The organism is Arenimonas sp. (genome assembly GCF_022842045.1).
In the GTDB taxonomy this organism is placed as follows: domain Bacteria; phylum Pseudomonadota; class Gammaproteobacteria; order Xanthomonadales; family Xanthomonadaceae; genus Arenimonas.
On record NZ_JALHQI010000007.1, the window covers coordinates 1 to 55674 of the forward strand.

At 69.4% G+C, this 55674-nt stretch carries 55 protein-coding genes (1 of these 55 only partly in view); 22 read left to right on the forward strand and 33 right to left on the reverse strand.

The features are described 5' to 3' along the window. The 20 genes from Q0C12_RS02810 to Q0C12_RS02905 form a co-directional block, all read right to left on the reverse strand. Positions 1-662, reverse strand: a 662-nt coding sequence (locus Q0C12_RS02810) for a glycosyltransferase (protein ID WP_290885905.1), incomplete at its 3' end; no start/stop codon positions are given. Continuing rightward, a complete protein-coding gene (locus tag Q0C12_RS02815) occupies positions 659-1462 on the reverse strand; it encodes an FkbM family methyltransferase (protein WP_290885908.1) in 804 nt (267 codons plus the stop codon). The genes Q0C12_RS02815 and Q0C12_RS02810, both read right to left, overlap by 4 nt. Before the next feature lie 31 nt (positions 1463-1493). After that, a complete protein-coding gene (locus Q0C12_RS02820; protein WP_290885911.1) occupies positions 1494-2579 on the reverse strand; it encodes a glycosyltransferase family 4 protein in 1086 nt (361 codons plus the stop codon). A 4-nt stretch (positions 2580-2583) separates the two neighbouring features. Beyond that, positions 2584-2946, reverse strand: a complete 363-nt coding sequence (locus tag Q0C12_RS02825) for an acyltransferase (protein ID WP_290885914.1) — start codon at positions 2944-2946, stop codon at positions 2584-2586. Positions 2947-3155: 209 nt separating this feature from the next. After that, on the reverse strand, positions 3156-4130 hold the full coding sequence (locus Q0C12_RS02830) for a glycosyltransferase family 2 protein (protein ID WP_290885917.1): 975 nt from the start codon (positions 4128-4130) through the stop codon (positions 3156-3158). A 118-nt stretch (positions 4131-4248) separates the two neighbouring features. Further along, positions 4249-5763, reverse strand: coding sequence for an O-antigen translocase (locus tag Q0C12_RS02835; RefSeq protein WP_290885920.1), 1515 nt, complete (start codon positions 5761-5763; stop codon positions 4249-4251). Positions 5764-6677: 914 nt separating this feature from the next. Continuing rightward, positions 6678-7703, reverse strand: coding sequence for an NAD-dependent epimerase (locus tag Q0C12_RS02840; protein ID WP_290885923.1), 1026 nt, complete (start codon positions 7701-7703; stop codon positions 6678-6680). A gap of 15 nt (positions 7704-7718) precedes the next feature. Further along, positions 7719-8996: a Vi polysaccharide biosynthesis UDP-N-acetylglucosamine C-6 dehydrogenase TviB gene (gene tviB, locus Q0C12_RS02845; RefSeq protein WP_290885926.1), complete on the reverse strand. Its 1278-nt coding sequence runs from the start codon at positions 8994-8996 to the stop codon at positions 7719-7721. An 88-nt stretch (positions 8997-9084) separates the two neighbouring features. After that, positions 9085-9600, reverse strand: a complete 516-nt coding sequence (locus Q0C12_RS02850; RefSeq protein ID WP_290885929.1) for a transcription termination/antitermination NusG family protein — start codon at positions 9598-9600, stop codon at positions 9085-9087. A 1-nt stretch (position 9601) separates the two neighbouring features. Next, positions 9602-9946, reverse strand: coding sequence for a MarR family EPS-associated transcriptional regulator (locus tag Q0C12_RS02855; RefSeq protein ID WP_290885932.1), 345 nt, complete (start codon positions 9944-9946; stop codon positions 9602-9604). A gap of 21 nt (positions 9947-9967) precedes the next feature. After that, positions 9968-11338 carry an O-antigen ligase family protein gene (locus Q0C12_RS02860; protein WP_290885936.1) on the reverse strand — a complete coding sequence of 457 codons (1371 nt, stop codon included), beginning with the start codon at positions 11336-11338 and terminating at the stop codon, positions 9968-9970. A 166-nt stretch (positions 11339-11504) separates the two neighbouring features. After that, positions 11505-11942 carry a hypothetical protein gene (locus Q0C12_RS02865; protein ID WP_290885939.1) on the reverse strand — a complete coding sequence of 146 codons (438 nt, stop codon included), beginning with the start codon at positions 11940-11942 and terminating at the stop codon, positions 11505-11507. Positions 11943-12129: 187 nt separating this feature from the next. Further along, complete coding sequence (locus Q0C12_RS02870; protein WP_290885942.1) at positions 12130-12579, reverse strand: hypothetical protein; 450 nt, start codon at positions 12577-12579, stop codon at positions 12130-12132. A 121-nt stretch (positions 12580-12700) separates the two neighbouring features. Continuing rightward, the gene (locus Q0C12_RS02875; RefSeq protein WP_290885945.1) at positions 12701-13954 is read right to left on the reverse strand and encodes a hypothetical protein; all 1254 of its coding nucleotides are present in this window, start codon (positions 13952-13954) and stop codon (positions 12701-12703) included. Further along, the gene (locus Q0C12_RS02880; protein ID WP_290885947.1) at positions 13947-15419 is read right to left on the reverse strand and encodes a DnaJ domain-containing protein; all 1473 of its coding nucleotides are present in this window, start codon (positions 15417-15419) and stop codon (positions 13947-13949) included. Before Q0C12_RS02880 ends, Q0C12_RS02875 begins: the two co-directional genes overlap by 8 nt. Further along, on the reverse strand, positions 15419-17707 hold the full coding sequence (locus Q0C12_RS02885) for a polysaccharide biosynthesis tyrosine autokinase (protein WP_290885950.1): 2289 nt from the start codon (positions 17705-17707) through the stop codon (positions 15419-15421). Before Q0C12_RS02885 ends, Q0C12_RS02880 begins: the two co-directional genes overlap by 1 nt. Before the next feature lie 27 nt (positions 17708-17734). Further along, positions 17735-18460, reverse strand: coding sequence for a polysaccharide biosynthesis/export family protein (locus Q0C12_RS02890; protein WP_290885953.1), 726 nt, complete (start codon positions 18458-18460; stop codon positions 17735-17737). Positions 18461-18488: 28 nt separating this feature from the next. Beyond that, entirely contained in the window at positions 18489-19286 is a 798-nt protein-coding gene (locus Q0C12_RS02895; protein WP_290885956.1) for a CpsB/CapC family capsule biosynthesis tyrosine phosphatase, read from the reverse strand. An 11-nt stretch (positions 19287-19297) separates the two neighbouring features. Then, positions 19298-20479, reverse strand: a complete 1182-nt coding sequence (locus Q0C12_RS02900) for an MraY family glycosyltransferase (RefSeq protein ID WP_290885959.1) — start codon at positions 20477-20479, stop codon at positions 19298-19300. A gap of 66 nt (positions 20480-20545) precedes the next feature. Continuing rightward, entirely contained in the window at positions 20546-22024 is a 1479-nt protein-coding gene (locus tag Q0C12_RS02905; RefSeq protein WP_290885962.1) for a mannose-1-phosphate guanylyltransferase/mannose-6-phosphate isomerase, read from the reverse strand. Between the two features lie 142 nt (positions 22025-22166). Here Q0C12_RS02905 and Q0C12_RS02910 point away from each other — a divergent pair, with 142 nt between their 5' ends. The 3 genes from Q0C12_RS02910 (at position 22167) to Q0C12_RS02920 (ending at position 25093) form a co-directional block, all read left to right on the forward strand. Next, the gene (locus Q0C12_RS02910; RefSeq protein WP_290885965.1) at positions 22167-23168 is read left to right on the forward strand and encodes a phosphotransferase; all 1002 of its coding nucleotides are present in this window, start codon (positions 22167-22169) and stop codon (positions 23166-23168) included. Continuing rightward, positions 23165-23851: an N-acetylmuramate alpha-1-phosphate uridylyltransferase MurU gene (murU, locus tag Q0C12_RS02915; RefSeq protein WP_290885967.1), complete on the forward strand. Its 687-nt coding sequence runs from the start codon at positions 23165-23167 to the stop codon at positions 23849-23851. The genes Q0C12_RS02910 and murU overlap by 4 nt, the downstream gene beginning before the upstream one ends. A gap of 123 nt (positions 23852-23974) precedes the next feature. Then, on the forward strand, positions 23975-25093 hold the full coding sequence (locus Q0C12_RS02920) for a GGDEF domain-containing protein (protein WP_290885970.1): 1119 nt from the start codon (positions 23975-23977) through the stop codon (positions 25091-25093). Here the strand turns inward: Q0C12_RS02920 and hda are convergent. From hda to Q0C12_RS02935, 3 genes are read right to left on the reverse strand one after another with little or no spacing between them, the layout of a single operon-like run. Next, positions 25090-25788, reverse strand: a complete 699-nt coding sequence (hda, locus tag Q0C12_RS02925; RefSeq protein WP_290885973.1) for a DnaA regulatory inactivator Hda — start codon at positions 25786-25788, stop codon at positions 25090-25092. The genes Q0C12_RS02920 and hda overlap by 4 nt on opposite strands. Continuing rightward, complete coding sequence (locus tag Q0C12_RS02930; protein ID WP_290885976.1) at positions 25785-26906, reverse strand: AI-2E family transporter; 1122 nt, start codon at positions 26904-26906, stop codon at positions 25785-25787. Before Q0C12_RS02930 ends, hda begins: the two co-directional genes overlap by 4 nt. Then, positions 26903-28057, reverse strand: coding sequence for a DUF2066 domain-containing protein (locus tag Q0C12_RS02935; protein ID WP_290885979.1), 1155 nt, complete (start codon positions 28055-28057; stop codon positions 26903-26905). Before Q0C12_RS02935 ends, Q0C12_RS02930 begins: the two co-directional genes overlap by 4 nt. Before the next feature lie 172 nt (positions 28058-28229). Here Q0C12_RS02935 and purM point away from each other — a divergent pair, with 172 nt between their 5' ends. The 3 genes from purM to Q0C12_RS02950 all read left to right on the forward strand — a co-directional run bounded on the left by purM (position 28230) and on the right by Q0C12_RS02950 (position 30817). Beyond that, positions 28230-29273 (forward strand): phosphoribosylformylglycinamidine cyclo-ligase, encoded by a 1044-nt coding sequence (gene purM / locus Q0C12_RS02940; RefSeq protein ID WP_290885982.1) that lies wholly within the window; start codon positions 28230-28232, stop codon positions 29271-29273. Between the two features lie 143 nt (positions 29274-29416). Beyond that, on the forward strand, positions 29417-30109 hold the full coding sequence (purN, locus tag Q0C12_RS02945) for a phosphoribosylglycinamide formyltransferase (RefSeq protein ID WP_290885985.1): 693 nt from the start codon (positions 29417-29419) through the stop codon (positions 30107-30109). A gap of 3 nt (positions 30110-30112) precedes the next feature. Next, on the forward strand, positions 30113-30817 hold the full coding sequence (locus Q0C12_RS02950) for a DUF3108 domain-containing protein (RefSeq protein ID WP_290885988.1): 705 nt from the start codon (positions 30113-30115) through the stop codon (positions 30815-30817). 48 nt (positions 30818-30865) lie between these two features. Here Q0C12_RS02950 and murA read toward each other — a convergent pair whose 3' ends face one another. Continuing rightward, a complete protein-coding gene (gene murA / locus Q0C12_RS02955) occupies positions 30866-32125 on the reverse strand; it encodes a UDP-N-acetylglucosamine 1-carboxyvinyltransferase (RefSeq protein WP_290885990.1) in 1260 nt (419 codons plus the stop codon). A 3-nt stretch (positions 32126-32128) separates the two neighbouring features. Beyond that, on the reverse strand, positions 32129-32362 hold the full coding sequence (locus Q0C12_RS02960; protein WP_290885993.1) for a BolA/IbaG family iron-sulfur metabolism protein: 234 nt from the start codon (positions 32360-32362) through the stop codon (positions 32129-32131). A gap of 70 nt (positions 32363-32432) precedes the next feature. On the opposite strand from Q0C12_RS02960, the gene Q0C12_RS02965 reads away from it, so the two are divergent. The 13 genes from Q0C12_RS02965 (at position 32433) to ptsP (ending at position 42349) form a co-directional block, all read left to right on the forward strand. Next, positions 32433-33434 carry a KpsF/GutQ family sugar-phosphate isomerase gene (locus tag Q0C12_RS02965; RefSeq protein ID WP_290885996.1) on the forward strand — a complete coding sequence of 334 codons (1002 nt, stop codon included), beginning with the start codon at positions 32433-32435 and terminating at the stop codon, positions 33432-33434. A 7-nt stretch (positions 33435-33441) separates the two neighbouring features. After that, positions 33442-33981, forward strand: a complete 540-nt coding sequence (locus tag Q0C12_RS02970; protein WP_290885999.1) for an HAD hydrolase family protein — start codon at positions 33442-33444, stop codon at positions 33979-33981. Next, positions 33978-34541, forward strand: coding sequence for an LPS export ABC transporter periplasmic protein LptC (lptC, locus tag Q0C12_RS02975; RefSeq protein WP_290886002.1), 564 nt, complete (start codon positions 33978-33980; stop codon positions 34539-34541). Before Q0C12_RS02970 ends, lptC begins: the two co-directional genes overlap by 4 nt. Continuing rightward, positions 34522-35016 (forward strand): lipopolysaccharide transport periplasmic protein LptA, encoded by a 495-nt coding sequence (lptA, locus tag Q0C12_RS02980; protein WP_290886006.1) that lies wholly within the window; start codon positions 34522-34524, stop codon positions 35014-35016. The genes lptC and lptA overlap by 20 nt, the downstream gene beginning before the upstream one ends. Continuing rightward, positions 35016-35735 (forward strand): LPS export ABC transporter ATP-binding protein, encoded by a 720-nt coding sequence (gene lptB, locus Q0C12_RS02985; protein ID WP_290886008.1) that lies wholly within the window; start codon positions 35016-35018, stop codon positions 35733-35735. Before lptA ends, lptB begins: the two co-directional genes overlap by 1 nt. A 31-nt stretch (positions 35736-35766) precedes the next feature. Next, on the forward strand, positions 35767-37200 hold the full coding sequence (locus Q0C12_RS02990) for an RNA polymerase factor sigma-54 (RefSeq protein WP_290886010.1): 1434 nt from the start codon (positions 35767-35769) through the stop codon (positions 37198-37200). Positions 37201-37332: 132 nt separating this feature from the next. Next, positions 37333-37659 (forward strand): ribosome-associated translation inhibitor RaiA, encoded by a 327-nt coding sequence (raiA, locus tag Q0C12_RS02995; protein ID WP_290886012.1) that lies wholly within the window; start codon positions 37333-37335, stop codon positions 37657-37659. A gap of 7 nt (positions 37660-37666) precedes the next feature. After that, positions 37667-38140, forward strand: a complete 474-nt coding sequence (locus Q0C12_RS03000; protein WP_290886015.1) for a PTS sugar transporter subunit IIA — start codon at positions 37667-37669, stop codon at positions 38138-38140. A gap of 1 nt (position 38141) precedes the next feature. After that, positions 38142-39092 (forward strand): HPr(Ser) kinase/phosphatase, encoded by a 951-nt coding sequence (hprK, locus tag Q0C12_RS03005; protein ID WP_290886017.1) that lies wholly within the window; start codon positions 38142-38144, stop codon positions 39090-39092. A gap of 23 nt (positions 39093-39115) precedes the next feature. Next, the gene (gene rapZ / locus Q0C12_RS03010) at positions 39116-39964 is read left to right on the forward strand and encodes an RNase adapter RapZ (RefSeq protein ID WP_290886102.1); all 849 of its coding nucleotides are present in this window, start codon (positions 39116-39118) and stop codon (positions 39962-39964) included. Positions 39965-39982: 18 nt separating this feature from the next. Further along, positions 39983-40375: a PTS sugar transporter subunit IIA gene (locus tag Q0C12_RS03015; protein WP_290886020.1), complete on the forward strand. Its 393-nt coding sequence runs from the start codon at positions 39983-39985 to the stop codon at positions 40373-40375. Further along, positions 40368-40637, forward strand: a complete 270-nt coding sequence (locus Q0C12_RS03020) for an HPr family phosphocarrier protein (RefSeq protein ID WP_290886023.1) — start codon at positions 40368-40370, stop codon at positions 40635-40637. Before Q0C12_RS03015 ends, Q0C12_RS03020 begins: the two co-directional genes overlap by 8 nt. Continuing rightward, a complete protein-coding gene (ptsP, locus tag Q0C12_RS03025; RefSeq protein WP_290886025.1) occupies positions 40637-42349 on the forward strand; it encodes a phosphoenolpyruvate--protein phosphotransferase in 1713 nt (570 codons plus the stop codon). The genes Q0C12_RS03020 and ptsP overlap by 1 nt, the downstream gene beginning before the upstream one ends. 3 nt (positions 42350-42352) lie before the next feature. Here ptsP and Q0C12_RS03030 read toward each other — a convergent pair whose 3' ends face one another. The 4 genes from Q0C12_RS03030 to Q0C12_RS03045 all read right to left on the reverse strand — a co-directional run bounded on the left by Q0C12_RS03030 (position 42353) and on the right by Q0C12_RS03045 (position 48606). Next, positions 42353-43129, reverse strand: coding sequence for a dienelactone hydrolase family protein (locus Q0C12_RS03030; protein WP_290886028.1), 777 nt, complete (start codon positions 43127-43129; stop codon positions 42353-42355). A gap of 72 nt (positions 43130-43201) precedes the next feature. Then, the gene (gene murD, locus Q0C12_RS03035) at positions 43202-44581 is read right to left on the reverse strand and encodes a UDP-N-acetylmuramoyl-L-alanine--D-glutamate ligase (RefSeq protein WP_290886104.1); all 1380 of its coding nucleotides are present in this window, start codon (positions 44579-44581) and stop codon (positions 43202-43204) included. Further along, complete coding sequence (murL, locus tag Q0C12_RS03040) at positions 44562-45992, reverse strand: UDP-N-acetyl-alpha-D-muramoyl-L-alanyl-L-glutamate epimerase (RefSeq protein WP_290886031.1); 1431 nt, start codon at positions 45990-45992, stop codon at positions 44562-44564. The genes murD and murL overlap by 20 nt, the downstream gene beginning before the upstream one ends. Then, the gene (locus Q0C12_RS03045; protein ID WP_290886033.1) at positions 45985-48606 is read right to left on the reverse strand and encodes a bifunctional aspartate kinase/diaminopimelate decarboxylase; all 2622 of its coding nucleotides are present in this window, start codon (positions 48604-48606) and stop codon (positions 45985-45987) included. The genes murL and Q0C12_RS03045 overlap by 8 nt, the downstream gene beginning before the upstream one ends. Positions 48607-48723: 117 nt before the next feature. Between Q0C12_RS03045 and Q0C12_RS03050 the strand changes: the two genes are divergently transcribed. Both Q0C12_RS03050 and Q0C12_RS03055 read left to right on the forward strand, forming a co-directional pair. Continuing rightward, positions 48724-49602 carry a PhzF family phenazine biosynthesis protein gene (locus Q0C12_RS03050; protein ID WP_290886036.1) on the forward strand — a complete coding sequence of 293 codons (879 nt, stop codon included), beginning with the start codon at positions 48724-48726 and terminating at the stop codon, positions 49600-49602. Between the two features lie 31 nt (positions 49603-49633). Beyond that, the gene (locus tag Q0C12_RS03055; RefSeq protein ID WP_290886058.1) at positions 49634-50509 is read left to right on the forward strand and encodes a PhzF family phenazine biosynthesis protein; all 876 of its coding nucleotides are present in this window, start codon (positions 49634-49636) and stop codon (positions 50507-50509) included. A 48-nt stretch (positions 50510-50557) separates the two neighbouring features. On the opposite strand, the gene Q0C12_RS03060 is transcribed toward Q0C12_RS03055, so the two are convergent. The 4 genes from Q0C12_RS03060 to Q0C12_RS03075 all read right to left on the reverse strand — a co-directional run bounded on the left by Q0C12_RS03060 (position 50558) and on the right by Q0C12_RS03075 (position 54321). Next, complete coding sequence (locus Q0C12_RS03060) at positions 50558-52219, reverse strand: amidohydrolase (RefSeq protein WP_290886061.1); 1662 nt, start codon at positions 52217-52219, stop codon at positions 50558-50560. Between the two features lie 144 nt (positions 52220-52363). Continuing rightward, the gene (locus Q0C12_RS03065) at positions 52364-53038 is read right to left on the reverse strand and encodes a glycine zipper 2TM domain-containing protein (RefSeq protein ID WP_290886063.1); all 675 of its coding nucleotides are present in this window, start codon (positions 53036-53038) and stop codon (positions 52364-52366) included. A 133-nt stretch (positions 53039-53171) separates the two neighbouring features. Then, positions 53172-53900 (reverse strand): alpha/beta fold hydrolase, encoded by a 729-nt coding sequence (locus tag Q0C12_RS03070; RefSeq protein WP_290886066.1) that lies wholly within the window; start codon positions 53898-53900, stop codon positions 53172-53174. Beyond that, positions 53893-54321: an OsmC family peroxiredoxin gene (locus Q0C12_RS03075; protein WP_290886069.1), complete on the reverse strand. Its 429-nt coding sequence runs from the start codon at positions 54319-54321 to the stop codon at positions 53893-53895. The genes Q0C12_RS03070 and Q0C12_RS03075 overlap by 8 nt, the downstream gene beginning before the upstream one ends. 225 nt (positions 54322-54546) lie before the next feature. On the opposite strand from Q0C12_RS03075, the gene fusA reads away from it, so the two are divergent. Continuing rightward, positions 54547-55674 carry the 5' portion of an elongation factor G gene (fusA, locus tag Q0C12_RS03080; protein ID WP_290886073.1) on the forward strand. Its footprint extends 909 nt past the window's final position, so only the first 1128 of its 2037 coding nucleotides appear in the window; it begins with the start codon at positions 54547-54549; its stop codon lies off the right edge, out of view.

A 55674-nucleotide genomic window follows, 5' to 3' on the forward strand; every position in this document is an offset into this window, starting at 1 on the left:
CCCCCATCCACCAGGAGCCTCACCGCACGAATGAGGTCGGCAAAGCCTTTCCAGGGGGCCAGGCGGCCCGCGGCCACCAGCACGTTGCCCTGCGGGTTCGCCAGCCAGGGATGGTCTACCGGCTCCGTCATCAGATCGCGCGAGCGCCTGTCGTCAACGATGTTGTAAACCGCCACATGCGGGCTTTTGCGGAAAATGGTTCGGTACTGCAGCACCATGTCTTTCGAGACGCAGGTGAGCGCGTTGGCGCGCCACATCACCGCCCGCATGAACTGCTTCAGCACCCAGCGCTTGGACAGGAAAGCGTTGGAGTACGTGTCAAAGGGCGTTACGCGCGACGAGCAACTGATCTTCGCCCGCGAGCCCGTGGTGATGGCCGCCAGCAGCACCACCGCATTCAGGTGGTCCTCGGCAGAGAACACCACGTCAGGCCTGGCCGTCTGCAGGTACCGCCGCAAAGGCTGCAGCATGCTGCGCACCTGGGCCTTCCCGAGTTCGATGACGTTGATTTCCGGCACCTCGGGGAACGGGTGCGACGGGTCAATGCGGCCGATCACCAGGTCAACCTGGTGGCCGCGCCTGGCCAGCGCACGGGCAAACCGCACCTGCGCCAGCGGCACGCCGGCGATGGAAAACACCGGGGTGATGACCGATATCCTCATTGAGACAACCCGAAGGCTGCAAGCCCAGGGTACTCGCCCGCCGCGCGGCGGCTGCCGTGCAGGAACAGGAAATTGTTGATGTACGAACCATCCTTCTGACCCAACTGGCCGGCCGGCTGATGCTGGTCCACGTCGAACGAGGCGAACGGGCGCAGCCGCCCTTCATCAAGGAAATAGCCTTCGTAGCCTTGCGCCAGGATCCGGTCGAACACGTCGCCAATGGGCCCCGCGCAGTGACGCTGCTCGATTTCCACCAGCAGCGCCGGACGGCAGGACGCCAAGGTTTTTCGCGCCCCTTCGATGACGCGAGACTCATGGCCTTCGACGTCGATCTTGATGAAGGAAACTTCCTTCAGCCCGAAGCTGTCCAGCGTGGCGATGGAAACGGCCTGCGCCCTTTCCTGCCCAAACTCGTGACGCTCCAGCGACGCCGAAGCGTCGTGCTCGACGCCGGCATCGTCAATTGGAATATGAAGTTCCGCCGAACCATTGCCATCGGAGAGCCCGCAGGGATGAAGCGTGATGCGCGGCTTACCCCGCGACCACGCGCCCAGCACGGCTAGGCACACCGGGTTCGGCTCAAACACATCCACCTGTGCACCGAGCTTCCAGAAACGATAGGCATAAACCCCTCGGTTGCCACCCACATCTACAACCCGACAGCCAGGCGACACCAGCACCGGAAGCAGGGCCATCTCGGGCTCAAGGAAGCCGCGCACGCGATCAAGCCAGAACTTGATCGGTACCTGGGCCGATTTCGGCAGTGCCTCCCTGAGGGCAGCCTTCAAGCCGAACGTCATGGTGATTGTTCCTTGGATTCTTCGGAGTGGTTCATGCCGCGAGTATCCTGACCAGCTGGTCACGCGCGGTCTGGAAGGAGTGACGGTCTTCGTAACAGGCCCTCAGCTCAGGATCTATGCCGGTGAAAGGGCGGCTGGCTTCAGTTTCAAGCGCCGCCAGGAAGTCGGACGGTGACTCGCAGACTGCACCGGCGCGCCCGACGATCGCCTCATAGCCAACGAAAGCTTCCGGCGTTCCCACCACCCGCTTTCCGAACATCAATGCTTCGGCGACCTTGGTCTTCATCCCAGACCCATCGAAGATCGGGGCGATGACCACGTGGGCGCCTAGGTACCAAGGCACCAGACTGTCAACACCGCCGATCACTTCAACGTTGCCGTTGCGCTCGAGCTCCACCTTCCACGACTCGAAGCCTTTCCCCACAACATAGGTCTTGAGCGGCGACCTAGCGGCAACCTGCTCGACGAACCACTCGATGCCCTGTCGATTTGCATAGAAAGTGCCGCCCACGAAAAGCGCATATCGCTCGGCGCACCCCGGAGGTTGCGCGGGAAGTTCGTCGGGCAACTGGTCCTTAAGTGCCATTGGGAGCAGATGTGTGCCGCGACGACCGTAGGTTCGCTCCAACTGCGAGCTGTCGCGCTCATTCAGGCAGATGAGATTCTGGCTGCATCGCACGGCCGCCCGCTCGGCACGGTAGTTCGCCAACAGGACGCCCAGCGCCCGAATCGACGGCTGATGCCTAACGGCTCCAAGGAAGAAGCGGGCCTCACAATTGTGGAAGAAGGTCGTGATCCGCACAGATGGACAGGCCTCACGCACACCTTGTGCCACCCGACCCAGGTTCGATCCGTTGAGAAAAACCTCACCAGCGTGGAGGTTCTTCACACGTTCGACGATTGAGGCGATGTTGCCGCGACTCGCGCCGTTGACATGCCCCTTGAGGAGATCCTGAAGAAGAACGGGAGGAGTATTCATTGCTTCGGAAAGCGATACGGTTTCCATTTGGCCGCCATAGATATCGGCAAGTGCGTTTGCAAGCAGGCGCGAAAGTTGCTCGCGTCCGCCAAAGGCACTCGACTCAATCCGATCGGTCACGAAGACGAGCTTCTTCACAGGCTCAATTCGGGCCATTCCGCTGGGCGATCACCCGAGCGGGAACGCCCCCGTTGATCGTGTACGGAGCGGTGGACTTGGTGACAACCGCACCAGCAGCGATAACACAACCGCGCCCGACCTTCACACCGTCCAAGATCCTCACGCCAGTGCCAATCCAAACATCCTCTTCGAGGGCAATACCCACCGTGGTCAATCCCTGTAAACGCATGGGCTTGGTGGCTTCCGAGAAGACGTGATTGGACGCGTAGATGGAAACGTGGCTGGCAATCATCACAGAATCAGCGATAGAAAGACCGCCCGCGCCGGACAGGAAGCTGTAGGCGTTGACGCTGCAATCAGCACCGATGCGAATCGTGCCGCCCATCGCCCGAACGATCGCACCTCGATCCAAGTGGGTTCTTGGGCCAATAGATATGACGCCGCCACTTCGCTCAACAACAGCTGAAGGATGAACCTCCGCAGACCAATCTACGTCACAACCTTTAAAACGCAGGGAGCATATCTTGCAGAGCACAAAACATCGTCGCGCCTGCCGCCCAAGCCAAGACGACACTAGCAGAATCACCTGGCCCACTAGCAGCCTCCCGACCAGTATTTTCTCGACAGTCGCGCCGACTTGCGATTCCGTTCAAACTCGATATGCGTTTTCTCAACGACTCCGCGCCACTGGTCTCGAAGGATCAGGCCTATCGCTGGCAGCGAGCCCAATAACAACATAAGTTTTGAACGCGAGCTTCCAACCCAGATCGACTTAGCAGCACTAAAACTCACATCGCCGTGGACACAGTATCTAATGAAGTTGACCGCGCGCACAAACTCGCCGCGCATCCCAAGTCGATCTTTCACATACTGGTAGTTCCCTCCCAAAGCGTGGGCACGCCCTCGGTTGTACTGCATTTTCCCTGTGAACGATAAGGCGTTGGGCTGGTTGTAGTGGACTCGCTTAAGCGGGGCGTCGATGAACTTCACGCGCATTATTCCAACCACATTCCAAACCGACGTCTCTGGAATCATAAAATCTACCTCTTTGAACCGCACTCGCTTAACCAACTCGGTACGCGCGAAGATTACCAAGTCTGAGCCTAGCGCCGAGAAAAGGCTGTTCCATTGCCAATCATCCTGCGCCCGCTCGACCGCGGCACCCAGCACACGATCTTCAGTTTCGGCGCGGGCACAGACTCCAAGATACCCGTCCTTGTGACCGTCGGGAATTTGACTCCAAACCTCGACCAAGCGCGCAAGCGCACCCGGAAGAAGATGGTCGTCCGAGTCGCACCAGATAATGAATTCGCCATTCGCGGCGGCCACAAGTTCATTGTCCATACACGCCTTGCCAACACGCGCGGAAGCCTCAATCAGAGTTACGGGAAAATCCGACTTTGCGGCAAGTTCGGCCACGATGCTGCTCGTGTCGTCGACCGACGCATCGTTGCCGACCAGCCACTCGATCGCGATGTCCGACTGCGTTCTGAGTCCCGCCCAAACCCTACCCAAAAGGTCAGCCCTGTTCCAAGTCGGCGTGACAACTGAAACAAGAACTCTTCTCACGCCCGCCCCCAGATCAAGCAAAACAATGAATGAACCATAATAGGACCATCAACCTAAGTTGGAGCGCTAAGAGAGATTGCCCAGGCTTTCCCGGATAGTTTTGGCGACAATCATTACCCTAGCGCCTCAGGATACTAATTCTTTCTATCGCAGCGCTGGATACTTTCGCAATTTCTCCAATGATGCCGCCCAAATTAGACATGTGCGAAAGGCGAGCCAAACTATAAAGGGCGAAACATAATGCAGCCCCGGTACCACACGCCACGGCCACAACTTCTGAGTGCCTTTGCAAGATGCAAATCAGCAACGCAGCTAGAAGCAAACAAACGAATTTCACCCAAACCGACAATGACCATACGAATCTAGTGCGGCGCCATGCAAGCCAATAGACGAAAGGCAGATAAACGAGGTACATGCCAATAAAAGCCAAGCCTGTGGCCTGCAAGCCGATTTGCGGCAAACCAAGCCAAACAAGTAAAACGAAAACACTTATTCCAAGCGACTCGCTCATAACGAACGTGCGCCCATCGCCTGCTGCCAGAATAATGAATCCCATCGGCCAACCCGCCAGCTTGAGAATATCGCCGAGAATCTGCCAACGCAGAATGGTCACCGAATCGTCGAACGCTTTGGAGTAAAGCATTGCAATCACGTGCGGCGTAAATACCAGCATGGTCAAGAATATGGGGCCCGCAATGAGCAGTGCCACCTCAGTCTGCTGATTTACAAGCCGGTTTGCTGCGACGTGATCTCGAATGGTTGCGGTAAGGCGCGGAAAGTAATCCGAGCTCATCGCAGCCAGGACGAACCCGACGTAGGTCATGGATACCGCCCATGCTGCTTGAAAGTAGCCTAACGCATCCAACCCCAACTGATTCTGCACCATGGATCGAACAGCAAGCTGGCCCATTGTGACCGCCAGTCCGACCACCATAAATGCGAGCCCGAGACGAAGAAGAGCCTGCCAGTTAACTACTAGGATCGCCAGCGATGGTTCATTTGCCTTCTTAACCGGCAGCCTTCGCACCAAAATCTGCCCTACCAGATATGTGCTGAGCGGCATCGCGAGCAAGAATATGAGGAGGCCCTTCTCTCCCAACACCCAAAGACTGGCCACCCCGAAGATTGTGCCTAGAATTGAAGACCAGACACTTAACCTCGCGAGATCGCCTACGCGACGGAGCCCAATGAGCAGACCGCCTTGCGACGCAGAAGCAACCAGGAGGCCCACTCCGACTGCTAGCCAGCCAATTTCGCGAGAGCGATCCGAATCACCAAGAACACGCTCCGCAATAGGATCCCTCAAAAGCCAAACCAAAGCCGCGCCGACGACCGCCAGCACAGTTGTACCTATAGCAAGTGCACGGCGTGCCGCCGCCACGCCGGTCGCGTCACCCCGTCCTTCCGCCTCTGCGATCTGTCTTGCGCCGGCATTGCCGAGCCCCAACGCTGAGACAATCGCCGCGCTTTCCATGACGTTCTGGAACAATCCAAGAAGGCCTACACCTGCGGGACCCAAAAGCACAGCAGCAGCCTTGGTCCGCAAGAGGCTGACAAGGACGTTAATAAAGGCCGCGCCACCAGTAATTGAGGAGGAGCGGAGGATCTGACGGTATGAACTGACATCGCTCATGAAATGGTCAGACCCGCAGTTTCAAGGCGGCCAGTTCGGATTTCAGCGCGACTTTGGAAGCATTCGTCTAACGCCTCCACGAGACGTTCTCTCGCTTAACCACAGCTGGATTCCCCGCTATCAGGGAGCTGGCCTGATAGTTGGAACGAGTCACCACAGCATGTGCGGCGACAATACATCCCGCGGGTATTTCAGCTCCCTTAAGGACTGACACAGAATGGCTAATCCACACGTTCTCGCCGAGCGAAACATGGCGCGACCGTTCGACGCCCTGGATGTCGTGCCAGTTCGAATCAGTGATAACGCAATTCCACGAGATAATCGAGTCGCAACCAATTTCTAGACTCGTTTCAACAAGAATTTTCGTTTCAGCACTTATTCCAGACCCGGTCGAGAGATGGCGCCCACCTATCACAAGCTTGCCTCCATCCGAAACCTTCAGAATCACGCCTTGTCCGACATAGAAGTCGCCCGACAAAACGAAAGTGCTACCCCCGCCTAGAATTACGTTCGAGGTTCCTTTCGCACCCAAGTAAGGTATGCATCTTAGCTTACCGTCCATCCTTACTTGCGCCGTACGAGCCTTTGTAATCGAAAGTCTTCCGTAGGGATAGATTACGCACACAATCGGAAAACAACTGCCACTTAGTGCACGTGAAGCGAAGATGGAACGGTAGAAACAAACAAAAGGCTGGAATGGAGATATGCGCGCAAAGCTTAAGAACTCCCGAATGAGGGAGCCCTTTGGCGCGACCATATTTAGCCAACTTTTCATCGATTCATGCCGCCCTCACGTGATCAATTGGATTCCGGGTATACATACCCACCGAATTTCGTTATCTGCGACACAAGGAAGAGAACAACGGCCTTTCCCCGTCGATTTCTATAAAGGCTACCCGCCCTACGGCAAAACTCTATTCAGAATTGCCACCCAGCGAACTGAAGTATGCGTCGTACCAATCCACAAAGTTCGCAACGCCATCTTCCACCAACACTGCCGGCCGATACCCCACCGCCTCAATCAACTCCGAAACATCCGCCTCAGTATCCGGCACATCCCCCGCCTGCAGCGGCAGCATCTCCATCTTCGCCTTCTTTCCCAGGCACTGCTCCAGCACCTCGATATAGCGCAGCAACTCCACCGGCTGTTCATTGCCGATATTGAAGATGCGATACGGCGCACCGCTGGTGGCCGAATCCGGCGCCATGCCATTCCACTCGGCATTCGGCGTCGCCGGCTGGTCCAGCGTCCGGATCACGCCTTCCACGATGTCGTCCACGTAAGTGAAGCTGCGCTTGTGCTTGCCATGGTTGAACACCTTGATCGGCTCGCCGGCCAGGATCGCCTTGGTGAACAGGAACAGCGCCATGTCCGGACGACCCCATGGCCCATAGACCGTGAAGAAGCGAAGCCCCGTGCAGGGAATGCCATAGAGGTGCGCATAGCTGTGGGCCATCATCTCGTTGGCTTTCTTGGTGGCCGCGTACAGCGTCAGCGGGTGCTCGGTGGGCTGGTGTTCGCTGAAGGGCATCTTGAGGTTGGCGCCGTACACCGAGCTGGTCGAGGCGAACACCAGGTGCTCCACGCCGTGGTGGCGGCAGCCCTCCAGAATATGAAGGAAGCCGGTGACGTTGCTGCTGACGTACACATGCGGGTTCTGCGCGGCATAGCGCACGCCGGCCTGGGCAGCGAGGTTCACCACGCGCTGCGGCTTGTGGGTGGCGAACGCCGCCTCCACGGCTTCGCGATCGGCGAGGTCGGCTTCGATGTGGGTGTAGTTCGGGTGATCCATGAAGCGGGCGAGGCGCGCCTTTTTCAGGTTCACGTCGTAGTAGTCGCTCATGTTGTCGAAACCCACCACTTCGTCGCCGCGCTCAAGCAGGCGGATGGCGAGGTGGGAGCCGATGAAGCCGGCGGTGCCGGTGACCAGGACTTTCATTGTTTGTTCCGAGCGTTAAAGGCGGGCGTCGGCGCCGGCGGGGGGAAGCACATGCTTTACGTCGTAAACCACCGACTGGGCTTTGGCGAAGCTTCGGATGCCCTCGGCGCCCAGCGTCCGGAATTGTTCGTGGGCCACGGCAAGGATGACGGCGTCGTAGGCCGCTTTCGCGGGGGCTGACACCGGTTCAAGGCCATACTCGTGTTTGGCTTCCGCCGCGTCCACCCACGGGTCATGCACGTCCACCTGCACGTTGTAGCCGCGCAGGGTGTCGATGATGTCCACCACCTTGGTGTTGCGCAGGTCGGGGCAGTTTTCCTTGAACGCCAAACCCAGCACCAGCACCTTCGCGCCCACCGGGTTGATGCCCTTGCGCACCATCAGCTTGATCACCTGGTCGGCCACGTAGGGCCCCATGCCGTCGTTGGTGCGGCGCCCCGCCAGGATCACCTGCGGGTGGTGCCCCACCTGCTGCGCCTTGTGCGTGAGGTAGTACGGGTCCACGCCAATGCAGTGCCCGCCCACCAGGCCGGGACGGAACGGCAGGAAGTTCCACTTGGTGCCGGCGGCCTCCAGCACGTCCAGGGTGTCGATGCCCAGCTTGTTGAACAGGATGGCCAGGTCGTTCACCAGGGCGATGTTCAGGTCGCGCTGGGTGTTTTCAATCACCTTGGCGGCTTCGGCCACCTTGATGCTGGGCGCCTTGTGGGTGCCGGCGGCGATGATGCGGCCGTACAGGGCGTCCACGTAGTCCGCGGTTTCCGGCGTGCTGCCGCTGGTCACCTTCTTGATGCTGGGCAGGCGGTGGGCCTTGTCGCCGGGGTTGATGCGCTCGGGGCTGTAGCCGCAGTGGAAGTGCTGGTTGAACTTCAGGCCGCTCACGCGCTCCAGGATCGGCACGCAGTCTTCTTCGGTGCAGCCGGGGTACACGGTGCTTTCGTACACCACCACGTCACCCTGCTTCAGCACGCTGCCGACGGCTTCGCTGGCCTTGACCAGCGGCGTCAGGTCGGGCCGCTTGGCCGAATCAATCGGCGTCGGCACGGTGACGATGTAGACGTTGCACCCAGCGATGTCGGCCAACTGGTCGGTGAAACGCAGCCTGGGGCTGGAGGCGAGCTCTTCAGGGCTGCACTCGAGAGTGCTGTCACTGCCACCGCGCAGTTCGGCCACGCGCGCGCCGCGGATGTCGTAGCCGGTGGTGTCGAACTGCTTGCCGAACTCCACCGCCAGCGGCAGGCCCACGTAGCCGAGGCCGATGATGGCAATGCGGGAATCTTCCAGTCGCTTCATCCGTCTCTCTCGGTTTCCGGCAAGCTACCGCCCTACGATTGCATTGGCGCGTTCGTCGGGCCGGTGCATTGCCAGGTTGTGGCCTTGCTCAGGCGGCTCGCGGCGCCCGTGCAGGTTCAAGCAGGTAAACAGGCAGCGTCACGCTCTGCGCGCTGCCCAGGATCTCCAGCAACACCAGCGCCCGCTGTTCGCTTTGCGCCTGGGTGTAGAGGCCCTGCAGCCCCGCCAGCGGGCCTTCGGCGATGACCACGCGCTCGCCCGGCAGCAGCCGGCGCTCGGGCATCGTGACCAGGCCATCGGCGTTGGCGTCGGCGCGCAGGCGTTCAATGAGTTCGTCCGGAACGGTGGCCGGCAGGCCGGCGGTGCGCACCAGGCCGATGGCGCCGCGGGTCGAACGCACCGGCGCCAGGCTGGTGGCGGCGGCATCGGCGCGCAGGAACAGGTAGCGCGGGAACAGCGCCTCGACCGTCATTCGCCGGCGGCCGCTGCGGATCACGCTGCGCTGCAACCGCAGCAGCAGGCACTGAAAGCCCTGGCGCTGCAGGTGCTCCAGCGCCTGGGCCTCGGCACGCGGGCGGGTGTGCACGCAGTACCAGCGCTGCATCTCAGCCGCCCTCCACTTCGCGCCGCAGGTGTTCGATCTGCTCGCGCAGGGCGTCGTACTCGCTCATCTTGCGGGCCAGGAACGCCTTGGTCAGTCGGGTCTTGGCCGAGATGCCGCGCGGCGTCAGCAGGTAGGCGTAGCCCAGCTTGTGCGGGTTGCGGCTGAAGTTGCCCACCTTCACCCAGCCCTTGTCCACCAGCGCGCGCAGCGCATAGTTCAGGCGCCCCAGCGACACGCCGGCGTGCTCGGCCAGCTCGCGCTGGTTCACGTCGGGCGAGTCGGCCAGGCGGCGCAGGATGGTGATGCTCAGCTCGTCGGCCACGGGCGGCATGGGCGGGTTGTTCACGGATTGAACACAGGCGCCAGCCTAGCCCTTCGCGGGGGCCGGGACAAACGAATTTCTCTCGTTCCGGGACGGATTCGACAGCAGCGCCGCCAGCAGGCCGGCCGTGGCCAGCAGGGCGATGGTGCGCAGCGGGTAGTCGCCCAGCGAATGCAGGGCCAGCATCGCCAGCCCAATCAGGGCGGCGCGGGCCAGTGCGCGGTCCTGCGTGCCCGCGTCGCGGCGTCGCCAGGCACGCCAGCCCGCCACCCCCCCCGCCGCCAGCAGCGCCAGGCCGGCCAGCGCCGCCAGCCACTGGCCGTCCAGCCAGAGCTCGGCGTAGTCGTTGTGGGCGTGGTTGATGTAAACGGTCTGCGGCGAGTCGCGGTCGTAGGCCTCGAAGGCGCGGCGGAACCCGCCCAGCCCCGTGCCCAGCGGCGCGTGGTCCTGCGCCGCCTGCAGGCTGAGTTGGGTGTACTGGAAGCGCGCATCCTCCATCGGGTCCTTCTCGAACCGCTGCAGGATGCCGAACAGCGCGAACTGCACGCTCAGCAGCAGGCCCACGCCCACCGCCACCGCCAATAGCCGCTTGGTGCCGCGCTGCCGGCGCATCGCCAGCACCGCAGGCAAGCTCAGGGCAATGGCCAGCATGCCCAGCGCCAGGCCCGCGCGCGAACCCACCAGCGCCAGCGCCAGGATCTCCAGCACGGCCAGGCCCATGCCCGCCACCGCCCACAACACAGCGGGGCGCTCGGCCTCGCGTTGCGCGTTCCACCACGCGGCCGTGCCGATCAGCACGAAGGGCAAGGCCAGCACCAGCTGGCTGGCGAAGTGGTTGCGGTTGGCGAAGAAACCGACGGCGCTGCCTGGGTTGGTGCGCGCGTAGAAGTACAGCGCGCTGTCGGGGCCGGCGGCCAACTGCGCCACGCCCAGCACGATCGCCACCAGCGTCACCGCCACGAAGATCGCGGCCAGCTTCAGCCGCTGCCTGGCGTCGAACTGCAGCGTGGCCAGGAACAGCGCCACCGCGGGCAGCAGCCAGATCAGCGCCGTCTCCGTGCCGTAAGGCGCCAGCGTCCAGCGCGCGGCGGGCTCGAGGCCGGCCATGGCCAGCTGCGCGTCAATCTGTTGGCGCGCGGTCGGCATCAGCCACAGCGACTCGGGGACCGGAAGCAGCTGCAGCAGCGGCACCGCCAGCGGCAGCAGCGCCAGCCAGGCCGCGCGCGGCAGCGAGGCTTGCGCGTCGGTTTCGCTGCGCCAAAGCGTCAGGATGATCAGCAGCGCGGCCAAGGCCTGGCACACGCCATCGCCCATCGTGCCCTGCCCGCCGCCCAGCACCAGGCACAGCCCCAACAGCCCGGCGGCCAGTGGCCACTGCAGTCGGGTGATCAGCGGGGGCTGGCCAGCGTGGGGCATCGTGCGTTTTCCAACTCCTGCAGCGGGCGTGCTGCCGGCCGCCATGGCCGCTTGATCATAGCGAACTATGCTTCGAATCAAGCCTTTCCGCGCGCAGGGAACCGGTTGCCCTGCCAGAAAAAAGGGCCGCCTGGGGGCGGCCTTCGGGAAAGGATTTCGCGGTGCGTTATGGGCTGGCGGGCCTGTCGCCGCCGCCGCCGCCGAGCAGCAGCGCTGCGCCCACCACGGCCATGGCGCCGATCACGTAGCCGTTGGCGCCCTTGCGCGCTTTCTCTTCGCCTTCCCCGGCCTCGGCGAAGCTGGGGCCAACGCGCTGCACGCCGGCCACGCCGCCAGCGCAGGGGGAAACGGCCGGCACGTCCAGCAGCGAGCCCGCGGCCAGCGGCAGCACGCAGCCATCGGCGAAGGTGAGTTCGGCGCGACCGCCTTCCATCACCAGCACGCGGTCGCCGGCCGACAGGGCCTGGGCCTCGTTGGCCGTGGTGAAGTCGTCGCCCTGGTTCACCAGGACGGTGCCTTCCTGTGCACTGAGGGTGGCGGTGGCGTCCGCAGCGAACGCGGGGGCGGCCGACAGGGCGCAGAGGACTGACACGGTGCGGATCATGCTGGGGGCTTCCTGGGCTGGCGGGGCGGCAGTTCCAGCGGAAACGAACGCGGGGTTGTCGCTGTGCGTGAGGATAGCCATGTCGGCCTGCCCGTGTTCGAGAAAGATTCAGCCCCTCGAGGCACGGCGCGCGGGAAACAAAAAGGCCGCCCTGGGGCGGCCTTTCCGAAAACGCATTGGCAGCGCCTTACGGGCTGGCGGCGGGCTCGCCGAAGGTGAACTTGGTTTCGCCGTCCAGCAACATGGCGGCGATCACGATGCCCCAGGCACCGAACACATAGCGCGCAGAGCGGTTGCGGTCGTACTGCGGGCTGCCCACGGCCTGGGCATAGCTCGGGCCGATGTTCTGGACGTTGGCCACGGCGCCGGCGCAGGTCGAGACTTCCGGCACGTCCACCAGCGAACCCGAGGTGAGCGGCAGCACGCAGCCGTCGGTGAAGGTGATCTGGGCGCTGCCGCCTTCCATGACCATCACCCGGTCGCCGGCCAGCAGGGCCTGCGACTCGGTGGCGGTGACGAACTCGTCGCCCTGGTTGACCAGCACGGTGCCCTGCTGCGCGCTGAGGGTGGCGACGCTGTCCGCGGCGAAGGCGGGAGCGGCGAGCAGGGCGGCGAGGATGGCGGCGGTGCGGATCATGGTGACGCTCCCTTGGGGGGATGGGCGCTTGCGGCGCAGGTTCGGAACCTAGGTTAGACCTCGGAGCCCGAGGTGACAACCCATGGGGCTGAATCAAAACCCACCGGGTAATAGTTTCAAATCAATTATTTGCGCGGACCCGAGCAATCTTCAGCGCATCGAACCAGACCCGCCCGCCGATGCGCTGCTCGGCGGGGATCCGGGCCGGCAGGCGCAGCACCAGCCACTGGCCGCCGCAGCCTTCGGCCGGCACTTCGAAGTCCGCCTCGAAATCGCGCCACGGCCCGCTGCCCCGCAGCGGCGCGGTTTCGCCCAGAGGCTGGCCGCCGCTGGCACAGGTCACGGTCCACACCAGGCCCCGGTCGGTACGCAGGTTGTCGGGCCGGGCCCGCCCCGACAGCGTGTAGCGCCCCGGGCCCAGGGCCAGCAGCTGGCGCACGTGGGCGAACGGCACGCGGCGGTCCTCGAACGCGACCCGCAGGGCCAGCCGGTCCACGGCGCCCTCCACCGGCAAGCGGTCGATGCGCGCACCGGCCACGCGGCCGAAGCGCCAGTCGAACCCGCCCTGCCCCGGCTCCCATTCGAAGCCGCCGTTGAAGACATTGCCCAGCCCGGCCAGGCGCCCGGGCGGCAGCTGGCTCACCCACACCAGGTAGGCCTGGCCCCACTGGCCCTCGCGGCCAAGGCGGTCGAGCCACGCGGCCAGCTCGCCCGGGGCCAGCCCGCCCGGCGCCTGGCGCAGGCGTTCGAACAGCGGGGCCACCGCCTGGGCGTCGGGCGCCTTGCTGGCCACCTGCTGCAGCAGGCCCGCGCGCCAGGGCGGCGCGGTGCCCAGGCGCGCGGCCAGGGGTTCTTGCGCGGCCGGATCCGCGGCCAGCGAAAGCAGCATCGGCTCCAGGCCCGGCAACAGGCTCGGGTTCACCCGCAGCAGCAGGTCCACGTTCTGCATGGCGGCGGCCAGGTCGCCTTGGGCCAGGTGGTGGTCGAGCAGCCAGGCCTGGCTGAGCTGGTCGCGCGGGGTGCGTTCGGCGGCGATGCGGAAGAGCTTCGCGGCCTCGTCGCGATTGCCCGCGGCGTCGGCCAGCGTACCCAGCACGCGGTAGCTGCGGCCGTCGAGCGGGTTGGCGCGCAGGGCGCGGCGGGCGTGGTCGGCGGCGGCTTCGGCCTGGGCCGGATCGTCGGCCAGGCGCAGGGCCTGGCGGTACAGCGCTTCGGGGTGGTCGCTGCGCCAGCCCAAGGCGCGCGCCGGATCGGAGATGGCGTAGTGGTCGGCCACGCTGTTGGTCAGTGCGCGGGCGCCGAGCACGATGAGCACGCCGGTGGCCAGCGCCAGCAGCAGTCGGCGCACGCGTTGGCGCAGCACGGGGTCAGTCATGGATCACCTGGCTGATCTTGAGTCGGCCGTCTTCGCGGCGCAGGGTGAAACGGATGTCGCCGCGGGTGGTGGTGCCCGGGCGCAGGCGGCCTTCCTTGACCCAGGCTTCGTAGGCGGCCAGCACCACGGCGCCGTCGTCGCGCGCGATCCAGCCGTTGGGGATCAGCGCGAGCCGGCGTTCGCGGGTGTCCTCGAACAGCGTCTGGTAATCGAACGCGATGGCCTCGCGGCCGCCGCGGTTGTTGATGGCGTCCCGGGTGAACAGCCGCATCAGGGCGTTGATGTCGCCCGCCGCGTACGCCCGGGTGAAGTCGTCCAGCACCGCATGCGCCGCGCTCTCCTCAATAGCCGCCGCCCCCCCTGTAGGAGGGACTTCAGTCCCGAAGCTCTCCGGCGCGGCCGCGACAGGCGCGACAAGCATCGGCGTCGGCGCGGCGGCGATCGCGGCGGGACGCTCGCGGCGTGGCGATTGTGGCGGGGTCGGCTGGGGCGCGGGCTTCGGGACTGAAGTCCCTCCCACAGGGGCGGCGGCCACAGGCGCGGGCGGCGGCACGGGCGATGTAGTGGCGACCACTGGCTGGCCAATGGCCGCACCCGCCGAAGCCCCTGTGGGAGGGACTTCAGTCCCGATGCTTTTCGATTCCGGCACAGACGCAGCCGTCGCCATCGGCACCGCGTTATCGGGTAGCGGTTCGGCTACTTGCGCGGTCAGTGGCGCGGGTGGCGGGCTTGGGGTGGTCGGGGCGGATTCGTCGGGAGCGTTCGGGACTGAAGTCCCTCCTACAGGGAGCGCGGCGACCAGGCTGGGGCGTGGGGGTTTTTGTTGGGCGTACCAGAGCAGGGCCACCAGGCTGACGGCGGCGAGGCCGAGGCCGCCCAGCACGAACGCAGGCAGCTGGCGCGCGGTGCGGGCCGAGATGATCGGCGCGGCGGGTTGTTCGCGCGAGATGTGTGCGAGGCGGGTGGCGGCCAGCACCGAGGGCTTGGCGGCCGGCGCGTCGTCGCGCGGGGCGGCGCGGCGCTCGATCGGCTCAACGTCGGCATCGCCCTCGCCCGCCAGCGCGCCGCTGCGGCGCAGCTGCTGCCAGGCGCGGGTGACGCGGTCGGCGTACACGTTGTCCCAGTCGTCGGCGTTGCGGTCGGGGTGCAGCCAGCGCACCAGCCAGCGGTAGTGTTCGCGGATGCGCGCGGGCGGTGCGTCGGGGTTCACGCCCAGCACGCGGTACGGGTCGTCGCCCGCGCCGAACATCACCTGCTGCACGAAGAACACCGCGGCCTCGGCCACGCGCTCCGGCGATTCACCACTCGCCTCCGCCGACTGCGCCGCCTGCCCGCGGTCACCCGCGGCCAACCGCAGCAGCACGATCACGTCCTCGGGCAGCGGTCGCTGCGCCGCCATCGCCAGCAGCGCCGGCGCACGGTAGTAAGCCAGCGCCTGCTCCAGTGCGAGCCCGGCGCCCGGCATCAGCGGCGGCCCAGCTTCTTCTGTTCGTCCTGCCCGCCGTACGAGTAGTAGTTGTAGGCGCCATACCCGTAGCCGTAGCCCGCGTGCTTGCTGCTGAACTTGGTGAGCAGGCCACCCACCACGTGCGCGCGCGCCGCCAGCAGGCGCTTGAGCGCATTGCGGGCCACGGTGATGCGGGTCTCGCCGGCTTCCACCACCAGCAGCGTGCCGTTGGCCAGGTTGCCCAGGATGGGCGCGTCGGCCAGGCCCATCACCGGCGGGCCGTCGATGATCAGCTGGTCGAACTTCTCGCGCGCGATGCTGATCAGGCTCAGCATCTTCGGGCCCATCAGCAGCTCGGCCGGGTTCGGCGGCAGCGGGCCGGTGCTCATGTACATCAGGCCCGGGGTGTCGGTGGCGTGGATCACCTCGGTCGCCTTCACCGCGCCGGCCAGGTAGTTGCTCAGGCCCGCGCTGTTGTCCACGCCCAGCGTGCGGTGCAGCGAGGGATTGCGCAGGTCGGCATCGATGATCAGCACGCGCTTGCCCAGCTGGGCGAAGTTGCGGGCCAGGGTCAGCGCCGTGGTGGACTTGCCTTCCGACGGCGTGGAGCTGGTGATCAGCAGGCTGCGCGGAACGCCGGTGTCGGTGGCGAACTGCAGCGCGGTGCGCACCGAGCGGTAGCTCTCGGCGAAGGCCGAGCGCGGGTCTTCCAGCGCCTTGGCCGGGGTCATCGGCAGCTTCAGCAGCGGGATCACGCCCAGCACCGACAGGCCCAGCTGCTTCTCGACGTCTTCCGGCGCCTTCAGCGTGTCGTCCAGGTACTCGAAGGCCAGCGCCAGCAGCACGCCCAGCATCAGGCCGGCCAGCAGGCCCAGCGCGAGGTTGCGGGTGAGGCTGGGCTTGAACTTGTAGCCATTCTGGGCCAGGTCGACGACGCTGATGTTGTTGTTGCTGACGCCGGCGGCCACGCCGATTTCCTTGTAGCGCTGCAGCAGGCCGTCGTAGAGCTCGCGGTTGGTGTCGACTTCGCGCTTGAGGATGTTGTACTGGATCGAGCGGCTCTGCAGGTCCAGCACGTCGGTCTTCACCAGGCTCATCTGCTCGCTGAGCAGGCGCTCCTGCTCCTGCGCGGCCAGGAACTCGGCCTGGATGGCGGCCTTGATGTTGCCTACCTCGGCCGCGATCTGGCGCTCGACCTCGTCGATCTGGCCCTTGAGCTGCTGCATCAGCGGGAAGCCCGGCTTGTACAGCCGCAGCTTGTCCTGGTAGTCGGCCATCAGCTTGCCGCGGGTTTCCTGCAGGCTCTTGATGATCGACGCCTCGCCGATCTCACCCAGCAGCACGGTGCCGCGCGAGGCCTGGGCCTGGCGCCAGCGCGCCTCGGCCTTGATGCGGTCCTGGCGCGCCTGCGACAGCGCCGCGTTCAGCGAGCCCAGGTCCTGTTCGCTCAGGTTGCCGTTGCTGTCGCCGCTGCCGACGATCTGTTCCTTCTGCGCGAACGCCACCAGCTCGCGCTCGGAGTCCTCGAGCTTGAGCCGCAGCTCCTGCAGGCGGTCCTCCAGGTAGGTCTTGGCGTAGGCCGAGGAGTCGAAGCGACGCTCGAGGTTGGAGGCGATGAAGGCCTCGGCCAGGGAATTCGCAGCGCGCTGCGAGAACGCGGCGTCCGGGCTGTCGAAGTGCACGCGCACCAGGCGCGAGTTGCGCACCGGCTCGATGGTCAGGCCGCGCATGATGAAATTGGTGGCGGCGGTATCACGCGAGGCCAGCTCGGCCTCGGTCTGCTCGTCGGCTTCATCGCCACCGCCGGAGAACAGCCCGCGCAGTGCCGTCCACGGCGACGGCGGCGACAGCCGTTCCAGCGTCTCGCCTTCGGCCAGCGCCAGCTGCGACGCCACGCGCTGGGCCAGGGCCCGGCTCTTCAGCAACTCGTACTGGGTCTGGTAGAAGTCGGCGCCGGCGCCGCCCTCCACCGGGGTCACGCCCTCCACGTCCACCACCTTGATGGTGTCGCGCTCGATCTGCAGCGAGGTGGTGGCACGGTAAATCGGCGTCATCAGCAGCGTGCCCACCAGCGTCGCCACCAGCACGATGCCCAGCGCGCCCAGCACCGTCCAGCGGCGCTTGACCAGGATGCGCCAGTAACTGAGCAGGTCGATCTCGTCGCTTTCGGCGGCGTTGTCCTGCGCGCGCAGGTCCAGGCTCAGGGCCTGGCTGCGCGCGGCGGCCAGCGCCTGCCGTCGATCTTCGTCCTGGGTGGCCGGCAGCTTCGCACCGCCGGGCTGGCCGGGTTCCATCTCGTTCGCCATCTGGTGCTTTCCTTTCGGATTCGCCGGTCAGTAGACGCGGAACAGGTTGAAGACCGGGATCGTCTCGAGGACGCGGCGAAGACCAGTCTTGGCCCCCGACTGGTCGATGACCACGATGTCGTCGCCGTAGATCTGTGGATCCACGGCGTCGCCGGCGCGGATCTGCTTGAGGTCGAACACGGCCGCCATCTTCTTGCCGTCCACCACGCGGAACACCACCACGCCCTGCAGGTTGGCCAGCTCCGACGGCCCGCCGCCCATGGCCAGGGCCTGCAGCAGCGAGGTCTTGCCGGTGATGGGATAGATGCCCGGCTTGGCGATGGCGCCTTCCAAGGTGACCCGCTGGCTGGTGAATTCCTTCACGAACACGCTGACCTGCGGAGCCTGCAGGTAGTCGGCCGAAAGCTTCTCGGCAATCAGGGCCTCGAGCTCGGGCACGGTGTTGCCGCCGGCCTGCACCACGCCGATCAGCGGCAGCGATATCTGGCCGTTGCTGTTCACGCGCACGGTGCGGTTGAGGTCGTTGACCTGGAACACGCTGATCTCCAGCAGGTCCTGCGGGCCCACCCGATATTCGCTGGTACCGGTGTAGGCGCCGGAGTCGGCGCGGGTGTCGGGCTCGCCCAGTTCATCGGTGGCGGTGACCGCCTTGCTGGTGCCCGAGCGCACCGACTGGCTGGTGGATGTCCCGCAGGCCACCAGGGCCACGGAAAGCACGAGGACAGCGAGGGTCCGGAGGAAGGAATGGGTCATGGGGTCTCCTGGGGGCCCGGGCGAAGCATTATGCGGTGCCAAACAGACGCTGCCAAAAGCCGGGGCGGCGTTCGGGGGGGCGTGGCCGTTCAGGCAGCGGGGGCAACTGGCTGGGCGCCAGGTCGTCGAGGATGCCCTGCGGGCGGGTCAGCACCAGGTGCCTTGCTTCCTCGGCGCCCACGCGCGCCGCGGCCGCCTCGCGGCCCTCGGCCAGCAGCGGCGGGCGCTTGTCGATGTGGTGCGAGTCGGTGGCGATGATGTGCACCAGGCCTTCGTCGAGCATGCGCTCGGCCCAGTACTTCGGGCGGCGGCCGAAGCGGCCGGTGAGGCTGCCGGCGGTGAGCTGCATCCACGCGCCCTGCTTCACCAGGTCGGCGAACACCGGATAGTGGGTCTCGATCCAGCTCAGGCGCTCGGGGTGGGTGATCACCGGCACGATGCCGGCGGCCATCAGGGTGAACACCGATTCGTCGAAGCGCGGCGGCGCCACGTGGTGCGGCGGCTCCAGCAGCAGGTAGCGGCTGCCGTTGATCGTGGGCACGCGGCCATCGCGGATGCCGCCCACCAGGTCGGGGGCGAGGTGGGTGTCGGCGCCCGTGCCCAGCTGCAGCGGGATGCCGGCTTCGGCCAGCGCGGTGCGCAGGGCGGCCACCGCGGCCTCGATGCCGGCGCGGTTGTTCTCGTACAGGCCGGGGTAGATGTGCGGGGTGCAGGCGGTGAAGGTGATGCCGTCGGCCACCGCGCAGCGCGCCATGGCCAGCGAGACCTCGAGCGTGGCCGGGCCGTCGTCGACGCCGGGCAGCAGATGGCAGTGCAGGTCGATCATGCCGGCGTCCTTCAATGTGCTTCCGACTCGGCCGCGTCCCGGCTGGGCGCCGCGACGGCGCGGGCATCGCCGCCGCGCCAGCGTGCCAGCCTGGCGACCGCGCGGTCGTAATCGACGCTGAACGCATACCATGCGCCGAGCAGCACGAAGAAAGCCAGCACCAGCAGCGGCCGGTACACGCCCAGCTTCATCGCCACCGCGGCGGCGAGGCCCAGCAGCAGCGAGCCGCCGGCGATGATGGCCACCACCGCGCTGGTGCGGAAGCCGGCGTCGAGCAGCATGTGGTGCATGTGGTGGCGGTCGGCCGCGAACGGCGAGCGGCCCTGGCGCCAGCGGCGCAGCATCAAGGCCACGCAGTCGATCAGCGGCAGCGACAGCGCCCACGGGCCCAGCACCGGCGAGATGGGGTGGTCCGGGCTCTGCGACAGGCGCACCGAGGCATAGGCGATGGTGAAACCCAGCAGCATGCTGCCGCCGTTGCCCAGGAACACGCGGGCCCGCGGCTGCCACGGGAAGCGCGCGTTCCACACCAGGAAGCCCAGCACCGCGGCGGCTACCGCCAGGATGCGTTCGACCACCAGCACGTTGCCCGAGTACAGCCCGAAGCAGGCGAACAGCCCCAGCGCCACCACCGACAGGCTGCCGGCCAGGCCGTCCACGCCGTCGGCCATGTTCAGCGCATTGATGACGCCCACCACGATGAACACGGTGAACGGCACCGCCAGCAGCCCGATGTTGGCGCCGGTGAAGCCGAACACGTCGTGCAGGTTGGTGGCCATGACGCCACCCAAGAGCGCCATCAGCAGCGCGGCCAGCGCCTGCGCGCCGATCCGCCAGGTCCAGCGCAGGTCGAAGTAGTCGTCGAGCTGGCCCACCAGCACCAGCAGGCCGGCGCCACCGATGAAGGCCCAAGTACGCAGGCTGTTGCTCTCTTCGAACAGCAGGAAGCCGGCGACGACCACGAGATAGATCACCAGCCCGCCGACCACCGGCATGGCGCAGCCGTGGTCCTTGCGCCCCCCGGGGTGGTCCACCAGGCCGAAGCGGCGCGCCAGCGGCAGTGCCAGCGGCAGCGCCAAGGCGCACAGCGCGAAGCTCAGGGCGATGCGCTGCCAGGCCTGGCCGTCGAGCTGGTGGATGAGATTGAGGTAGTCCATGCGGTTTGAAACGTAATCCTTGGGGTAACAGGCCATGTGGCCGCTTTCAGGATCCCGTCTTGCCGCCAGCGTGCGGGGGCTTGGCCTCAGCCCCGCAGCGCATCATGCATTGCGGCCATACACGTCCTCGAACCGCACGATGTCGTCCTCGCCGAGATAACTGCCCGACTGCACCTCGATCAGCTCCAGCGGCACCTTGCCCGGGTTTTCCAGCCGGTGCTTGCTGCCCAGCGGGATGTAGGTGCTCTGGTTCTCGGCCAGCAGGAACACCTTGTCATCGCAGGTAACCCGGGCACTGCCGCTGACCACGATCCAGTGCTCGGCCCGGTGGTGGTGCATCTGCAGGCTGAGCGCCGCACCGGGCTTGACCACGATGCGCTTGACCTGGAACCGGTCGCCGCTGTCGATGCCGTCGTAGCTTCCCCAGGGACGATACACCTTGCGATGCACGCTCGCCTGCGACCGACCCTGCGATTTGAGGGCAGAAACTATCTCCTTGACTTTCTGGACCTGGTCCTTCGCCGCCACCAGGAGCGCGTCGTCGGTATCCACCACGATCACGTCCTGCAGGCCGAGCAGGCTGACCAGGCGGCGGCCACCCCAGGCCAGCGTGTTGCGGCAGTCGATCGCGAGCACGTCGCCGTGGTGGGCATTGCCGTCCGGATCCTGGTCGGCGATCTCCCAGAGGGCGGACCACGAGCCTACATCGCTCCAACCGACGTCGATGGGCAGCACGGCGGCGTGTGAAGTTTTTTCCATCACCGCGTAATCGATGGAGTCCGACGGGCAGGCTTCGAACGCCGCGCGGTCGAGTCGCAGGAAGTCGGCATCGCGCTTGGCCCCGGCCAGCGCGGCCTTGGCGGCGGCGAGGATGGCCGGCGCGAACGCGGCCAGTTCCTCGAGGTAACGCGAGGCGCGGAACAGGAACATGCCCGAGTTCCAGAAGTAGTCGCCGCTGGCGACGTAGGCCTGGGCCGTGGTCAGGTCGGGCTTCTCCACGAACCGCTCCACGACGAGGGGCGCCTGTGGGAGGGACTTCAGTCCCGATTGCCCTTCGCCGGAAAGCATCGGGACTGAAGTCCCTCCCACAGGGGACGCGGCGGATTTGATGTAGCCGTAGCCGGTCTCGGGGCCGGTGGGAACGATGCCGAAGGTGACCAGCTTGCCGGCCCCGGCCGCGGGCGCGGCGGCCAGCACGGCGGCGCGGAAGCCGGCTTCGTCGCGGATCACGTGGTCGGAAGGCAGCACCAGCAGCAGCGGGTCGTCGCCGCCGGCCTGGGCCTGCAGCGCGGCCGCGGCGATGGCCGGGGCAGTGTTGCGGCCCAGGGGCTCGAGCAGCAGCGCGGCGGGGGTCACCCCGAGCTGGCGCAGCTGTTCGGCCACCATGAAGCGGTGCTCTTCGTTCGCCACCACGATCGGCGCGGCGGCGCCTTCAAGCCCGGCCAGGCGCTGCCAGGTGGCCTGCAGCAGCGACTGTTCGCCCACCAGCGGCTGGAACTGCTTGGGGTGGGTCTCGCGCGAAAGCGGCCAGAGCCGCGTGCCGGAGCCGCCGGAGAGCAGGACGGGGATGATCTGGGGCATGGGGATTTGCCTTGGAAAACAGGCCTCCATGATGCCCTGCCCGCCCCGGCTGTGGGAGGGACTTCAGTCCCGATGCGTTCAGGCGAAAAGCATCGGGACTGAAGTCCCTCCCACAAGGGGCGGCGCGGGTGATAATCGCGGCATGACCCTGCCTACCCGCGATGACCTGCGCCTGGAGTGGACCCGCCAGGCCCTTGCCGACCCCGACGCGAGCCTCGAGCGCGCCTCCAACGACGCGTCCTTCCGCAGTTACTGGCGCAGCCACTCTGCCGGCCGGAGCTGGATCGTGATGGACGCGCCGCCGGACCGCGAGGACATCCGCCCGTGGCTGGACGTCGCTTCGCGCCTGGCCCGCGCCGGCGTGCACGTGCCCGAGATCCAGGCCGCCGATGCCGACCGCGGCTTCGTGGTGATGGAGGACCTGGGCGACCGCCTGTACCTGCCCGAGCTCGGCGAATCCACCGCCGACCGTCTCTACGGTGCCGCGCTCGACGCGCTGCTGGCGATGCAGCGGCACGCCGACGCCAGCGACCTGCCCGCCTACGACGAAGGCCGCCTGGTCACCGAGATGGAGCTGATGCCGGAGTGGCTGCTCAAGCGCCATCTCGGCTACACGCCGGAGTGCGAGGAGTGGGACGTCATCGAGTCGGCCTTCCGCGCGCTGGTGAACAACGCGCGCCTGCAGCCGCAGGTCTTCGTGCACCGCGACTACCATTCGCGCAACCTGCTGGTCACCGCGCGCGACAGCCCGGGCGTGATCGATTTCCAGGACGCCGTGCGCGGCCCGGTCACCTACGACCTGGTGTCGCTGCTGCGCGACTGCTACATCGCCTGGCCGGAAGCGCGGGTGAACGCCTGGGTCGAGGACTACCGCCAGCGGCTGGTGGCCGAGGGCCTGACCACGGTGGACGCCGCCGCCTTCCTGCGCGCCTTCGACCTGATGGGCCTGCAGCGGCACCTGAAGGTGCTCGGCATCTTCTGCCGGCTCTGGTACCGCGACGGCAAGGCCGGCTACCTGCAGGACCTGCCGCTGGTGTGGCGCTACACCCGCGAGGTGGGTGCGCGCTATCCGGAAACCGCGGAGCTGGTCGCGCTGCTCGAGCGCGTCATCGGCACCACCGACCTGACCCTGCCGCGCGAATGAAGGCCTTGGTATTCGCTGCGGGCAAGGGCGAGCGGATGCGACCGCTGACCGACCACACGCCGAAGCCCTTGCTGCCCGTGCGCGGCAAGCCGCTGATCGCCTGGCACCTGGAGCGGCTGGCCGGGGCTGGCGTCACCGACGTCGTGGTGAACATCGCCTGGCTGGCCGAGTGCTTCGAGCCGGCGCTGGGCGACGGCTCGCGCTGGGGCCTGCGCCTGCACTACTCGCGCGAGGGCGCCGAGCCGCTGGAAACCGGCGGCGGCATGCTGCACGCGCTGCCGCTGCTGGGCGACGCGCCATTCCTTGCGGTGAACGGCGACATCTGGTGCGACGTCGATTTCGCCGCCCTGCCGCGCGAGCCGCGCGGCCTCGCGCACCTGGTGATGGTCGACAATCCCGACCACAACCCGCGCGGCGATTTCGCCCTCGACCCCGCCGGCGTGCTGCACGCCGACGGCACCCCGCGCCTGACCTTCGCCGGTATCGGCGTCTACCGACCTTCGCTGCTTTCGAGCTGGCGCGAGGTCATCGGCCCCGCCCCCGGCGCCGGCGAGTCGCCGCCGCGCTTCAAGCTCGCGCCCCTGCTGCGCGCCGCCATGGCCCGCGGCGAAGTGGACGGCCGCCACCACCGCGGCGAATGGACCGACGTGGGCACCCCGGCGCGCCTGGCGGCCCTGGGCTAGCCGTGCGGCCCGGGGCGCGGCCGAATCGGCCGGCAATTCCTGTGCAGGAAGTCTCAGTTCGCGACATTGCCCGGCCCGCGTTAAGTGGCGACTCAAGCGCGCGCGTGCATTAATGGCCGGCTGATGACACATTCCCTGCTCCAGAACCTGCGAACTGGCCTGTCCCGCACGCTTGAAGGCGACCTGGCGGGCATGCCGCCGCACGACCGCCGCGAGCAGTACCGCCGCCAGATCCGCATGCTGCACGGGCCACTGTCGAGCCTGCTGCTGGCCCTCGCCCTGCTGGAGACGCTGCGCGTGGCCGCGCACGCCTTCTTCGACTGGGCCCAGGCCGCGGCGCTGGGTTGGGAGTTCGCGGCGGCGGCCGGCATGCTGGCCCTGGCCGCCGTGTACCGGCGGGTGGCGTCGCTGCGGCGTCGGGTGCTGTTGGGCTCGGCCTTTTTCGCCGTGCTGCTGCTGAGCCTGGCGGGCTTTGGCGACGACTGGCGCCAGATGCCGGCGCTTTCGCTGGCCGGCTTCCTGCTGATCCCGGTCGGCGTGTTGCCGCTGCTGGTGCGGCCGCGGGTGGCGCTGGCGGTGCTGGCGGCCAGCACCTTCGTGGCCGGTACGCTGCTGCTGGCGCTGGAGTCGATCACGGTCGATGAGCGCCTGCTGTTCGGCTTCTACTACGCAATGAGCGCCACGGCCGGGCTGACCCTGCGGCGCGCGCGCGCCAACCTTGCCATCCGGCTGGACCAGAGGGTGGAAACACTTTGGCAGCGCGCCGTCAGCGACCCGCTCACCGGCCTGCTCAATCGCCAGGGCTGGATCAGCCTGGCCGGCACGGCGATGGGCGACGCGGTCGCGGCGGGCCAGCGCCCGGTGGTGCTGTTCATCGACGTGGACCACTTCAAGCGCGTCAACGACGCCCACGGCCACCTGGTGGGCGACGAGATCCTGCGCGAGCTGGGCCACCTGATCGATGCGCGGGTCGGCCCCGGCGAGCTGTGCGCGCGCCTGGGCGGCGAGGAATTCGCCTGCCTGTTGCCGGGCGCCACCGACGACCAGGCCGAGCGCTTCGCCATGCGCCTGGCCAACGACTACCGCGAGCGGGCCGAGCGCTTCGGCTCGACCCTGAGCATCGGCATCGCCACCCACCGCGACGGCGACCTGCTCAACGACATGCTGGCGCGGGCCGACGCCGCGCTGTACCAGGCCAAGCGCGACGGCCGCGACCGGATCGTCTACGCCGCCGGCGACTAGGGCGCGCCTTCCTGCAGCAGCGTGCGCAGGAAGGGAATGGTGATGCGCCGCTGCGCGGCGAGGCTGGCGCGGTCGATGCGCTCGAGCAACCGGGTCAGGCTGGCCAGGTCGCGGTCGACGCGACGCAGCAGGTAGTCCAGCACGGCGTCGTCGAGCTCGAGGCCCCGGCGGGCGCCGCGCTGGCGCAGCACCTCGCGCCGGCCCGCGTCATCGAGCGGCTCCAGCGCGAAACGCACGCACTGGCCCAGGCGCGTCACCAGGTCCGGCAGCTGCAGGCCCAGCGCGACCGGGTTGCCGCGCGCAGCGTACATAACGACGGCGCCGCTGGCGCGCGCGCGGTTGTGGAAGTGGAACAGCGCCTCCTCGTCCCCGCCGCTGCCGGCGATGGCGTCCAGGCCATCGAGGCAGAGCAACGCGCTGCCTTCCTGCGCCGCCAGTGCTTCGGCGAGCCGCCCGGCGAATGCGGCCAGCGGCAGGTAGGCGGCGCGCCGGCCGGCGGCGGTGGCCTCGGCGCAGGCGGCCAGCAGCAGATGGGTCTTGCCGCTGCCGGCCGGCCCCGCCAGGAACAACCAGTCGCTCGCCTCGCCGCGCGCACCCGCGCGCACGGCATCACGCACGGCCGGCTGGCCGTGGAAGGCGTCGAACTGCTGGTCGGGCGGCGTGCGCAGCGACAGCGGCAGCTGCGGCGTGTTCACGCGTCTTTCTGTGGGAGGGACGCCGCGTCATCGGCGCCGTAGAGCTGGCTCGCGGTGTAGCGCGCATGGGCATAGCGCATCACCACCACCAGCACCGCCGCCAGCGGCAGCGCGAGCAGCACGCCAAGGAAGCCGAACAGCTGGCCGCCGGCCATGATCGCGAAGATCACCGCCACCGGATGCAGGCCGATCTTGTCGCCCACCAGCCATGGCGTCAGCCAGAAACTCTCGAGCAGCTGGCCGAGGCCGAACACGCCCAGCACCAGCGCCAGGTGCATCAGGTCGCCGTGCTGCACCAGCGTGGCGATGACCGCCGCGCCCAGGCCAACGATGGCGCCCAGGTAAGGCACGAAGCTGACCAGGCCGGCGACGATGCCGATCAGGATGCCCAGGTCGACGCCCACCGCCGTGAGCCCGATTGCGTAGATCGCGCCCAGCGCGATCATCACGCTCAGCTGGCCGCGGATGAAGCCACCCAGCACCTGGTCCGATTCGTGGGTGAGCTGGCTCACCACCGGCTCGACCGGGCGCGGCAGCAGGTCGCGCACCCTGGCCAGCATGCCGGCGCCGTCGCGCATGAAGTAGAAGGTCACCACCGGGATCAACGCCAGGTTGGCGATCCAGCCCAGGATGGCGATGCCCGACTTGGACACGCCGCCGAACACCGTCGCGGCGATGCCGCCGGCTTCCTGCCAGTGCTTCTTGAGCAGCTCGATGATCGCGCTCGGGTCGATGTAGCTGGCCAGCTCGAGATTGAAGCGCTGCTCGGCCCAGGGCACCGCGGTGCCGGTGAGCCAGGCACCGAAGCGCGGCAGCCAGTCGATGAACTTCGACACCTGGTTCTCGATCAGCGGGATCAGCAGCAGCACCGCCAGTACGATCACCAGCGTCATCAGCGAAAACACCAGCAGCACCGCGATCGAGCGCGACCGGCCGCCGCGCTCGAGGCGGCGCACCAGCGGCTCGCCCAGCCAGGCCAGCAGGGCCGAAACCACGAACGGGGTGAGGATCGGCGCCAGCAGCCAAACCAGCACGCCCACGGCCGCGGCCAGGGCCAGCCACTGCCAGCGGCGGCGGTCGCTGAACGGGTCGGGCAAGCGCGCGGCAGGGGCGGTCACGGCAGCAGCCGGTAGGTGGGCACGCCGCCGCCGGCGACGGGATCCCGGGCCAGCACGCTGCCGGCGGCCACGAAGCGGTCGAAGCCTTCCGCGCCCACCGCCAGGTCGAGCTGCAGCGACAGCGCGTCGGCCTCGGCGCGCACCACGCGCAGGCCGGTCACCACCGCCAACGTTTGCAAGTAGCCCATCGCGCGCGTGAAATCGGTGCCGTCGCGCAGGCCGGTGACGGCGATGGCCAACTGGGTCGGCTCACCGGCCTGCATCGGCACGGCGTCGCGGCGGGCGATGGCGTCGGCGGCGCCATCGGCACCCGAGGCGATCGCGCGCTGCGGGCTGGGGTCGCTGAAGGACCAGCGCGAGAGCTCGGTGGCGCCGTCGCTCAGCACCCAGTCGGCGGTCCAGCCGGCGCCGGCGCGGTAAACGCGGCCCAGCAGCTGCACCTGGCCACCGTAGCGTGCGGTCAGCGGCAGCATCGGTGCCGGCGTCTGGCTCCAGACGGTCTGCACCGCGGCCTGCTCGACCGCGCTGCCGGCCGGCATGCCGAAGCGCAGGCCGCGCTCGAGGCCGCGCTCGGCCAGCGGCTTCACCACCGCCAGCTGCTGGGCGTTGACCAGGCGCGCGCCGCGGCCATCGTCGATCGCCAGCCACAGGATCGGCCGCGGCCGGCCGCCGCCCCAATACTTCAGGCCGGACGCGGCCACCAGCGCATCCACCCCGTTGGGGTCGAAGGCGAAGCTCATGGTGGTCTTGTAGACCGGCACGCCGCCGATGGCGGTATTGCCCTGCTGGTCGCTCGATTCGCGGGTGTCGCTGGTGGTGACGTAGGTTTCGGCGCTGGCCAGGGCGCGGCGCACCAGCGGGTGGCTGGCGGCCTTCGGGTCGCCGGTCAGCTTCACCACCACCTGGGCCAGGGCACGCGCGGTCGCCGCGCGGCGCTCGCCGGCGCCCTGCGAGATCAGGGTCACCTGGCCCTGGTAAAGGCTCAGGTCACGTTCGGCCGGCAGCCCGCCCGCCGGGGCGTCGGCCAGCGGACCTGCCACGGGCTCGGCCGCAGCCGCTTCCGTGGGAGGGACTTCAGTCCCGATCGCCGCAGCCGGCACAAGCGCCGCGAACAGGACAAGCAGGCAGGGATTCAGGAAGCTGGGGCGCATGGGGGGATTCGCTGAAAACACAGCCTGCATGGTGCCGCAAGGCGGGCGGGGGCGTCCAACTTCCGGGAGGAGAGCTTCGGGACTGAAGTCCCTCCTACAGGTTGCGTGGCCCGCAGGAGGGACTTCAGTCCCGAACGCTCTTGCTAGAATGCCGCCCTTCCCCGCGCCCCGGATGCCGCCCGTGACCACCCCCACCCCCCTCACCTACCGCGATGCGGGCGTCGACATCGATGCCGGCAACGAAGTCGTCGAGCGCATCAAGCCCCTGGTCAAGCGCACCTTCCGGCCCGAGGTGATGGGCGGCCTGGGCGGGTTCGGCGCCCTGTTCAACCTCTCGGGCAAGTACCGCGAGCCGGTGCTGGTGAGCGGCACCGACGGCGTGGGCACCAAGCTCAAGCTGGCCCAGCAGCTCAACCGCCACGACACCATCGGCATCGACCTGGTCGGCATGTGCGTGAACGACGTGCTGGTGCAGGGCGCCGAGCCGCTGTTCTTCCTCGACTATTTCGCCACCGGCAAGCTGCACGTGGACACCACGGTCTCGGTCGTCGGCGGCATCGCCAGGGGCTGCGAGCTGGCCGGCTGCGCCCTGATCGGCGGCGAAACCGCCGAAATGCCCGACATGTACCCGCCCGGCGAGTACGACCTGGCCGGCTTCACCGTCGGCGCGGTGGAGAAGGCGAACCTGCTCGACGGCGCCAAGGTGCGCGAGGGCGACGTGCTGCTGGGCATCGCCTCCTCGGGCCCGCACTCGAACGGCTATTCGCTGGTGCGCCGCATCTACGACCGCGCCGGCCGCCCGGCCGACCTCGACCTCGGCGGCGTGAAGCTGGTGGACGCGCTGATGGCACCGACCACCCTCTACGTGAAGCCCATCCTCGAGCTGCTGGGCAAGCACGACCTGCACGCCATGGCCCACATCACCGGCGGCGGCCTGACCGAGAACATCATCCGCGTCATCCCCGACGGCCTGGGCCTGGACATCGAGGCCTCGGCCATCGTGCTGCCGCCCGTGTTCGAGTGGCTGCAGCGCGAAGGCGCGGTGCCGAACCCCGAGATGTGGCGCACCTTCAACTGCGGCGTCGGCTTCGTGCTGGTGCTGGCGCCGGGCGACGTGGCGGCGGTCTCGGCCGACCTGCAGCGCCTGGGCCTGGCCCACCGCGCCATCGGCCAGGTCGTGAAGGCCCGCGGCGAAGAGCGTGTCCACATCGGCTGACCTGCGGGAATGGCGTCACTGCCGGACTTGCGGGCGGAATGACCGGGGCGAGCCGCGGGGCGATACAGCTCCTTTGCCCTATCCGTGTTCATCTGTGTTCATCCGTGGCAGAAAAGCCCTCCACCTGATTCACCGCCGAGGGAATGAAGTTGCGCCCAGACGGTAAGCCAACCGAGGAATACAGGATCGCCGTGCTGGCCTCGGGGCGCGGCAGCAACCTGCAGGCCCTGCTCGGGGCCATCGCGGCCGGCCCCTTGCCGGCGCGGGTCGTGGGTGTTTTCTCGGACAAGCCGGCCAGCGGGGCCATTGCACTGGCGCGGGAGGCGGGCATCGCCAACGTCGCGCTGCGGCCGCGCGACTTCGCCGATCGCGATGCCCACGATGAAGCGCTGTTCAGCGCCGTGGCGGCCGTTCAGCCCGACCTCATCGTGTGTGCGGGATACCTGCGCATCATCAGCGCCGCTTCGGTGCGACGATTCGAGGGCCGCATGATCAACATCCATCCATCGCTGCTGCCGAAGTACCCCGGGCTGGACACCCACGCCCGCGCGCTCGCCGCCGGCGACGCCGAGCACGGCGCCAGCGTGCACGTGGTGGTACCCGAACTCGATGCCGGCCCGCTGCTGTCGCAAGTGCGCATCCCGGTGCTTGCCGGCGACGACGCCGCAGCCCTCGCCGCGCGCCTGCTGCCGCGCGAGCACGCGCTGCTGAGCGGCACCTGCGCGTTGCTGGCCACGGGCTGGATGGACATCTCGCGCGATCCCGTCGTTTTCGACGGCCAGCCGCTGCGTGCACCCCTGGTGCTCAACGACGACGACACCTTCAGGGAGGGCTGAGCCATGCGCACCTTGTTGATTGCCCTCGCCTGCCTGCTGCCCGGCGCCTCGTTCGCCGCGCCGCCGCCGGCCCCGTTCACCGCCGACTACGCGGTGTTCCAGGACAACAAGCCGCTGGGCACGGGCCGCATCAGCCTGCGCCGCCTGCCCGATGGGAACTGGGAAATGGTGACCCGCAGCGAGGCCACGCAGGGCGTGGCCGCGGTGGCCGGCGTGCGCCGCGAAGAAACCTCGGTGATCCGCTGGACCGACGGCACGCCGCAGTCACGTTCCTACGACATGCGCCAGAAGGCCGCCTGGAACGAGCGCCGGGAAACCCTGCGCGTGGACCCGGCGCGCCGGACCGCCACCGCCACCTACAAGAACGAAAGCCGGGACCTGCCCTGGCGCGCCGACCTGCTGGACCGCCACGCCGTCACGGCCGCCCTGATGGCCGAACTGGCCGCCGGCCGCCGGGGGGAGATGGCATTCGCGGTCGCCGACCGCCGCGGCGTCGAAACCCAGCGCTACCGCACCGCGGCCAACGTCCGCCTGCAGACGGCGCTGGGCACCGAGCGGGCGATCCGCGTCGAGCGCCTGCGCGACGACGACAGCGGCCGCGTCACCAAGATCTGGTTCGCCCGCGAGCGCGGCTGGCTGCCCCTGCGCATCAAGCAATACGAGTCCGACGGCAGCACCCTGGACCTGCGCATCACCGCGGTCCGTTGAAGCATTCTGTTCGCCACGGATGAACACGGAAACCGCGGCCAAGAAAAATCAGCCAGGCAAGCGCCGGATCTTGGCGCCGAGGGTGCCGAGCTTCTCTTCGATGTTCTCGTAGCCGCGGTCGATGTGGTAGATGCGGTCCACCACGGTCTCGCCGTGCGCGACCAGGCCCGCCAGCACCAGTGAAGCCGAAGCGCGCAGGTCGGTGGCCATGATCGGCGCGCCGGTCATGCGCTCGACGCCGCGGATGATGGCAGTGTTGCCCTCGACCCGGATGTCGGCGCCCAGGCGCTGCAGCTCGTTGAGGTGCATGAAGCGGTTCTCGAAGATCGTCTCGGTGATCACGCCCACGCCCTCGGCCACAGTGTTGAGCGCCGCGAACTGCGCCTGCATGTCGGTGGGGAACGCCGGGTACGGCGCCGTGGTCAGGTTCACCGCCTTCGGGCGGCGGCCGCGCATGTCCACTTCGATCATGTCGTCGCGGGTGTTGATGTGCGCGCCGGCCTCCTCCAGCTTTACCAGGATCGCGTCCATGGTGTCGGCGCGGGCGCGGCGGATCGACACCTTGCCGCCGGTCATCGCGCCGGCGACCAGGAAGGTGCCGGCCTCGATGCGGTCGGGCAGCACGTCGTAGTGGATGCCGGCCAGGCGGTCCACGCCGTGCACCACGATGCGGTTGCTGCCGGCGCCCTCGATCTGCGCGCCCATCGCGATGAGGCAGTTGGCCAGGTCGACCACCTCGGGCTCCTGCGCGCAGTTCTCGAGCACGGTGGTGCCCTTGGCCAGCGCCGCGGCCATCAGCACGTTCTCGGTGCCGGTGACGGTGATCATGTCGAACACGTAGCGGCCGCCGCGCAGGCGCTCGGCGCGGGCCTTGATGAAGCCGTTCTCCACCGTGACCTCGGCGCCCAGCGCCTGCAGGCCGCGGATGTGCTGCTCGACCGGGCGCGAACCGATGGCGCAGCCGCCGGGCAGCGACACTTCGGCGTGGCCGAAGCGGGCCAGCAGCGGGCCCAGCACCAGGATCGAGGCGCGCATGGTCTTGACCAGCTCGTACGGCGCCACGGTGGAGGTGATGAAGCGCGGGTCGGCGGTGATGGTGAGCTTCTCGTCCACCATCAGCTGCACGCCCATGGCGCCCAGCAGCTCCATGGTGGTGGTGACGTCGTGCAAGTGAGGGACGTTCCCGATGGAGATCGGGCCGTCGGCCAGCAACGTGGCCGCGAGGATCGGCAGCACGGCGTTCTTTGCGCCGGAAATCTGCACCTCGCCGTTGAGCGGCTCGCCGCCCGTGATCACGATCTTGGCCATGTCTTATTTTTCTTCTTCTTCGGGAGTCAGGGTGCGCAGCGCGAGGGCGTGGATCTCGCCACCCATGCGGTCGCCAAGGGTGGCGTAGACCAGGCGGTGGCGGGCCAGCGGCAGTTTGCCGCGGAAGGCTTCCGAGACCACGGTGGCCTCGAAATGCACGCCGTCGTCGCCCAACACGCGGGCGCGGGCGCCGGGCAGGCCGGTTTCGATCAGGTTCTGGATGATGTCGGGGGTCATGGCGGACGGGGCGCGGCTGGCGCGCAGGCCTTACAATGAGGCCCCGCATCATACCCCCAACGCCCCCTGCATGAACGATCCCGCCCAGGCCCCGAAGGTCACCGACGCCGCCCTGGTGGCCAGCGGCCGCGCCGTCATCGACGTCGAGGCCCAAGCCCTGGCCGCCCTGCACGCCCGAATCGGCGCCGAATTCGCGGCGGCCTGCCGGCTGATGCTGGCCTGCCGCGGCCGCGTGGTCTGCACCGGCATGGGCAAGTCCGGGCACATCGCCAAGAAGATCGCCGCCACCCTGGCCTCCACCGGCACCCCGGCCTTCTTCATGCACCCTGGCGAGGCCAGCCATGGCGACCTGGGCATGGTGACCGACGCCGACCTGGTGCTGGCCCTGTCCAACTCCGGCGAATCCGACGAGATCCTGGCCATCGTCCCGGCGCTCAAGCGCCAGGGCAACCTGATGATCGCCATGACCGGCCGCCCCGCCTCCAGCCTGGCCCGCCTGGCCGACGTGCACCTGGACGCCAGCGTGCCGGCCGAGGCCTGCCCGCTGGGCCTGGCCCCGACCTCCAGCACCACCGCGGCGCTGGTGCTGGGCGACGCGCTCGCGGTGGCCCTGCTCGAGGCCCGCGGCTTCACCGCCGAGGACTTCGCCCGTTCGCACCCGGCGGGCAGCCTGGGCCGCAAGCTGCTGCTGCACATCCGCGACATCATGCACACCGGCGCCGCGGTGCCCTCGGTGCACGCCGACGCCAGCACCACCGCCGCCCTGCTCGAGATGACCCGCAAGCGCCTGGGCATGACCGCGGTGGTCGATGCCGCCGGCGTGCTGCAGGGCGTGTTCACCGACGGCGACCTGCGCCGCGCGCTCGATGATGAGCAGACCGACCTGCACGCCACGCCGGTGTCGAAGCTGATGGGCCGCACGCCCAAGACCATCGGCGCCGACGCACTGGCGGTCGAGGCCGCGCACCTGATGGAGGAGTTCAAGATCAGTTCGCTGGTCGTCGTGGACGCCGATCGCAGGGTCGTCGGCGCCCTGAACATTCATGACCTGTTGCGCGCCCGCGTGGTCTGATCCGGCGATGATCCTTCCCGACAGCGACCTCCGCGCCCGCGCCGCCGGCATCCGCCTGGCCTGTTTCGACGTGGACGGCACGCTCACCGACGGCCGCCTGCACTACGACGCCGACGGCAGGGAATCGAAGGCCTTCCACGTGCTCGACGGCCAGGGCCTGCGCCTGCTCGAAGACCATGGCATCACCGTCGCCCTGGTCACCGCCCGCGAAAGCGCCGCGGTGCTGGCGCGCGCCCGCGACCTGCGCATCGCGCACGTGCACACCGGCGTGAAGGACAAGGCCGCCACCCTGCGCATGCTGTGCGCGCAGCTGGGCGTCGGCGCCGCGGAAACCGCGCACATGGGCGACGACCTGCCCGACCTGCCGGCGCTGGCGCTGGCCGGCCTGGCCACCGCCCCGGCGAACGCCCATCCCTGGGTCGCCGAACGCGTGCACTGGCAGTCGCGCGCCCGCGGCGGCGAGGGCGCCGTGCGCGAACTCTGCGACCTGCTGCTCGAGGCCCGCGGCCTGCGCGCCGCCGTGCTCGCGCGCTTCGGCATCGAATGAGCCGGGCCTGGATCAACGCCGTGCTTGGCCTGCTGGCGCTGGTGCTGGTGAGCCTGGCCGTGTGGCAGTGGAGCCAGCGCCAGGTGCCGCCGGTGCAGGTGCCCCAGCGCTCCGACTACGTGCTGCGCGACTACGAGCTGACCACGCTGGACAAGGAAGGCCGCGAGTCCTTCACCGTGCGCGGGCCCTACCTGCAGCGCGACGTCGGCGGCAAGAGCCTGAGCCTGGTCGAGCCGCGCTTCTCCTTCCCCGCCTCGCAGGGCGGGCGCTGGCAGGCGAGCTCCGAGGCCGCCTGGGTCAGCCCGGGCGCCGACCAGGTGCACCTGCTGCGCCAGGTCGAGATGGTCGGCCCGCCCTCCGAGGCCGGCCTGCGCGTGCGCTTCGCCACCGAGCGCCTGCGGGTGCTGCCGGACGTGGACCGGGCCGACACCGCCGGGCAAGTGACCGTCACCCACGGCGACTCTATACTCGTGGGCACCGGCCTCGACGTGGACATGACGGCCAAGCGTTTCCAGCTGCTGAACGATGTCAAAGGACACTATGCGCCCCGCCGCAACTAGCCTGCTGATCCTCTGCCTGGCCGCCTCCGACCAGGTCCTGGCCAAGTCCACCGACCGCAGCCAGCCCATGGACATCGATGCCGACCGCACCGACGCCCTGCTCGGCGACGACGCCGTGTCCGTGCTCGAGGGCAACGTGAAGATCCGCCAGGGCAGCCTGGAGGTGGACGCCGACCGCGCCGAAGTGCACCGCCGCGCCGGCGACATCGACCGCATCGTCCTTACCGGCGCCCCGGCGCGGTTGCGCCAGGTCTCCGACACCGGCGAGCCGATGGATGCGCGCGCCCGCCAGGTCACCTACACCCTCGCCAGCGAAGTGATGGTGCTCACGGGCGGCGTGGTGATCGAGCAGCCGCGCGGCAACCTGCGCGGCGAGACCATCAAGTACAACGTCGACACCGGCCGCCTCGACGGCGGCGGCGACGGCCAGCGCGTGTCCCTCCGCATCCTGCCCAAGACCGCCCCGGCCAACTGATGCTGACCGCGGCGGGACTGGCCAAGAGCTACAAGTCGCGCCAGGTCGTGCACGACTTCGGGCTGTCGCTTCGCCCGGGCGAAGTGGTCGGCCTGCTGGGCCCGAACGGCGCCGGCAAGACCACCTGCTTCTACATGATCGTCGGCCTGGTCGCGACCGACACCGGCCAGATCCTGCTCGACGGCAACGACATCACCGCGCTGCCGATGCACGAGCGCGCGCGCCGCGGCCTCGGCTACCTGCCGCAGGAAGCTTCCGTATTCCGCAAGCTCTCGGTGGCCGACAACATCAGCGCCGTGCTCGAGCTGCGCACCGAACTCAATGCCGCCGCGCGCGAACGCGAGCTGGCCGCCCTGCTCGAGGAACTGCAGGTCGCCCACGTCGCCGGCCAGGCCGGCGCCAGCCTGTCGGGCGGCGAGCGCCGCCGCGTCGAGATCGCGCGCGCACTGGCGGCCGCGCCCCGGTTCATGCTGCTCGACGAACCCTTCGCCGGCGTCGACCCCATTTCGGTCGGCGAGATCCAGCGCATCGTCCGCCACCTCAAGCAGCGCGGCATCGGCGTGCTCATCACCGACCACAACGTGCGCGAGACCTTGGGCATTTGCGACCGGGCGTATATCCTCAATGCCGGCCGGGTCCTCGCGCAGGGGTCTCCCGACGAGGTCCTGGCCAACGCCGACGTGCGTCGGGTCTACCTGGGCGACTCCTTCCGCCTCTGAGGCCGGGCGCGCGGTCCCCCCGCGGAGTGCCATGAAGCCCACCCTCCAGACCCGGCTCGGCCAGCAGCTGTCCCTGACGCCCCAGTTGCGCCAGGCGATCCGGCTGCTGCAGCTATCGGCGATGGAGCTGGAGGCCGAACTCAACCAGGCGCTGGAATCCAACCCGCTGCTCGAGCGTGAAGAAGACGCCGAACCCGCCTTCACGGCGCCCGACGGCGACCGGCCCGCGGACGCGCCCTCGGGCGAGGATGCCGGCGACAGCCCCGACAGCGGCGAGTTCGACCCGGGCGAGCAGCCCGACTGGTTCGAGTCCAGCGCCGGCGGCAGCGAGCGCCGCGGCACGGGCGACGACGACCATGAGGAATTCACCGCCGCCGCGCCGGTGGGCCTTCATGACCACCTGCTTTGGCAGCTGCAGCTGAGCCACCTGGGCCCGCGCGACATCGCCATTGGCCAGGCCCTGGTCGAAGCGATCAACGACGACGGCTACCTCGAAGGCCCGCTGGCCGACATCCAGGCCGCGCTTTTGCCGGAGATCACCGCCAGCGAGGCGGAGATCGAGACCGTTCTCCACATCATCCAGCACTTCGACCCGGTTGGCGCCGGCGCCCGCACCCTGTCCGAGTGCCTGTGCGTCCAGCTGCGCCTGCTGAGCGGGGACACCCCCGGCCTGGCCCTGGCCCAGGAGGTCTGCGGCAAGCACCTCGACGCGCTCGCCAGGGGCGGCGCCGCCAAGCTGGCGGCCCAGCTGCAGCAACCGGCCGAGGCCATGGACCAGGCCGTGGCCCTGCTGCGCTCGCTCGACCCCAAGCCCGGCGCCCAGATCGGCGGCGGTGACGCCGAATACATCGCCCCCGACGCGATCGCCTACCGCCAGGGCGGCGTCTGGAAGGTGGCCCTGGCCCCGGGCAGCCAGCCGCGCCTGGGCATCAACCGCCACTACGAGCGCCTGATCGGCAAGGCCAGCCGCGAGGACGACAGCTACCTGCGCGGCCAACTGCAGGAGGCCCGCTGGCTGATCAAGAGCCTCGAGACCCGGGCCGACACCCTGACCCGAGTGGCCAAGGCCATCGTCCGCCAGCAGAGCGGCTTCCTGGACCACGGCAACGTGGCCATGCGCCCGCTCACCCTGCGCGAGGTGGCCGAGGAGCTGGGCCTGCACGAATCCACCATTTCACGCGCCACCACCCGCAAGTACCTGCGTACCCCCCGCGGCACCTTCGAGTTCAAGTACTTCTTCAGCTCCGGCATTGCCACCGAGCACGGCGGCGCGGCCTCGGCCACGGCCATCCAGGCCATGCTGCGCAAGCTGATCGACGCCGAGAACCCGCGCTCCCCGCTGTCCGACCAGCGCCTGGCCGAGATCCTGAAGGGCGAAGGCATCCCCGTGGCCCGGAGAACCGTGGCAAAATACCGCGAAGCGATGAACATCTCCGCCTCCAACGAACGGCAACGCCTGGCCTGAGGCCCCTTACGATGGCGACTGCCCGTCCCCGCCGCCGCGGCGAAAAGTTCCCCACCCCTTTTGACATCGGTCACGGTGCGTTGCCCTTGGCCATGTTTTGCTGTGCGTGACAACAACAGGAGGATCGTGACCATGCGGATCGACATCAGCGGCCACCAGATCGACGTCACCCCGGCCCTGCGCGACTACGTGCAGGACAAGCTCGCGCGCGTCGCGCGGCATTTCGACCACCACCTCGACACGCGGGTCATCCTCTCGGTGGACAAGCTCGACCAGAAGGCCGAGGCCACGCTGGCCACCACCGGCAAGACCCTGCACGCCGAGGCCGTGGCGCCGGACATGTACGCCGCCATCGACCTGCTGGCCGACAAGCTCGACCGCCTGGTGATCAAGCAGAAAGAGAAGATGACCGACCACCACCGCGGCGAATCCGCCGCCCGTTCGGACAGCTTCGGCTGACATCGCCATGCACCTGCTGGACCTGCTCTCCCCGGCCCGCGTCAAGGCCAACGTCACCACCAGCGGCAAGAAGCGCCTGCTGGAGCAACTCTCGGCGCTGCTGGCCGACGGCGCCGACGGGGAGAGCGAACGCGGCATCTACGACGGCCTGTGCGGCCGCGAACGACTGGGCAGCACCGGCCTGGGCCACGGCGTCGCGATCCCGCACGGACGCAGCGCCCGCCTGGCCACCGCCACCGGCACCTTCCTCCGCCTGGCCGAACCCGTGGACTTCAATGCCCCGGACGGCCAGCCGGTGGACCTGGTGTTCGCGCTGGTGGTGCCCGAGCATTTCGCCACGCAGCACCTGATGCTGCTGGCCAACCTGGCCGAGATGTTCGGCGACGCCGAGTTCCGCCAGCGCCTGCGCCAGGCGCCCGATTCGGCCGCGCTCTACGCGCTGCTTTCGGAGTGGCAGGCCGCGCACCCGGCGGCCGCCTGACATGACCGACCGCCTGCGCGCCCGCGAGCTGTTCGACGAGCTGGGCGAGCGGCTCGAACTTCGCTGGCTGGCCGGGCAGCGCGGCGACGCCCGCGTCATCGAGCGCGGCGAGCACCTCTCGCGGCGGCCCTCGCTGGCCGGCTACCTCAACGTGATCCACCCTAACAAGGTCCAGATCATCGGCTCGGCCGAACTCGCCTGGCTCGACGGCCTGGATGCGCGCAACCGTTGGGAAGTGCTGCAGAAGATCATGGACGCGCGGCCTCTGGCGATGGTCATCACCCAGAACCAGAACTGCCCGACCGACCTGCGCGACGCCGCCGAGGAATCCGACACCCCGCTTTGGACCTCGCCGCGCCGCGGCTTCGAACTGCTGAACCTTCTGCAGTACCACCTGGCGCGGGCGCTGGCGCCGCGGCTGACGCTGCACGGCGTGTTCATGGAGATCTACTCCATCGGCGTGCTGGTTACCGGCGACTCGGGCCTGGGCAAGAGCGAACTCGCGCTCGAGCTGATCAGCCGCGGCCACCGCCTGGTCGCCGACGACGCGCCCGAGTTCACCCAGATCGCGCCCGACGTGCTCGACGGCACCTGCCCCGAGCTGCTGCAGGACCTGCTGGAAGTGCGCGGCCTGGGCGTGATGAACATCCGCCAGATGTTCGGCGACACCGCGGTGAAGAAGAACAAGTACCTGCGCCTGATCGTGCACCTGGTGCGCGCGCAGGACCCCTCGGCCGAGGCCATGGCGCGCATCACCGGCGAATCCACCAGCCGAAAGGTGCTCGACCTCGAGGTGCCGGTGGTCGAATTGCCGGTCGCCGCCGGCCGCAACCTGGCCGTGCTGGCCGAGGCGGCGGTGCGCCTGCACCTGCTGCGCAGCAAGGGCATGGACCCGGCCGCCGCCTTCCTGGCCCGGCACAGCGAGTTCCTGCTGCAGGGGGAAGCGCCGTGAGCGATGCCACGCGCCCCCTGCTGATCGTGGTCAGCGGCATGTCCGGCTCGGGCAAGTCGGTGGCGCTGAACACGCTCGAGGACCTCGACTTCTTCTGCACCGACAACCTGCCGGCCGAACTGCTGCCGCGGTTCGTGCGCTCGGTGGCCAGCGACAACCGTGGCCGGCACCGGCTGGCGGTGGGCATCGACGTGCGCAACCGCACGCCCGACCTCACCCGGGTGCCGGAGTGGCTGGCCGAGGTCGGCGAGCTGGGCTTCGATTACAAGCTGGTGTACTTCGACACCCGCGACGAAGTGCTGCTCAAGCGCTATTCCGACACGCGCCGCAAGCACCCGCTCAGCCACGACGGACTGCCGCTGGCCGACGCGATCGAACTCGAGCGCGAGCGCATGCGTCCGCTGCGGGCGATCGCCGACCTGGTGATGGACACGTCCGAGATGAACGTGCACCAGATGCGCCGGCAGGTGATCACCGAGCTCGGCGTCGGCGCGCACCAGGGCCTGTCGCTGCTGTTCGAGTCCTTCGCCTACAAGCGCGGGCTGCCGGCCGACGCCGATTTCGTGTTCGATGCCCGCGTGCTGCCCAACCCGCACTGGGACGCCCGCCTGCGCCCGCTCTCGGGCCGCGACGCGCCGGTGCGCGAGCACCTGGACCGGGACGCGCGGGTGCAGGAATTCCGGCAGCAGGTCACGGCCTTCCTCGACACCTGGGTCCCGCGCTTCGAGGCCGAGACCCGCAGCTACCTCACGGTTGCCTTCGGCTGCACCGGCGGCCGCCACCGCTCGGTCTACCTGGCCGAGACCCTGGCCCGCCACTTCCGCGACCAGGGCCGCGAAGGCGTCGTCACCTTCCACCGCGAACTCGAATAGCTCTGGTAATGTTCCGGCATGCCCGTCGGAATCCTCATGGTCAGCCACGAAGGCGTCGCCAGCCCCATGCTGGCGGCCGCGCGGCGGCTCGTGGGCGCGCTGCCGCTGTCGGTCGAGGCCTTCGACGTGCCCTGGGAGGCGGATGCCGATGGGGTGCTGCCCGCCGCCAGCGCCGCGCTGCGCAAGGTGGACGGCGGCGACGGCGTGCTGCTGATGGTTGATTTGTATGGCGCCACGCCGGCCCGCGTGGCGGAAAAACTTTCCCGGCTGGGGACGCCCTGCCACCGCATCAGCGGCCTGTCGCTGCCGATGCTGCTGCGCGCGCTGAACTACCCGGAACAAGCCCTGGACGAACTCGCGCGCACGGCCGCCGCCGGTGCGCGCAACGGCGTGGTGATCGACGATGCTTGAACGCGAACTCAAGGTGGTGAACCGGCTGGGCCTGCACGCGCGCGCGGCGGCCAAGCTGGTGCAGCTGCTGTCCGGTTTCCGCTGCCAGGCCTCGCTGACCGGCCGCGGCCGCGAGGTCAACGCCAAGTCCATCATGGGCGTGCTGCTGCTGGCCGCGGCGCCCGGCGCCAGCCTGGTGCTGCGCGTGGACGGCGACGACGAGGCGGCGGCGATGGAAGCGGCTTCGGCGCTGTTCGAGCGCCGGTTCGACGAGGACGGCTGATGCGGCGCGCCCTGCGCGGCCAGCCGGCGTCCCGGGGCATCGCGCTCGGGCGTGTCCGCGTCCGGCATCCCCAGGCGCTGGTGGTCACGGAACAGCGCATCCGCGCCGAGGACGTTCCCGACGAAATCCTGCGCCTGCACCGCGCACTCGACGCCGCCCGCGCCGAGCTGCACGGCCTGCGCGAGCGCCTGCATGGCGCGCTGGCCCAGGAGGTCGGCGAGTTCCTCGACCTGCACGCGATGATCCTCGACGACCCCGAGCTGCTGCACGGCCTCGACGACCTCGTCAGCACCGGCCGCTACTCCGCCGACTACGCCCTGAAGCTCCAGCGCGACCGGCTGGCCGCGGTGTTCGAGGGCATGCACGACGACTATTTCCGCAGCCGGCGCGAGGACCTCGACCATGTGATCGGCCGCGTCCACGCCGCGCTGCAGCGGCGCGGCGACGACGCCACCACCGGCCTGTCCGGCGAAATCCTGGTCTGCGATGCCGTCGCGCCGCAGGAGCTGGCCGAACTGCAGTCGCAGGGCGTGGTGGCGGTGGTCGCGGCCAGCGGCAGCCCGCTTTCGCACAGTGCGATCCTGGCGCGCAGCCTGCACCTGCCGCTGGTGCTGGGCGCCGGCGAGTTGCTGGCGCTGGCCAACGACGGCGATGCCCTGATGGTGGACGGCGCCACCGGCGAGCTGGTGCTCGAGCCTGGCCCGGCCGACCTCAAGCGCTACCACCGCCGCGCCGCCGAGATCGGCAAGGAACAGGCGCAGCTGACCCGCCTGCGCCGCCAGCCCACCCGCACCCAGGATGGCGTCGACATCCGCCTTTACGCCAACGCGGAATCGCGCGAGGACGTCGCCGAGGCGCATTCCCTCGGTGCCGACGGCATCGGCTTGTACCGCACGGAATTCCTGTTCCTGCAGCGGCGCGAGCTGCCCACCGAGGACGAGCAGTTCCTGGCCTACCGCGACCTGGTGCTCGGCATGGCCGGCCGCGTGGTCACCATCCGCACGCTCGACCTCGGCGCCGACAAGGCCGACCACAGTGGCCTGGCGCTGCGCAGCGAGCCCAACCCGGCGCTGGGCCTGCGCGGCGTGCGCCTGTCGCTGGCGCACGAGGCGCTGTTCCTGACCCAGCTGCGCGCCATCCTGCGCGCCTCGGCCTACGGCCCGGTGCGGATCCTGGTGCCGATGATCTGCTGCCGCGAGGAAATGCAGGCCGTGATCGCCCTGCTCGAGGCCGCGCGCGCATCGCTGCTGGCGGAAAGCGCACCCACGGGTCCGTTCGTCGAGCTGGGCGCGATGATCGAAGTGCCGGCGGCCGCGCTGGGCCTGCCCGACTTCATCGACCTGGTGGACTTCGTGTCGGTGGGCACCAACGACCTGGTGCAGTACCTGCTGGCGGTCGACCGCAACCACGAGTCGCTGGCCTCGCTGTACACGCCGCGGCATCCGGCGATGCTGCGCCTGCTCGCGGAACTCTTCAGCTACGGCCGCCGCAACGGCATCCCGGTGGCGGTCTGCGGCGAAATGGCCGGCGAGGCCGCCAACGTGCCGATGCTGCTGGCCCTGGGCCTGCGCGACTTCAGCCTGCACCCGTCCACGCTGCTGGAGGTGCGCCGCGCCATCCGCGACGCCGACCACGCCAGCCTCCGCCGCCGCGCCCAGTCCCTCCTGCGCGCCCACGACCGTGCCGCCATCGAGAAATGGCTGGCGCGGTGAGCGTCAGTCTTCGAATTTCTCGTCGAAGAAGGATTCCATGGCGGCGTAGGCGCGCTTGGCGGCGCGGGGCTCGTACAGGCAGCCCGGGCTGTTGGCGTCGGCTTCGGCGAAGCAGTGCACGGCGCCGGAGTAATTGACGAACTGCCAGTCGGCCTTGGCGTCGGTCATTTCCTTCTGGAAGGCGGCGATCTGCTCGGCCGGCACATAGGTGTCGTCGGCGCCGTTGAGCACCAGCAGGCTGGCCTTGACGTCGCCGGCCTTGGCCGGGATCGAGGTCGAGAGGTTGCCGTGGAAGCTGACCACGCCGGCGACATCAGCGCCGCTGCGGGCCAGGTCCAGCACCACCGCGCCGCCGAAGCAGAAGCCGATGCCGCCGAGCTGGTCCACGTCCACCGGCGTCCGGCCGGCCAGCGACTTGAGCGTATCGAGCGCCGTATTGATGCGACCCCGCAACGCCTCGCGATCGGCGTACACGGCGCCGGCGGCCTTGCCCGCTTCGTCGGCATTGGCCGGGCGCACGCCGCGGCCGTACATGTCCACGACCAGGATCACGTAGTCGTCGCCGGCCAGTTGCTTGGCCTTCTCGACCGCGGCGTCCGTGACGCCCATCCAGTTCGGCACCATGAGCAGGCCGGGGCGACGGTCTTTTTCTTCCGGGTCGTAGACCAGGTAACCGTCGAAGGTGATGCCGTCGTGGGTCCAGCTGGTGGCTTCGGCGACGGGCTTGGCGGTGGCGTGGGTGCCCAGGGCAAGCAGGGCGAGGGCGATCAGGGTGCGCATGGCGGATCCTCCTTGGCGATGGCGGGATGATAGTCCCGGCCCCGCCGCGGCGGGGTAAGCGCCGCGTGAGCGTCAGGCCACGCCCAGGCCGGGGATGGCGCTGATCTGGTCCGGGTCGAAGCCGGCGGCCTTGGCGAAGTGGCGGCCGCGGGCGACGTAGTCGAGGTAGCGCGGGAAGCTGGGCGCTCCCGGCGACAGCAGCAGCACGCCGTCGGTGCCCAGCGACTGCAGGCCAAGCTTCACCGCCTCTTCCATCTCGCCCGCCTCGGCCAGCACCATGCGTTCGCCCAGCGCCAGCGTGCGCAGCTTTTCGTAAACCCGCGGGCCGTTCTGGCCCATGGTGATCACCGCGGCCACCGGCTCGGCGGCAATGCGCTCGACGAACACGCCCCAGTCCAGCCCGCGGTCGTAGCCACCGACCAGGATCGCCACGCGCCGGCCGCGGAAGCAGTCGAGCGCGGCGATGGACGCATGCGGCGTGGTGGCGATCGAATCGTTCACCGATTCGACGCCATTGCGCGTGCCCAGCGTTTGCAGCCGGTGCGGCAGCGGCCGGAACGACAGCGCGGCCGGCGCCAGCTTCACCGCGTCCAGGCCCAGGGCCTCGATCGCGGCCAGCGCCGCGCACAGGTTCAGGCGGTTGTGGCGGCCGGGCAGCGGCAGGCTGCGGGCGTCGAGCACCGCGCGCTCGCCGCGGTAAACGCTGCCCTCGCGCAGGTGCCAGCCGTCGGCCAGGTTGAACCAGGCCACGCGGGTGGTGGGCGGCACTTCCAGCTCCGCCAGCACCGGGTCGGCGGCATTGAAGACGGCCACGCGTGGCGCCGCCTTGGTCACCAGCGCCAGCTTGTCGGCGTAGTAGCGGGCCTCGTTGCCGTGCCAGTCCAGGTGCTCGGGGAACAGGTTGAGCACCACCGCCACGTCGATGCCGCTGGCTTCGCCGGTCTGGTAACTCGAGAGTTCGATCGCCCAGACGTCGGGCGGCGGCTGTACGTCCAGCAGTTCGAGCAGCGGCAGGCCGATGTTGCCGGCCAGGGCCGTGCGCTGGCCGGCGGCGCGCAGCAGGTGGGCGATCAGCGCCGTGGTGGTGGACTTGCCCTTGGTGCCGGTGACGGCCACGCGCTTGCCGGCCGTGGGCTCGGCGAACCACAGCCCGCTGGCGCCGACGAAGCGCACTCCGCGCAGGGCGGCGTCGGCCGCAGGCGAAGCGTAAGGGCTGATGCCGGGCGACTTGACCACCACGTCGTGTTCGCACAGCGCGTCGGCGTCCACGGCGATCTCGATGCGCAGCGCCGGGTCCTGCATCTCGCGCAGCGGCTCGGCCTCGTCGGGCGAGCAGAACACGGTCACCGGCAGGCGCGGCAGCCGCCAGCGCAGCGCGGCCAGCGCGGCCCGGCCTTCGCGGCCGTAGCCCCAGATCGCGACCCGCTTGCCCTCAAGCTCCGAAATGCGCACGCAGCGGTCCCCACAGCTCGCCAGGAATGCCGTGATCATCCGAGGCTTCGAGCAGCGGCGCCAGCCCCCGCTCCTCCGGCGCCAGCTGCGGCCGGATCTCGCGCGCGTAGCGCTTGACCAGCGCGTCCTCGCGCCAGGCCGGGCTGTCGGCCAGCACGTCCATGGCCGCACGGGACTCGCGGCCCTCGCCCACGCACTCGAAGGGCTTGTGGTCGCGGAACTCGAGCAGCGCGTCGTAGCCCGGCGCCTGCTCGGACTCGTCGAGCAGATTGCGGCCGAAGATGGTCATCAGCCGCGGCTTGGGCATGAACGGCGCCAGCGCCAGGAACACGAAGTGGCACTTCGGGCAGACGCCGCACCAGCGCTGCGCCGGGCGCTCGCCAAGGATGTGGAAGTTGCGGTTGCAGCTGGAGAAATGCTGGTCGTAGCGGTCGAGCCGGGCGAACTGGCGCGCCACGGCCAGCTCCGAGAACGGCCGCAGCAGCGAGTAGTAGCGGAGGTCGGCGGCGACGTGGCTGTGCAGGTAGGCGGCGAGATCGCGCTCGAAGTCCCAGCCCTTGGACCATTGGTGGTTCACCTCGCTGGTGACCCTGCCGTCATCGGACACGATCAGGCTGCCGTAGCTGGCCGAGCGTTCGTTCGAGAACACCACCTGGTCGTGGCCCTGCAGCAGCGCCGCCAGCGCGAGGATGGCCGAGTTCACCGCGGTGACCGGGATGTGGCCGTTCAGCGCCCCCTGGCGGTTGAGCTCGAACAGCCGCGGCGACAGCGTCCGGGTGATGTTGAGCAGCGGCAGCCCGGTGCGCTCGGCGCAGGCGCGGATAAGCGGCGAACTGCCGATCCAGGCCACGGTCTGGTCGATGCCCAGCGCGCGCAGCGCCTCGATCGACACCAGCGAATCCTTGCCGCCGCCAATGGCGACGATGGCGTGGCGCTGCAGCCCCGCCGCCGGCGCCGCTCCCCATAGGAGGGACTTCAGTCCCGAACGCGCTTCGCCGGAAAGCTTCGGGACTGAAGTCCCTCCTACGGTTCCGGCGACCGGGAAGTGGATCTTGCCGCGCAGCTGCAGGCCGTTGCGGTAGGCGAACTCGCCAAGGCCGTTCTCGTAGATGGAGGTGAGCAGCGCCGCGGTGGCGTCGTCGATGCCCTCGCCTTCGATCACGATCCGCGGCGGCACCGCGGCCTTGTAATAGCTCACGCCGGCGATGAGGTGCAGCAGCCGCAGCGCGCGCTGCACGGCCTCCGCGCGCGCGTCGTCCAGCGCGAACGGTGCGCCCGGGAAGCGCACGACCTCCTCCATCGCCGGGCCGTCGTCGAAGGCATAGCCCAGCCGCGCCTCGCCCGTCCCCGGGTCGAACTGGCAGCCGGTGAATCGGAAGGCGCCGATGGCGCCGCGGTCGAACTCAGTCATCGATCACGTCCTCCTGCGGCAGCTCGCGCAGGTTGTAGCGGTTGGCCATCACGGCCCCGTAGGCACCGGCGTGGCCGACCAGCAGCACGTCGCCCTCGGCGGTGGCCTCGGGCAGGCGGCGCTGGCGGCCGATCACGTCGCCGGTCTCGCAGATCGGGCCGACCACGTCGCAGGCGTCGCCGGCGGCATCGTCGAGGCGCGACAGGTTCACGATTTCGTGCCAGGCGTTGTACAGCGCGGGGCGCAGCAGTGCGTTCATGCCGCCATCGGCACCGACGCGGCGCAGGCCCTGCTTGCGCGTGACCTGGGTCACGGCCAGCAGCAGCACGCCGCACTCGGCGACCAGGTAGCGGCCAGGCTCCACCCACAGCGCGTACTGCGGGTAGGCCGCCTTCACTTCGGCCAGCGCGGCCGCGTAAGCGGCGACGTCGAAGGGCTCGGCCTCCGGGTCGTAGGCCACGCCCAGGCCGCCGCCGACGTCGATGAAACCGACCGTGCCGATGCCCTCGGCCAGCGAGGCCAGCTGCGCGTAAACGGTGTGCCAGTGGCGCGCGTCGTGGATGCCGCTGCCGATGTGGGCGTGCAGGCCGGTGATGCGGGCACCGGCGGCGCGCGCGGCGTCGAGGAATTCGGGCAGCGCCTCGGCGGCCAGGCCGAACTTGGCGTCCTTGCCGCCCGTGCGTACCTTCTCGTGGTGGCCGTGGCCAAAGCCGGGGTCGAGCCGCAGCACGATGTCGCGGCCGCGGAACAGGTCCGGCCACTGGCGCAGCGGCGTCGCGGAATCGATGGTCACGTGCACGCCCTTGCCGAGCGCGGCCGCGTACTCGCGCTGCGGCGCGAAGCTGGGCGTGAACAGCACGCGGTCGGGCGCCAGCGCCGGCAGCACGCGGTAGAGATGCTCCAGCTCGCCGCGCGACACGCATTCGAACCCGAAGCCTTCGGCCTCGAGCGCCTGCAGCACGCGCGGGTGCGGATTGGCCTTGAGCGCGAAGAAGCGACGGTCGATCGCGGCCACGCCGGCGATCTCGCGCGCCCGCTCGCGCACCGTCGGCAGGTGGTACACGTAGCGCGGCGTGCCGGCCTGGGCCAGGTGCAGCAGGCGGCCCGACTGCCGCTGCCACCACGTGGGCGGGCGCAGCGTCGCCGGCTGGTCGATGCGGCGCCAGCTGGGGCCGAACACCGCGGCCTCGCTCACCGGCATCGCGCCCGACTGCGCCAGCAGCGCGTGCAGGCGCGGCAACATGCCTTCGGCCAGGCCCTCGTCCACCACGAAGGTGAGGTTGAGGTCGTTAGAGGACTGCGAGATCAGGTGCACGCGCTCGCGGCCGAACTCGGCCCAGACATCGGACAGCTTGTGCAGCATCGAGCGCATGCCGCGCCCGACCAGGGTGATCGCGGCGCAGGGCGCGATCACCTTCACCCGGCACACCTGCGCCAGGTCGGCGCACAGGGCGTCCAGCACGTTGGTGCTGACCAGGTTGTCGCTGGGGTCGAGCGAAACGGTGACGTTGGCCTCGGACGAACCGATCAGGTCGATCGACAGCCCGTGCGCCTTGAAGCGCTCGAACACGTCGGACAGGAAGCCGACCTGCTGCCACATGCCGATGGTTTCCATCGACACCAGCACGATGCCGCGGCGCGAGCTGATCGCCTTGACGCCCGGCAGCGTGGTGGCCGAGGAATCGATCACCGTGCCCGGCATGTCCGGCCGCTCGGTGTCGCGGATCCACAGCGGCACCCGCGCCTCGCGGCAGGGATGGATGCAGCGCGGATGCAGCACCTTGGCGCCGGTGGTGGCGATTTCCTGCGCCTCTTCGTAGTCCAGGCGCGACAGCAGGCGCGCATCGGGTACCGCACGCGGGTTGGCGCTGAACATGCCCGGCACGTCGGTCCAGATCTCCACGCGGCGCGCGCCCAGCAAGGCGCCGAAGTAGGCGGCGGACGTATCGGAACCGCCGCGCCCGAGGATGGCGGTGCCGCCGTCCGGGGCGCGGGCGATGAAGCCCTGGGCGATGCGCAGCGACGGGCCCGCCGCGGCGAAGCGCGTGCGCAAGCCGGCGTCGCCGGTGTAGTCGCAGCTGGCCGACAGGCGCTTGGCCCAATCGGTCTGGTTGGGCAGCGGGCGCGCGTGGATCCATTCGCGCGAATCGGTCCAGCCCACGTCCAGGCCCTGCGTACGAAGGTACGCCACGCCCAGCGTGGACGAGAGCAGTTCGCCCTGGGCCAGCACCTCGGCCTGCCAGTCGAGTCCGCCGGCGGCGCGGCGCGGGTCGGCGCCGAGCGCACGCAGGGCCGCCAGGCGTTCGCCGAGCGCGAGCGCGGGGTCGAGTGAAAGTTCGCGACAAAAGTCCTCGTGGCGCTGCACCAGCGCCGCGATCCGGGCGTCGGTGCCGGCCGCATCCGCGTGGCCGTCGCAGATGGCCTGCAGTTCATTGGTGACGCCGGAAACGGCCGACACCACCACCAGCACCCGCGCACCCTCCTCTTCGGCCCGGCGTTTCATCAGGCGGCCGATGGTGTCCCAGCGATGGCGTCGGGACACGGACGTGCCTCCGAACTTCAGGACGATCCAGTCCGGTGCGTCGGCACCGGCGGCGGGCGCGGATGGGCTCATGGTTCAAGGTTTAAGATGAGGGGGCGCGGCGCTTGCGCGCGGCGTGCGCCAGTGTAAACGAAGGCGCCGCCGCCACGACTCGCCGGCCTCCCCCCGCTGCAGAACGGAGCTTCCCCCATGCGCCGCCGTGAATTCCTCCAGCTCGACGTCTTCGCCGACCGGCCCGGGGCCGGCAACCCGCTGGCCGTGGTGCTCGACGCCCGCGACCTCGACACCGCGGCGATGCAGGCCTTCGCGAACTGGACCAACCTGTCCGAGACCACCTTCGTGCTGCCGCCGGTCGCGGCCGGGGCCAGCTACCGCGTGCGCATCTTCACCCCGCGCCAGGAGCTGCCGTTCGCCGGCCACCCCAGCATCGGCACCGCGCACGCGGTGCTCGAGGCCGGGCTGGCGCAGGCGGTGGACGGCCAACTGGTGCAGGAATGCGCGGCCGGGCTGCTCCCGATGACGGTGTCTGGCGAAGGCCAGGCCCGCCGCATCGCCGTGCGTGCGCCGCGCGGCCGGCCGCGGCCGCTGCGCGTACCGCACGAAGACGCGCTGGCGGCGGCGCTTGGCCGGGCCCGCCTGGGCGCGCTGGCGCCGGCGCTGATCGACAACGGGCCGGCCTGGTGGGTAGTGGAGCTGGCCGACGATGCCGCCGTGCGCGCGATGGCGCCTGACCTGGCCGCCATCGCCGCGCTCACCGACCTCACAGGCGCCGTCGGCCTGGCGGTGTTCGGCCGCACCGCGGCCGGCAGCGACCACCAGCTGGCGGTGCGCGCCTTCTGCCCGGCCGACGGCATTCCCGAGGACCCGGTCACCGGCAGCGCCAATGCCGCCATCGCCGCCTGGGTCCACGAATGCGGCGCCCTGGCCGCGCTCGGCAGTCGCTACGTGGTGAGCCAGGGTCGTGAGGTGGGCCGGGACGGCCGGATCGAGGTGAGCGTGGACAAGGACGGGGAAGCCTGGATCGGCGGCTGCACCCAGACCGTCATCCGCGGCACGCTGGACTGGTAACCTGCACGCCCCCACCCGGGCAGGACGCCCCATGCCGCGCCAGTTCGTACAGCTCGACGTCTTCGCCGCCAAACCCGGCGACGGCAACCCACTCGCCGTCGTGCTCGACGCCGCTGGCCTGGACGACGCCGCGATGCAGGCGATCGCGCGCTGGACGCGGCTGCCGGAAACCACCTTCGTGCTGCCGCCGACGACGCCGGCGGCCAGCTACTGCCTGCGCATCTTCAGCCCGCGCCGCGAAGTGCCCTTCGCCGGGCACCCCAGCATCGGCAGCGCACACGCCGTGCTCGACGCCGGCCTGGCTGCGCCGCGCGACGGCCAGCTGGTGCAGGAATGCGCCGTCGGCCTGCTGCCGATCGAAGTGCGCGGCACCGGCCGTGACCGCCGGCTCGCCGTGCGCGCGCCGAAGGCCCGCGTGCTCGAGATCGGCCAGCCCGACGACCCGCGCCTGTTCGCCGCACTCGAAGGCTTCACCGCCGGCGCACTGCCGCCGGTACTGATGGACGGCGGGCGCCGCTGGTGGCTGGCCGAACTGAGCGACGAGTCCTCGGTGCGTCGCCTGGTGCCGCGCTGGGACGCCGTGAGCGCGCTGGCGCGCGACCACGAGGCGATGGGCCTGTGCGTGTTCGCCCGCTGCGAGGGCCGCGATTACGACCTGGTGGTGCGCGCGCTGGTCGGCCAGCCCGGCCAGGTCGAGGACGCCGCCTCGGGCGCTGCCAACGCCACCCTGGCGGCATGGCTGCACGAGCGCGACGCGCTGCCGCACGCCAGCGGCCGCTACGTCGTCAGCCAGGGCCGCGAAGTCGGCCACGATGCGCGCCTGGAGCTGCGCGTGGACGCCGACGGCGACGTCTGGTCGGGCGGCCAGGTGCAGACGGTCGTTCGCGGCGAACTTGACTGGGATTGAGCCCGCGCCCCTTGTGGGAGGGACTTCATTCCCTCCCAAAGGGTGGCGTTATTTCTTTTCGTAGACGGGCTTGCCGTCGACCCAGGTGGACACGACTTCGAGCTTGGGCAACTGCGCCGGCGCGATCGTCAGCGGATCGCCGCCGAGGATGACGAAGTCGGCGCGGTAGCCCGCCACCAGCTTGCCCAGTGCCTTCTCATCGAACGACGCGTGCGCCGCGTCGGCGGTGAAGCCGGCCAGCGCCTGCTGCGGCGTGAGCTTCTGGTCGGGCAGCCAGCCGCCGGCCGGCATGCCCTTGAGGTCGGCGCGGGTGACCGAGGAATACAGGCCCAGGCGCGGATCCACCGATTCCACCGGGAAATCCGAGCCCAGCGCCAGCGGCACGCCGGCATCGCGGAAACGCTGCCAGGCGTAGGCGCCTTCCAGCCGCGCCTTGCCGACGCGCGCTTCTGCCCACGGCATGTCCGAGGTGGCGTGCGTGGGCTGCATCGAGGCGATCAGCTTGAGCGTGGCGAAGCGCGGGATGTCGGCCGGCGCCACCACCTGCGCGTGCTCGACGCGCCAGCGGTGGTCGGTGCCCGCGGCCTCGCCGAGCACCTTGGCGTAGGTATCGAGCACGATGCGGTTGCCGCGGTCGCCGATGGCGTGGCTGGCCGGCTGCACGCCGCAGTCGCGCGCCTTCTGCACGGCGGCGGCATAGGCCGCCGGTTCGGTGACCAGCAGGCCGCGGTGGCCGGGCTCGTCGCTGTAGTCCTCCAGCAGCGCGGCGCCGCGGCTGCCTAGCGCGCCGTCCACGTAGAACTTCACGCCGCGCATGGCCAGGCGCCCCTTGGGGTGTTCGTAGGCGCGGCCGGCGCGGCACAGCGCCGCCAGCGACGCCGAGTCGCCGTCGGCGTAGGCACGGATGCGCAGCGGCAGGCGGTCGGCGTCGGCGAATTCGCGCATCAGGCGCAGGTCGGCCAGCGACACGCCCATGTCGTGCACGCCCGTGAGGCCGTGCTTCACCGCGGCCTCCAGCGCCCGCTCGAGCGCCTCGGCGCGCAGGGCGGCGTCGGGCGCCGGCACCACTTCGTCGATCACCGCCGAGGCGGTGTCAATGAAGACGCCGGTGGCGCGGCCGTCCGCGCGCAGGATGCGGCCACCCTCGGGCTGCCAGTCGCCGCCGAGGTCGCGCTTGGCGGCGCGCATCGCGGCGCTGTTGGCCCAGCCGGCATGGCCATCCACGCGCTCGAGCCAGACCGGGCGGTCCGGGAAGGCGGCGTCGAGGTCGGCGGCCGTGGGGAAATCCTTGCCCGGCCAGTCGTTCTGGTCCCAGCCGCGACCGAGCAGCCAGGCGCCCTCGGGCAGGGTGGCCTCGAAGGCCTTCAGGCGGGCGATGACTTCTTCCTTGCTGGCGGCGTCCACCAGGTCGGCGCGCAGCAGCGCGAAGCCCAGGTTCATCAGGTGTGCGTGCGCGTCGATCAGGCCGGGCACCACGTCGCGGCCGCCGGCATCGACCAGTTTGATGCCCGGGTACTTCGCGGAAAGTGCCTCGGCGTCGTCGCCGACGTGGACAATGCGTCCCTCCGCGTCCCAGGCCAGCACCGCGCGCACGGGCCAGTCCGCTTCGCCGGTGTGGATGCGCGCGTTGACCAGGCCGGTGATGTCGCTGGCGGTTACGGCGCCGGGCAGCAGCGCGGCAAGGGCAAGGACGAGGTGAAGACGACGCATGGCGGGCTCCCGTGAGAAGGGCCCTACCCTACAAGCATTCCCGTCCGGCGCAAATCTGCAGCGCCGCAACGAACTGCAGGAGGGACGTCAGTCCCGAAGCTTGTCCGCGAGAAGCTTCGGGACTGAAGTCCCTCCTACAGGGGGTCAGCCTTCGGGGGTGACGTCGACGCGGACGCGGATCTCGTGGCCCGGGTGGTAGTCGGTGACCGTCTCGAACTCGCGGCCGGCGTATTCATAGCCGACGCGGTAGCCGACGACGCGGCCTTCGCGCGGGTAGTCGCTGACGATGCGGCAGCGCTCGACTTCCCGCAGTGCCGGGTTGTAGCGGGCGTCGTGCGGGCCGTAGGCGCGCTCGCGGCTGCGGCGCTCCATGTCGTTGCCGACCGCACCGCCGATCACGGCGCCGACCACGGTCGCGGCCTGGCGGCCGTCGCCGTTGCCGACGCTGTTGCCCAGCACGCCGCCGACGATGGCGCCCAGCACGGCGCCGCTGCCGCTGGGGCGGCGCGGATCGCGGCGGGCGTAGCGCGGGTTCGCGTACGGGTCGTAGTAGTCGTGCACCTCCTGCACGGGCGAGGCCTCGCGCCAGCACTCGCGGCGGCTGACGGGCTGTGCGCGCTCGACGATGGGCTCGACGCGGATGACGCGGGCCAGGTCGTAGGCGGAGCCGCGGGACGCGTAGCCACGGTCGTCATGGCCGCGGTAGTCGCCGTAGCCCTGTTCGTAGCCGTAATCCGGGGCGTGGTAGTCCTGCGCGCTGACGCCGCCGGCGGCCAGCGCCACGGCGAGGACGAGGGTTCGGGGAACGAGGCGGTTCATGGCAGCTCCTGACGCCGGAGGGCGTGGGCGAATCCTCGGGCCGCCGCGCCCAACCGGCGCTGAACCTTCCGGGCTGGCCGCCGGCCTGGCCTCCTCCGTTGCCAGCCATTCAACTGCCCCTGTGGGAGGGACTTCAGTCCCGATGCCTTTCGCCGAAACGCATCGGGACTGAACTCCCTCCCACGGCGGCAGCGAGCCAGGCGGCAGCTTGGGTGGCGACGGCGGGCGCGTCGCGCCCCAGCAGCGGGGCGACGTGGCTGCCGGGCAGCGGCACGACGCCGGCGCCGAGCGAGGCGGCCAGGGCGGCACTGGCTTGGAACGGCACGTCGGCGTCGTCGCGAGAGGCCATCACCAGCGTCGGCGCATCCGACGCGGGCAGCGCGACGCCTGCGCGCGCCGCGTCCATCACCGCGCCGGACTCGTCGCGCCAGCGCCGGAAGGCGAACAGCGCCGCCGCGGCGTCGGCCTCGGGGATTGCGCGCCGCGTGCCCGCCAGGCTCGCGCGCTGGCGCCACGGAACCACGACCGGGGACGGTTCGGCCGCCAGGCCCGCCGGCGGCATCGGGTTCACCAGCACGCGGGCGTCGGCATCCGCGCCTTCCAGCAGCACCAGCAGGCCGCCCAGGCTGGCGCCGACCAGCGCCACCCGATCGGCCTCGCGGCGGGCGCGGGCCAGCCAGTCCGCGACCTGGGCGCGGTAATCCGCCAGGCGCGTCGCGGCCAGGCCCGCCGCGGCCGGCTGCAGGTCGGGCGCGAACACGCGCCAAGCTCCGGCCGCGAACACCCGCGACCAGGCGTCCCACTCCCAGCCGCCGCCGCCCGCGCCGTGCACGAGGACGACGGCGCGCCGGGCTTCAGACAAGCTTCGCGTCCAGCGTGACCGGCAGCGACAGCGCCTTCGAGATCACGCAGTTCTCCTTGGCGTTGGCGGCGATGTCGGCGAAGGCCGCGGCGTCGATGCCCGGCACCGTCGCCGTCACCGTCAGGTGCACGCCGACCGCATGCGGGCCGGGCGAGGTCTCCATCGCCACCTCGGCCTGGGTATCGATGCGGGTGGCGGTGAAGCCGGCGTTCTGCAGGATGAAGCCCAGCGCCATGGAATAGCAGCCGGCGTGGGCCGCGGCCAGCAGCTCCTCGGGATTGGTGCCCTTCTCGTCGCCGAAGCGGGTGCCGAAGGAATAGCGGGTGCCCTCGAATAGGCCGCTCTGCGGCGTGCTCATGCGGCCCTGGCCGGTCTTGAGGTCGCCCTCCCAGTGGGCGGTGGCGCGGCGTTTGAAACCCATGGCGATGCTCCGTTGGCGGGCCGCGGGGGCGGCCGGGACCCGCAGTCTACCCCCGCCCCCGGGCCCGGGTTGACCCGGCGCCGCGTCGGAGGGAGGCTAGCCCTCCCCGGCCCCGCCGGGGCCCGCCATGACCGACGCGCGGTCGCGCGATAAACGACCTGGCAGCGCCTCTGCGCCGCCGACCATGACGGCCTATCCACCCATCACCCTGGGAGAGACGGCCTCATGTCGTACCGAACCGAAAACATCAGAAACGTGGCCCTGGCAGGCCACTCCGGCGCCGGCAAGACCACCCTGTTCGAAGCCCTGCTGCATGCCGGCGGCGCCCTTCCCGCGGCAGGCAGCCTGGAACGCGGCACCACCGTGTCCGACTTCGACCCGATGGAGAAGGCGCGCGGCCATTCGCTCAACACCGCGCTGGCCAGCATCGACCACGGCGGCATCCACGTGAACCTGATCGACACGCCGGGCTACGCGGATTTCCGCGGGCCCACGCTGTCGGCGTTCTCGGCGGTGGAGACCGTCGCCATCGTCATCAACGCCGCCACCGGCATCGAGTACGGCACGCGCCGGATGATGGACTACGCCAAGGCCCGCAACCTGTGCCGGTTGCTGGTGATCAACCGCATCGACGCCGACCCCGGGCACCTGGCGCAGCTGGTCGAGGAAATCCGCGAGACCTTCGGCCCCGAATGCCTGCCCATCAACCTGCCGGCCGACGGCGGCCAGCGCGTGGTGGACTGCTTCTTCAACCCCGAGGGCGACTCCGACCTCGGGCCGGTGGCCACGGCGCACCAACGCATCATCGACCAGGTGGTCGAGATCAACGAGCAGGTGATGGAGCGCTACCTCGAGGTCGGCGAGGAAGGCCTGAGCGGCCAGGCCCTGCACGATGCCTTCGAGCAGTGCCTGCGCGAAGGCCACCTGGTGCCGGTGTGCTTCGCCTCCTCACGCACGGGCGCGGGCGTGGCGGAGCTGCTGGAGTTGGCCGAGCGGCTGCTGCCCAACCCGCTGGAAGGCAACCCGCCGCCGTTCGAGAAGAACGGCCAGCCCATCATCGCCACGCCCGACCCCGCGGCGCACGTGATCGCCGACGTGTTCAAGCTCGTCAACGATCCCTTCGTCGGCAAGCTCAGCGTGTTCCGCGTGTTCCAGGGCACGGTGCGGCGCGACAGCCAGCTGTTCATCGACGACGGCCGCAAGCCGTTCAAGGTCGGCCACCTGTTCCGGCTCAAGGGCAAGGACCACGTCGAGATCGACGAGGCCGTGGCCGGCGACATCGCCGCGGTGGCCAAGGTGGACGACATCCACTTCGACGCCGTGCTGCACGACAGCCACGACGAGGACGACATC

Excerpts from the sequence above, each read along its gene's own strand:
- Q0C12_RS02990 (WP_290886010.1), top strand. The coding sequence starts at position 35,767 with ATGAAGCCCACCCTCCAGACCCGGCTCGGCCAGCAGCTGTCCCTGACG.
- murU (WP_290885967.1), top strand. The coding sequence starts at position 23,165 with ATGAAGGCCTTGGTATTCGCTGCGGGCAAGGGCGAGCGGATGCGACCG.
- Q0C12_RS02840 (WP_290885923.1), bottom strand. The coding sequence starts at position 7,703 with ATGAAAGTCCTGGTCACCGGCACCGCCGGCTTCATCGGCTCCCACCTC.
- Q0C12_RS02815 (WP_290885908.1), bottom strand. The coding sequence starts at position 1,462 with ATGACGTTCGGCTTGAAGGCTGCCCTCAGGGAGGCACTGCCGAAATCG.
- Q0C12_RS02890 (WP_290885953.1), bottom strand. The coding sequence starts at position 18,460 with ATGACCCATTCCTTCCTCCGGACCCTCGCTGTCCTCGTGCTTTCCGTG.
- Q0C12_RS03050 (WP_290886036.1), top strand. The coding sequence starts at position 48,724 with ATGCGCCGCCGTGAATTCCTCCAGCTCGACGTCTTCGCCGACCGGCCC.
- Q0C12_RS02970 (WP_290885999.1), top strand. The coding sequence starts at position 33,442 with ATGATCCTTCCCGACAGCGACCTCCGCGCCCGCGCCGCCGGCATCCGC.
- Q0C12_RS02965 (WP_290885996.1), top strand. The coding sequence starts at position 32,433 with ATGAACGATCCCGCCCAGGCCCCGAAGGTCACCGACGCCGCCCTGGTG.
- Q0C12_RS02870 (WP_290885942.1), bottom strand. The coding sequence starts at position 12,579 with ATGATCCGCACCGCCGCCATCCTCGCCGCCCTGCTCGCCGCTCCCGCC.
- Q0C12_RS02880 (WP_290885947.1), bottom strand. The coding sequence starts at position 15,419 with ATGCCGGGCGCCGGGCTCGCACTGGAGCAGGCGCTGGCTTACTACCGT.
- hprK (WP_290886017.1), top strand. The coding sequence starts at position 38,142 with ATGACCGACCGCCTGCGCGCCCGCGAGCTGTTCGACGAGCTGGGCGAG.
- Q0C12_RS03020 (WP_290886023.1), top strand. The coding sequence starts at position 40,368 with ATGCTTGAACGCGAACTCAAGGTGGTGAACCGGCTGGGCCTGCACGCG.
- tviB (WP_290885926.1), bottom strand. The coding sequence starts at position 8,996 with ATGAAGCGACTGGAAGATTCCCGCATTGCCATCATCGGCCTCGGCTAC.
- Q0C12_RS02950 (WP_290885988.1), top strand. The coding sequence starts at position 30,113 with ATGCGCACCTTGTTGATTGCCCTCGCCTGCCTGCTGCCCGGCGCCTCG.
- murA (WP_290885990.1), bottom strand. The coding sequence starts at position 32,125 with ATGGCCAAGATCGTGATCACGGGCGGCGAGCCGCTCAACGGCGAGGTG.
- Q0C12_RS03030 (WP_290886028.1), bottom strand. The coding sequence starts at position 43,129 with ATGCGCACCCTGATCGCCCTCGCCCTGCTTGCCCTGGGCACCCACGCC.
- Q0C12_RS03065 (WP_290886063.1), bottom strand. The coding sequence starts at position 53,038 with ATGAACCGCCTCGTTCCCCGAACCCTCGTCCTCGCCGTGGCGCTGGCC.
- lptB (WP_290886008.1), top strand. The coding sequence starts at position 35,016 with ATGCTGACCGCGGCGGGACTGGCCAAGAGCTACAAGTCGCGCCAGGTC.
- purM (WP_290885982.1), top strand. The coding sequence starts at position 28,230 with ATGCCGCCCGTGACCACCCCCACCCCCCTCACCTACCGCGATGCGGGC.
- lptA (WP_290886006.1), top strand. The coding sequence starts at position 34,522 with ATGCGCCCCGCCGCAACTAGCCTGCTGATCCTCTGCCTGGCCGCCTCC.
- Q0C12_RS02850 (WP_290885929.1), bottom strand. The coding sequence starts at position 9,600 with ATGCAGCGCTGGTACTGCGTGCACACCCGCCCGCGTGCCGAGGCCCAG.
- Q0C12_RS02895 (WP_290885956.1), bottom strand. The coding sequence starts at position 19,286 with ATGATCGACCTGCACTGCCATCTGCTGCCCGGCGTCGACGACGGCCCG.
- Q0C12_RS02860 (WP_290885936.1), bottom strand. The coding sequence starts at position 11,338 with ATGCCCCACGCTGGCCAGCCCCCGCTGATCACCCGACTGCAGTGGCCA.
- Q0C12_RS03000 (WP_290886015.1), top strand. The coding sequence starts at position 37,667 with ATGCACCTGCTGGACCTGCTCTCCCCGGCCCGCGTCAAGGCCAACGTC.
- raiA (WP_290886012.1), top strand. The coding sequence starts at position 37,333 with ATGCGGATCGACATCAGCGGCCACCAGATCGACGTCACCCCGGCCCTG.
- Q0C12_RS03045 (WP_290886033.1), bottom strand. The coding sequence starts at position 48,606 with ATGAGCCCATCCGCGCCCGCCGCCGGTGCCGACGCACCGGACTGGATC.
- Q0C12_RS03075 (WP_290886069.1), bottom strand. The coding sequence starts at position 54,321 with ATGGGTTTCAAACGCCGCGCCACCGCCCACTGGGAGGGCGACCTCAAG.
- Q0C12_RS02960 (WP_290885993.1), bottom strand. The coding sequence starts at position 32,362 with ATGACCCCCGACATCATCCAGAACCTGATCGAAACCGGCCTGCCCGGC.
- Q0C12_RS02900 (WP_290885959.1), bottom strand. The coding sequence starts at position 20,479 with ATGGCCTGTTACCCCAAGGATTACGTTTCAAACCGCATGGACTACCTC.
- Q0C12_RS02825 (WP_290885914.1), bottom strand. The coding sequence starts at position 2,946 with ATGGGCGGCACGATTCGCATCGGTGCTGATTGCAGCGTCAACGCCTAC.
- Q0C12_RS02885 (WP_290885950.1), bottom strand. The coding sequence starts at position 17,707 with ATGGCGAACGAGATGGAACCCGGCCAGCCCGGCGGTGCGAAGCTGCCG.
- purN (WP_290885985.1), top strand. The coding sequence starts at position 29,417 with ATGAAGTTGCGCCCAGACGGTAAGCCAACCGAGGAATACAGGATCGCC.
- Q0C12_RS02875 (WP_290885945.1), bottom strand. The coding sequence starts at position 13,954 with ATGACTGACCCCGTGCTGCGCCAACGCGTGCGCCGACTGCTGCTGGCG.
- Q0C12_RS03060 (WP_290886061.1), bottom strand. The coding sequence starts at position 52,219 with ATGCGTCGTCTTCACCTCGTCCTTGCCCTTGCCGCGCTGCTGCCCGGC.
- Q0C12_RS03015 (WP_290886020.1), top strand. The coding sequence starts at position 39,983 with ATGCCCGTCGGAATCCTCATGGTCAGCCACGAAGGCGTCGCCAGCCCC.
- lptC (WP_290886002.1), top strand. The coding sequence starts at position 33,978 with ATGAGCCGGGCCTGGATCAACGCCGTGCTTGGCCTGCTGGCGCTGGTG.
- Q0C12_RS02935 (WP_290885979.1), bottom strand. The coding sequence starts at position 28,057 with ATGCGCCCCAGCTTCCTGAATCCCTGCCTGCTTGTCCTGTTCGCGGCG.
- Q0C12_RS02920 (WP_290885970.1), top strand. The coding sequence starts at position 23,975 with ATGACACATTCCCTGCTCCAGAACCTGCGAACTGGCCTGTCCCGCACG.
- Q0C12_RS03055 (WP_290886058.1), top strand. The coding sequence starts at position 49,634 with ATGCCGCGCCAGTTCGTACAGCTCGACGTCTTCGCCGCCAAACCCGGC.
- Q0C12_RS02865 (WP_290885939.1), bottom strand. The coding sequence starts at position 11,942 with ATGATCCGCACCGTGTCAGTCCTCTGCGCCCTGTCGGCCGCCCCCGCG.
- murL (WP_290886031.1), bottom strand. The coding sequence starts at position 45,992 with ATGACTGAGTTCGACCGCGGCGCCATCGGCGCCTTCCGATTCACCGGC.
- Q0C12_RS02910 (WP_290885965.1), top strand. The coding sequence starts at position 22,167 with ATGACCCTGCCTACCCGCGATGACCTGCGCCTGGAGTGGACCCGCCAG.
- ptsP (WP_290886025.1), top strand. The coding sequence starts at position 40,637 with ATGCGGCGCGCCCTGCGCGGCCAGCCGGCGTCCCGGGGCATCGCGCTC.
- Q0C12_RS02905 (WP_290885962.1), bottom strand. The coding sequence starts at position 22,024 with ATGCCCCAGATCATCCCCGTCCTGCTCTCCGGCGGCTCCGGCACGCGG.
- Q0C12_RS02835 (WP_290885920.1), bottom strand. The coding sequence starts at position 5,763 with ATGAGCGATGTCAGTTCATACCGTCAGATCCTCCGCTCCTCCTCAATT.